At 38.8% G+C, this 57,671-nt stretch carries 43 protein-coding genes, 1 tRNA gene and 1 riboswitch (1 of these 45 running past the window's edge); of the genes, 12 read left to right on the forward strand and 32 right to left on the reverse strand.

Going from position 1 to position 57,671, the window contains the following annotated elements:
• Window positions 1–510: 510 nt before the first annotated feature.
• From BUF13_RS19440 to BUF13_RS19465, 6 genes are all read right to left on the reverse strand, one after another.
• On the reverse strand, window positions 511–1,533 hold the full coding sequence (locus BUF13_RS19440) for a PorP/SprF family type IX secretion system membrane protein (RefSeq protein ID WP_073573504.1): 1,023 nt from the start codon (window positions 1,531–1,533) through the stop codon (window positions 511–513).
• Window positions 1,530–3,869 (reverse strand): PKD domain-containing protein, encoded by a 2,340-nt coding sequence (locus BUF13_RS19445; protein WP_134204599.1) that lies wholly within the window; start codon window positions 3,867–3,869, stop codon window positions 1,530–1,532. Before BUF13_RS19445 ends, BUF13_RS19440 begins: the two co-directional genes overlap by 4 nt.
• An 89-nt stretch (window positions 3,870–3,958) precedes the next feature.
• Window positions 3,959–5,230 (reverse strand): adenylosuccinate synthase, encoded by a 1,272-nt coding sequence (locus tag BUF13_RS19450; RefSeq protein WP_073573505.1) that lies wholly within the window; start codon window positions 5,228–5,230, stop codon window positions 3,959–3,961.
• 163 nt (window positions 5,231–5,393) lie between these two features.
• Window positions 5,394–5,735 carry an STAS domain-containing protein gene (locus BUF13_RS19455; protein ID WP_073573613.1) on the reverse strand — a complete coding sequence of 114 codons (342 nt, stop codon included), beginning with the start codon at window positions 5,733–5,735 and terminating at the stop codon, window positions 5,394–5,396.
• A gap of 1 nt (window position 5,736) precedes the next feature.
• Window positions 5,737–6,204 (reverse strand): Fur family transcriptional regulator, encoded by a 468-nt coding sequence (locus tag BUF13_RS19460; RefSeq protein ID WP_073573506.1) that lies wholly within the window; start codon window positions 6,202–6,204, stop codon window positions 5,737–5,739.
• Between the two features lie 54 nt (window positions 6,205–6,258).
• Entirely contained in the window at window positions 6,259–8,472 is a 2,214-nt protein-coding gene (locus BUF13_RS19465) for a RelA/SpoT family protein (protein WP_073573507.1), read from the reverse strand.
• A 157-nt stretch (window positions 8,473–8,629) separates the two neighbouring features.
• Between BUF13_RS19465 and BUF13_RS19470 the strand changes: the two genes are divergently transcribed.
• From BUF13_RS19470 to clpX, 4 genes are all read left to right on the forward strand, one after another.
• A tRNA-Leu gene (locus BUF13_RS19470) sits at window positions 8,630–8,711 on the forward strand.
• A gap of 93 nt (window positions 8,712–8,804) precedes the next feature.
• Window positions 8,805–10,133, forward strand: a complete 1,329-nt coding sequence (gene tig, locus BUF13_RS19475; protein ID WP_073573508.1) for a trigger factor — start codon at window positions 8,805–8,807, stop codon at window positions 10,131–10,133.
• 74 nt (window positions 10,134–10,207) lie between these two features.
• A complete protein-coding gene (locus BUF13_RS19480; protein WP_073573509.1) occupies window positions 10,208–10,876 on the forward strand; it encodes a ClpP family protease in 669 nt (222 codons plus the stop codon).
• Between the two features lie 3 nt (window positions 10,877–10,879).
• On the forward strand, window positions 10,880–12,106 hold the full coding sequence (clpX, locus tag BUF13_RS19485) for an ATP-dependent Clp protease ATP-binding subunit ClpX (protein ID WP_073573510.1): 1,227 nt from the start codon (window positions 10,880–10,882) through the stop codon (window positions 12,104–12,106).
• Between the two features lie 73 nt (window positions 12,107–12,179).
• Here the strand turns inward: clpX and BUF13_RS19490 are convergent, their stop codons facing one another.
• Window positions 12,180–13,679: a S1C family serine protease gene (locus tag BUF13_RS19490; RefSeq protein WP_073573511.1), complete on the reverse strand. Its 1,500-nt coding sequence runs from the start codon at window positions 13,677–13,679 to the stop codon at window positions 12,180–12,182.
• Between the two features lie 149 nt (window positions 13,680–13,828).
• Entirely contained in the window at window positions 13,829–14,257 is a 429-nt protein-coding gene (locus tag BUF13_RS19495; protein WP_073573512.1) for an Hsp20/alpha crystallin family protein, read from the reverse strand.
• A gap of 755 nt (window positions 14,258–15,012) precedes the next feature.
• Between BUF13_RS19495 and BUF13_RS19500 the strand changes: the two genes are divergently transcribed.
• Window positions 15,013–16,971: a mechanosensitive ion channel family protein gene (locus tag BUF13_RS19500; RefSeq protein ID WP_166669859.1), complete on the forward strand. Its 1,959-nt coding sequence runs from the start codon at window positions 15,013–15,015 to the stop codon at window positions 16,969–16,971.
• A gap of 78 nt (window positions 16,972–17,049) precedes the next feature.
• On the opposite strand, the gene BUF13_RS19505 is transcribed toward BUF13_RS19500, so the two are convergent.
• A complete protein-coding gene (locus BUF13_RS19505; RefSeq protein ID WP_024281570.1) occupies window positions 17,050–17,241 on the reverse strand; it encodes a cold-shock protein in 192 nt (63 codons plus the stop codon).
• An 89-nt stretch (window positions 17,242–17,330) separates the two neighbouring features.
• On the opposite strand from BUF13_RS19505, the gene BUF13_RS19510 reads away from it, so the two are divergent.
• Window positions 17,331–17,822, forward strand: coding sequence for a SixA phosphatase family protein (locus BUF13_RS19510; protein WP_073573514.1), 492 nt, complete (start codon window positions 17,331–17,333; stop codon window positions 17,820–17,822).
• 1 nt (window position 17,823) lies between these two features.
• On the opposite strand, the gene BUF13_RS19515 is transcribed toward BUF13_RS19510, so the two are convergent.
• The 5 genes from BUF13_RS19515 to BUF13_RS19535 form a co-directional block, all read right to left on the reverse strand.
• Complete coding sequence (locus tag BUF13_RS19515) at window positions 17,824–18,549, reverse strand: SDR family NAD(P)-dependent oxidoreductase (protein WP_073573515.1); 726 nt, start codon at window positions 18,547–18,549, stop codon at window positions 17,824–17,826.
• 166 nt (window positions 18,550–18,715) lie between these two features.
• On the reverse strand, window positions 18,716–20,113 hold the full coding sequence (gene hslU, locus BUF13_RS19520; RefSeq protein ID WP_073573516.1) for an ATP-dependent protease ATPase subunit HslU: 1,398 nt from the start codon (window positions 20,111–20,113) through the stop codon (window positions 18,716–18,718).
• 67 nt (window positions 20,114–20,180) lie between these two features.
• Window positions 20,181–22,658, reverse strand: coding sequence for an endopeptidase La (gene lon, locus BUF13_RS19525; RefSeq protein ID WP_073573517.1), 2,478 nt, complete (start codon window positions 22,656–22,658; stop codon window positions 20,181–20,183).
• A 179-nt stretch (window positions 22,659–22,837) separates the two neighbouring features.
• Window positions 22,838–24,157 (reverse strand): RIP metalloprotease RseP, encoded by a 1,320-nt coding sequence (gene rseP, locus BUF13_RS19530; protein ID WP_073573518.1) that lies wholly within the window; start codon window positions 24,155–24,157, stop codon window positions 22,838–22,840.
• Window positions 24,157–25,323 (reverse strand): 1-deoxy-D-xylulose-5-phosphate reductoisomerase, encoded by a 1,167-nt coding sequence (locus BUF13_RS19535; protein ID WP_073573519.1) that lies wholly within the window; start codon window positions 25,321–25,323, stop codon window positions 24,157–24,159. The genes rseP and BUF13_RS19535 overlap by 1 nt, the downstream gene beginning before the upstream one ends.
• A 208-nt stretch (window positions 25,324–25,531) precedes the next feature.
• Between BUF13_RS19535 and BUF13_RS19540 the strand changes: the two genes are divergently transcribed.
• Complete coding sequence (locus BUF13_RS19540) at window positions 25,532–26,980, forward strand: S1C family serine protease (RefSeq protein WP_073573520.1); 1,449 nt, start codon at window positions 25,532–25,534, stop codon at window positions 26,978–26,980.
• Between the two features lie 8 nt (window positions 26,981–26,988).
• Here BUF13_RS19540 and BUF13_RS19545 read toward each other — a convergent pair whose 3' ends face one another.
• The 5 genes from BUF13_RS19545 to BUF13_RS19565 form a co-directional block, all read right to left on the reverse strand.
• Entirely contained in the window at window positions 26,989–28,575 is a 1,587-nt protein-coding gene (locus BUF13_RS19545; RefSeq protein ID WP_073573521.1) for a hypothetical protein, read from the reverse strand.
• Window positions 28,557–29,663 carry a DUF4249 domain-containing protein gene (locus BUF13_RS19550; RefSeq protein WP_166669860.1) on the reverse strand — a complete coding sequence of 369 codons (1,107 nt, stop codon included), beginning with the start codon at window positions 29,661–29,663 and terminating at the stop codon, window positions 28,557–28,559. The genes BUF13_RS19545 and BUF13_RS19550 overlap by 19 nt, the downstream gene beginning before the upstream one ends.
• Before the next feature lie 2 nt (window positions 29,664–29,665).
• Window positions 29,666–32,356: a TonB-dependent receptor gene (locus BUF13_RS19555; RefSeq protein WP_073573523.1), complete on the reverse strand. Its 2,691-nt coding sequence runs from the start codon at window positions 32,354–32,356 to the stop codon at window positions 29,666–29,668.
• 63 nt (window positions 32,357–32,419) lie between these two features.
• A complete protein-coding gene (locus tag BUF13_RS19560) occupies window positions 32,420–33,883 on the reverse strand; it encodes a SusD/RagB family nutrient-binding outer membrane lipoprotein (protein WP_073573524.1) in 1,464 nt (487 codons plus the stop codon).
• A gap of 11 nt (window positions 33,884–33,894) precedes the next feature.
• Entirely contained in the window at window positions 33,895–37,065 is a 3,171-nt protein-coding gene (locus tag BUF13_RS19565; RefSeq protein WP_073573525.1) for a SusC/RagA family TonB-linked outer membrane protein, read from the reverse strand.
• Window positions 37,066–37,495: 430 nt separating this feature from the next.
• Between BUF13_RS19565 and BUF13_RS19570 the strand changes: the two genes are divergently transcribed.
• Window positions 37,496–37,909, forward strand: coding sequence for a nucleotidyltransferase substrate binding protein (locus tag BUF13_RS19570; RefSeq protein WP_073573526.1), 414 nt, complete (start codon window positions 37,496–37,498; stop codon window positions 37,907–37,909).
• A 6-nt stretch (window positions 37,910–37,915) separates the two neighbouring features.
• On the opposite strand, the gene dnaA is transcribed toward BUF13_RS19570, so the two are convergent.
• A complete protein-coding gene (gene dnaA, locus BUF13_RS19575; protein WP_073573527.1) occupies window positions 37,916–39,340 on the reverse strand; it encodes a chromosomal replication initiator protein DnaA in 1,425 nt (474 codons plus the stop codon).
• A gap of 340 nt (window positions 39,341–39,680) precedes the next feature.
• On the opposite strand from dnaA, the gene BUF13_RS19580 reads away from it, so the two are divergent.
• The 3 genes from BUF13_RS19580 to BUF13_RS19590 all read left to right on the forward strand — a co-directional run bounded on the left by BUF13_RS19580 (window position 39,681) and on the right by BUF13_RS19590 (window position 45,157).
• Window positions 39,681–41,081: a methylmalonyl-CoA mutase family protein gene (locus tag BUF13_RS19580; RefSeq protein WP_134204602.1), complete on the forward strand. Its 1,401-nt coding sequence runs from the start codon at window positions 39,681–39,683 to the stop codon at window positions 41,079–41,081.
• Window positions 41,078–43,198 carry a methylmalonyl-CoA mutase gene (gene scpA, locus BUF13_RS19585; RefSeq protein ID WP_073573529.1) on the forward strand — a complete coding sequence of 707 codons (2,121 nt, stop codon included), beginning with the start codon at window positions 41,078–41,080 and terminating at the stop codon, window positions 43,196–43,198. The genes BUF13_RS19580 and scpA overlap by 4 nt, the downstream gene beginning before the upstream one ends.
• A 75-nt stretch (window positions 43,199–43,273) precedes the next feature.
• Window positions 43,274–45,157 (forward strand): DUF389 domain-containing protein, encoded by a 1,884-nt coding sequence (locus BUF13_RS19590; protein ID WP_073573530.1) that lies wholly within the window; start codon window positions 43,274–43,276, stop codon window positions 45,155–45,157.
• Here BUF13_RS19590 and BUF13_RS19595 read toward each other — a convergent pair whose 3' ends face one another.
• From BUF13_RS19595 to BUF13_RS19650, 12 genes are all read right to left on the reverse strand, one after another.
• Complete coding sequence (locus BUF13_RS19595) at window positions 45,158–45,460, reverse strand: AtuA-related protein (protein WP_073573531.1); 303 nt, start codon at window positions 45,458–45,460, stop codon at window positions 45,158–45,160.
• Window positions 45,457–46,779, reverse strand: a complete 1,323-nt coding sequence (locus BUF13_RS19600) for an acyclic terpene utilization AtuA family protein (protein ID WP_073573532.1) — start codon at window positions 46,777–46,779, stop codon at window positions 45,457–45,459. The genes BUF13_RS19595 and BUF13_RS19600 overlap by 4 nt, the downstream gene beginning before the upstream one ends.
• A 1-nt stretch (window position 46,780) precedes the next feature.
• Window positions 46,781–48,067: a CitMHS family transporter gene (locus BUF13_RS19605; protein WP_073573533.1), complete on the reverse strand. Its 1,287-nt coding sequence runs from the start codon at window positions 48,065–48,067 to the stop codon at window positions 46,781–46,783.
• Window positions 48,068–48,070: 3 nt separating this feature from the next.
• Entirely contained in the window at window positions 48,071–49,606 is a 1,536-nt protein-coding gene (locus tag BUF13_RS19610; RefSeq protein ID WP_083586531.1) for a carboxylesterase/lipase family protein, read from the reverse strand.
• A 63-nt stretch (window positions 49,607–49,669) separates the two neighbouring features.
• Window positions 49,670–50,050: a hypothetical protein gene (locus BUF13_RS19615; RefSeq protein ID WP_073573534.1), complete on the reverse strand. Its 381-nt coding sequence runs from the start codon at window positions 50,048–50,050 to the stop codon at window positions 49,670–49,672.
• Between the two features lie 64 nt (window positions 50,051–50,114).
• Complete coding sequence (locus BUF13_RS19620) at window positions 50,115–50,558, reverse strand: nuclear transport factor 2 family protein (RefSeq protein WP_073573535.1); 444 nt, start codon at window positions 50,556–50,558, stop codon at window positions 50,115–50,117.
• A gap of 81 nt (window positions 50,559–50,639) precedes the next feature.
• A complete protein-coding gene (locus tag BUF13_RS19625) occupies window positions 50,640–50,963 on the reverse strand; it encodes a 2Fe-2S iron-sulfur cluster-binding protein (protein WP_073573536.1) in 324 nt (107 codons plus the stop codon).
• Window positions 50,964–50,978: 15 nt separating this feature from the next.
• Entirely contained in the window at window positions 50,979–51,983 is a 1,005-nt protein-coding gene (locus BUF13_RS19630; protein WP_073573537.1) for an NAD(P)/FAD-dependent oxidoreductase, read from the reverse strand.
• 51 nt (window positions 51,984–52,034) lie between these two features.
• Entirely contained in the window at window positions 52,035–52,484 is a 450-nt protein-coding gene (locus BUF13_RS19635; protein WP_073573538.1) for a MarR family winged helix-turn-helix transcriptional regulator, read from the reverse strand.
• Between the two features lie 98 nt (window positions 52,485–52,582).
• A complete protein-coding gene (locus BUF13_RS19640) occupies window positions 52,583–53,557 on the reverse strand; it encodes an ABC transporter ATP-binding protein (protein WP_073573539.1) in 975 nt (324 codons plus the stop codon).
• Window position 53,558: 1 nt separating this feature from the next.
• Window positions 53,559–54,584, reverse strand: coding sequence for an iron ABC transporter permease (locus BUF13_RS19645; protein ID WP_073573540.1), 1,026 nt, complete (start codon window positions 54,582–54,584; stop codon window positions 53,559–53,561).
• Window positions 54,574–55,722, reverse strand: coding sequence for an ABC transporter substrate-binding protein (locus tag BUF13_RS19650; protein WP_073573541.1), 1,149 nt, complete (start codon window positions 55,720–55,722; stop codon window positions 54,574–54,576). The genes BUF13_RS19645 and BUF13_RS19650 overlap by 11 nt, the downstream gene beginning before the upstream one ends.
• Window positions 55,723–55,818: 96 nt before the next feature.
• Window positions 55,819–56,057, forward strand: a riboswitch (cobalamin riboswitch).
• 105 nt (window positions 56,058–56,162) lie between these two features.
• Between BUF13_RS19650 and BUF13_RS19655 the strand changes: the two genes are divergently transcribed.
• Window positions 56,163–57,671, forward strand: partial view of a TonB-dependent receptor gene (locus BUF13_RS19655; protein ID WP_073573542.1) — the 5' portion only. 342 nt of this gene lie beyond the right edge of the window; 1,509 of the gene's 1,851 nt are visible here — the first part of the coding sequence; its start codon is at window positions 56,163–56,165; the stop codon falls past the right edge of the window.

Raw genomic sequence — 57,671 nt, forward strand, 5'->3', positions numbered from 1 at the left:
TTCACTCTCAGGTTATTATTTTTTTTCGCCTTACATCACTTCAAAGAACTTGATTCCAGTCGTTACTGGATTCTGTCAAAAAACCGCCTTCACAGCCTGCTTTTCGTGTTTTTCTGTTTTTGTTTCCCGATCTCTTTCCGATTGGGTTTGCAAAGGTAGTAGAAGTTTTTTCAATCACAAAAACTTTTTGAAATTATTTTTTTCACCGTTTCTGAATCTTTACCGATTCACTCAAAGCCCCTCAGGACCGCTCATCAGCTCACTCCGCCTTTTCAATCTTTTTCGCCGCCGTTCGCGTCGATTGGGAGTGCAAATATCCGAGAATTATCCGACTCCACAATACCATAACAGAAAAAAATCACAACTATCACCTAACTGCCTGAGTACGAATCGAAAAAATTTCACAAAACTTTTTAGAGATTATCGACAATTTTAAGAAACAAAACAGCAGATATACTAGGAATTTACTCCCATTTTAAAAATTAAATTTCGAAAGAGTTAAAAACTACCTTAGAACCTAAAGGTAGGTAGTGGAGCATACCTCTTTTTTCTACCGTTTCTAGGGACAAACACATACCTAAATGATAATTCATGAGCCCCTCCTGAAACCGATTGTCCCATTTTGGAAATTGAAAAGTCAAAAGAATAGCCAAATTCCAATCCTGACTTTAAACTAAAGCCAATCAAGGCAATCAAAGATTCATTATTTGGTAATTCATATTTGGTCGGAAGACCACGATACCATAATCCTAAGATTAAAGGTTGGAAATAAAATTCAGCCCCTAGGTCCAATTGAGAGTATAAACCTTGCTTTTTATAATTGAATGCAAATGCCAAAGACCTTTCTTGATCGGTATTATTGAAATAATCATTGATGTTTCCGGGAGCAAGATCAATTCTATATCCGCCATGCACCCCATATCTAACCGGAAGATTGTATAAATCCGGTTCTATATAACTAACCGGAGGCTCCAGTAAATGATAGGCCGCACCTCCAATCCAATATTTTTCACCATAAAATAAAATGCCGGCATGTGCATCAAAGGAACTTAATTTGGAATCACCTTCGAACAAATCTCCAGCTGAACTGTAATACTGACCATTGTCAATATTTAACTGCGAACCTAAAATCACTTTGTCAAACATAGATTCTCGCCCAGCATAACTAGCTTGAGCTCCAAATTGTACAAAGTTCTTATCACCCAATTGCAGGCGATAGGAATAAACCAATCCTATTTCATATTGCTGACTTTGGGTGAAAGATTCTTTCGCACCTGAAAAAACAATACCAACTCCACTCGAAATATCTTCAAAAAAGTGATCGGCATATGCAGTATAGGCAATAAAGCTTTGATCCAATGAAGGCCATTGATTTCTGAAATTTACTCCAACCCTACTTTCAGAGGTACTTCCGGCAAAGGCAGGATTTATATGAAAAGGGTTTGCATAGAATTGGGAGTATTGAATATCCTGTCCAAAAGAATATCTGGAAACCAAAAAAATAAAACCAAGTAAAAAAATCAGCTTTCTCATCGGATTAATTTAAACTTTCCACCTTTTTTAACTACTTCTCCATCTGTAGCGACTCCATTGAATCGGTAAGAAAAAATTCCCGGCTCTAGAAGCTCGCCATTTAAAGTTCCATCCCAGCCTGGACCATTTAATTCATCAGTTTGGAATATCAACTCTCCCCATAAATTAAATATCAACAATTCTATACTAACTAACCCTTTGTATTTAGGGGTAAAATATAGGTTAGGCTCAATCTCAGGAGTAAAACCAGTTGGAACCATCACTCGGTAACTCCTAGTAATGGACACTCTCTTCGTCAAAGATCTCTCACATCCGTATTGATCAGTAATAGTCAATACGACATCAAACTCTCCCTTTTTACCATATACGTGGATAGGGTCTCTTTCGGTTGAAGTTTCCCCATCTCCAAAATCCCAATTCCAATAAATTGTCCTTGAATCTGACATGTCCGTAAATTGAATTGGATCATTTGGAAAAATACCCCCACTAGCATCATCTCTTATATCTGTGCCTGCGACAACAAAATCATAACCTATTTCCAACTCAACTTCTTGTATGAAAACTTCTAAAGAAATTGGCTCTGAATAACAAGTATATCCTTTAGGTCTTCCATATAATTCAAAGACACCACTTATATCTAGCGTCAATATTTCTTCATTTTCCAACTCCAATCCATTCCCAACTAATCGGTAGTCATAATTTTCTGGATCATAGGAATCAATCCCTTCGAAAATATTCACTGGCTGTCCAGGATCACATCCTACGATTAAATCTTCAAATTCCAATTCGGGAAATTGTGGAAAAACAATCTCAACCTGATTTGATTTAGCAGGACAATTCTTCCTGTTGTAAGCCCAAACTTCAAATATTCCTTCCTCTTCCGTTTCTAACCTTGCAGATTCCTCTCCAGGTAAAAGCTCTCCATCTCTATACCATTCAAATCTTTCATATTCCTCCTCCCCTTTCGCTTCAAATACTACAAGATCCCCGGGACAAGTCTTCACTTCTTCCACAGTTTCACTTTTACCAGAGACAAGTAAAGAGACCGGCTCTGGAGATTCCTGTATTTTCAAGGTAATCTTGTTCCCTGCCGAAGTCTTTCCATAATTATCTGTAATCGTATAATAAACCTCGACTTCACTTCCCGCAAAACCCACATTTGGAAAAAACGTATAAGCTCCTTTCTCTCCTGCTTGTAAGGTTCCTTCGGGTAATACCAAGTATCGGTTTTGTTCCAAGCATCGTGCTTGTGTACATACATCTTCAGACTGAGCTATAATATCCTCCTTGGATAAATAAAATTGGAGACATCTAATTTCAGAACCTTCATTAGGAAGTTCAATATCTTCATCGGTGATATAAAATTGATTTTCCTGACCTTCACAACTGGCCACATCATCAAAATCCACTGCAATCGGAGCTTGCAATTCATCCTCTGCAGAAACCTGAACTATCAAATTTCTGATTTCATGAAAATTATTGAATCCCCCGGTAGAAGCAGAAAAACCTATTTTCAAGTTCTCCGGTGCAGGGAAATTGAATTCCTGGTCTTGAAAAATAGTCACAAACCTGGGTTTCCCCTCTTCCGTCGTCACTTCCATTTCCAGTTTAAATAGGTAGCCTACTCCATTAGGATTAGGTTCAAGCTCAAAAAACACTTTCCTATACCCAACATTGTTTCTATCTGTAACTCTTTGAGTACCTACACCACCAGAACTTAATGGAAAGCGGTAATCAACATCCAAAGCCAAACCAGAAGCACCTGCTGGCGGGTCATCTGTGATTTTCCCAACCACAAAATCATATCCATTGGTCCCTGTACCACCTTTTCTTAGCGCAATGGTATTAGGATATAAATTATTATCCCCTCCAAAAAAACCTCCTCTTTTGCCCTCGCTCGAATTTGCAAAGTTCCCAAATACATCAAACCCGAGCCCCATGTAAGCGCCCGTCAAACCAGGCTGTTCGAATTTTTGAGCATAGCCTAATGATCCGCCAAAACCTCCCGGAGCAAAATTTGGAACATCAGCATCAAAAAGGAAAACTGTCAATCCATCAGCCCCAGATCCTCCATACATGAAATATTCAAATTCAGCTTTTATACCATAAGTAGAAGGGAAAGGGACATCTATATATATGTATCCCTTTTGATCATTTTCGTTAGTGGTGAGTCGAAGGACTCCACCTAATAACTGAGCGGATCCTCCATAAATCGTAGAAGCTTGTGTGCTGGCTGTTTGAAAAGTCTCACAATAAGGAAATCCAATTTGAGGAAACCCTTTTTGGAGCCCCAGGACTAAAAAAAGAAATGATAAAAGTAGTAAGCGAAATTTCAAGGATTTTGGATTTAGCTTTCCAAAATACAAAATGAATTTTGCCAAAACATTAAAAAACCCCGAATGGTTAAAATCCGGGGTTTAAAGTTTTATTTCATGATGGTCTGAACTCGATCAGGTCCAACGGAAACTAATTTGATTGGTACTTTCAGCTCGTCTTCTAGATAAGAAACATATTCTTTCAATTCGACAGGGAAATCATCATAGGATCTGATGTCCTCCAAAGAGCAATTCCAGCCTTTCATTGATTTATAAACTGGCTTCACTTCAGTATCAGTAATCTCAAAACTCAATCGGTCGATTTTTTCACCAGTTGGCAATTCATAATGTGTACAAACTTTGATCTCCTCAAAGATATTCAATACATCTGCCTTCATCATGAATAATTGAGTGACTCCATTGATCATGATAGAATAGCGAAGTGCAGGCAAATCCAACCACCCACATCTTCTAGGACGGCCAGTTGTACTACCAAACTCATTACCTTCTTTCCTCATATCATCTCCCACTGTGTCAAAAAGCTCAGTTGGGAAAGGCCCACTTCCTACTCTAGTACAGTAAGCTTTGAAAATCCCGAAAACCTCTCCGATTTTGGAAGGAGAAACTCCAAGGCCTGTACAAGCTCCAGCTGTCATCGTACTTGAACTGGTCACAAATGGATACGAACCGAAATCTACATCCAAAAGAGAACCTTGAGCTCCTTCAGCAAGAATTCTTTTATTCTCATTCAAAGCATCATTCACCTCATATTCACTATCAATGAGATTTAGAGTTTTGAAGAATTCGATTGCATCAAAGAACTGAGTTTCCATTTCTGCCAACTGATCCAATGGATAGTTATAGAAAGAAAGAATTGTCTTATGCTTATCTACTAGCGTAGTATATTTTTCTTGGAATTCAGGACTTAGGATATCTCCAACTCTCAAAGCTGACCTTCCAATTTTATCCTGATAAGTTGGCCCAATTCCTTTGAGAGTCGAACCAATCTTTTTGTCCCCTTTTGATTGCTCATAGGCAGCATCAAGCAACTTATGAGTCGGGATAATGATTGTAGCTTTTTTGGAAATGACAAGGTTCTTCATATAATCAATGGAGAATTTACCCAAGCCATCTATTTCCTTTTTAAGAATAATTGGATCCAAAACGACCCCATTACCAATAATATTCAAGATTTGGGATCTGAAAATCCCGGAAGGAATCTGATGCAACACATGCTTGATACCGTCAAATTCCAACGTATGTCCAGCATTTGGACCACCTTGAAATCTAGCTACGATTTCATAATCAGGAGCTAATACATCTACAATTTTACCTTTTCCTTCATCTCCCCACTGGAGACCCAGTAATACATCCATCTTCATTTGATGTCCGGTCTAAACGGTTATTCAAGAGTTTTTGAAGGGCGAAATTTGCAATTCGCCTAAAGAAAACCAAGGGAAATAAGATAAATAATTCATTTCAGCCCGAAACAAAAAAGTCAGTGAGGATCTAACCCCACTGACTTTCTTTGAAATATCGATTAAATCAATCTTTGTTTTTGAAATCTTCTACAGAATCAAAAACAGTGAAAATATTATTCAGTTTTGTGATAATCAGCAATTTCTTCACATGATCAGAAGGAGAGGTTAAATAAACTTCTCCTCCAATATTTCGCATTTTTGTCAACATAGTGATCAACAGACCGATTCCAGAAGAACTGATATACCTTACTTCGCTTAAATCCACCACGAAAGTCTTTACACCTTCTTCAACAGCATCGGAAACTACCTCTACTAGCTTGGGGCCGACTTCATCTCCAATTAAATCTCCTTTAATATATAGGTACTGGGCTTTGTCGTCTTTTTCGGTATGATAGGTAAGCTTCATATTATTCAGTTGGTCTATTTTCGCATTGTTCCTTTTTACAATTTCCATAGATAATCAAGGAATGATGCAATACTTCAAAGTTTAAAATTTCAGCAACGGTATTTTGGATGTTTTGGATGCGTGGATCACAAAATTCCAACACTTTGTTACAATCGACGCAAATCAAATGGTCATGTTGCTTGTATCCGTAGGATTTTTCGAATTGAGCAAGGTTTTTCCCAAACTGGTGTTTGGTCACCAAATCACATTCCACTAACAGATCCAATGTATTGTAAACAGTAGCACGGCTAACACGATAATTCTTGTTTTTCATGCTGATGTATAGGGATTCTACATCAAAATGACCAGTTCTACTGTAAATCTCCTCTAATATCGCGTATCGTTCTGGGGTCTTTCGAAGCTTTTGACTTTCTAAGTAAGCTGTAAATATTTTTTTTACCTCTTCGAAATGAGTTGTATTCAAAGGCATCTTGAGCTATTTTTTTCAAATATAACTTTTGCGGGCAATAAAAGATTCATTTCTCTAATCAAAGCGGGAAACCTTGATGATTCCTTCTACCTGCGAAAGGTTATTCATTAATTTATCTAGATGTTCTGTACTATGGACGTAAAGTTTGATGGTTCCCTCAAAAATCCCAGCATCAGAATCCACCGTAATGGACCTCATGTTCACTTTCAATTCATTGGAGATCACCTTGGTCACATCATTAATCAAGCCTACCCGATCTGTACCAACGATATGTAAACCGGCCAAGAAGGCGATTTCCTTTTGACTTGTCCAGCGTGCTTTTATCACTCGATTTCCATGATTTGAAAGCAATTCCAAAGCATTTGGACAGGAAGTTCGATGGATTTTAATCCCTTCATTGACTGTCACAAAGCCAAAAACATCATCACCCGGAATAGGGTTACAGCATTTTGCCAAAATGTAATCCACCACATCCATATCTTCTCCGATCAAAAGTTGATCATGATCTGGTCCTTTGAGACTCTTAATTTCTTTGGTGAATGAACTTTCGTCTTTTACTTTTTCCTGAATTGCTTTATGCTTGAGTTTTTGATTTTCCTTGAAATCTTTGAAAGACTTTATAGAAGTTGGATCAATAGTTCCTTTTCCAACTCTATAATAAAACTCATTGGCAGTTTTCAATTCAAAATAAGCTCTCAGCTTTTCAATGGTTTCAGAATTGAAATCCATTTTCATCTGCTTTAGCTTTCTCTGGACAATCTCTCGCCCATCCAAAATGGCTGATTTCTTTTCTTCTCGAAGTGCATCTTTGATTTTTGCCTTCGCTCTGGAAGTAACAACACTGTTCAGCCAATCTTCATTAGGACGCTGCTTGCTTGAAGTCAGGATTTCTACCTGGTCTCCATTTTTCAGCTTTTGATTAATCGGAACAAGCTTTTGATTGACTTTGGCTCCAATACATCTGGCTCCTATTTCGGTATGGATTTCAAATGCAAAGTCCAAAGCAGAAGCTCCAAAAGGCAATACTTTCAAATCCCCTTTTGGAGTAAACACAAAAACTTCTTCATGGAACAGATTCCCTCTGAAATCATCCATAAACTCAATTGCATTTCCATCATTGGATTCAAGCATACTTCTCACCTGAGTAATCCAATCATCCAAACCAGAGTTGGATTTCCCACTGCTATCCTTGTATTTCCAATGGGCTGCATATCCCCTTTCGGCAATTTCATCCATGCGATCGGTTCGAATCTGAACCTCCACCCACTGACCTGTATTACTCATTACCGTAGTATGCAATGATTCATAACCATTGGACCTTGGGGTACTGATCCAATCCCTTAATCGATCTGGGTTGGGTTTATAAAAGTCAGTTACAATAGAATAAACCTGCCAACAATCAGCTTTTTCGCTCTCTAGCTCACTTTCCAGAATAATTCGAATCGCAAACAAGTCATACACCTCCTCAAAAGGTATCCCTTGCTTTTTCATCTTATTATAAATGGAGTATACAGATTTAGGACGTCCTTTGATACTGAATTTAAAGCCTTGGCGAGTCAGTTCCTCTTCTATGGGCTGGATAAAAGATTTGATAAACTTATTCCGGTAGGATTTCGATTCATTAATCTTATCAACAATATCCTTATAGGTATCCGTATCGGTGTATTTCAGGTACAAATCTTCCAACTCAGATTTGATCGCATACAATCCCAATCTGTGAGCAAGAGGCGCATAGAGATACATAGTCTCCGAAGAAATCTTCAATTGCTTATGCCGGGGCATACTGCCCAGAGTCCTCATATTATTGAGACGGTCTGCAATCTTAATCAGGATAACCCGTACATCGTCAGATAGGGTCAGAAGCATTTTCCGGAAATTCTCAGCTTGCTGCGAACTTCCATATTCAAACACACCTGAAATCTTGGTTAATCCATCGATAATGGTCATGACCTTGGGGCCAAATTCACGTTCGATATCTTCCAATTCCCAGTCGGTATCCTCCACTACATCATGGAGTAATGCCGCTACTATACTCGTTGTCCCCAAGCCGATTTCCTCAACACAAATCAGGGCTACTTCTAGTGGGTGATATATATAAGGTTCTCCTGACTTCCTTCTCATATCCTTATGGGCTTCGAGGGAAACGTTGAATGCCTGCTTGATGAATTTCGCATCACCAGGCTTCAACACAGGTTTAGCGTGTCGAAGGAGTCTTCGATACCGCTTAAGAATCTCTTTTCTTTCTTCTTCTACATCTACTTGAATCATACAGAAGGAATTTACAACAAAATTGGTAGGAGTCTACAAATTTTTATCAAATCATTTCGATTTTTTTTCAACACACGTTTGCAAATTATCATTTAGTACATACCTTTGCATCCACAATTGAAAACAGGAATTTTTTCTGTCCAAATTGTATGAAAATGCGGATGTGGCGAAATTGGTAGACGCACTAGACTTAGGATCTAGCGCCGCGAGGCATGGGGGTTCGAGTCCCTCCATCCGCACACATACCGAACCCTCAATCACTCCACTGCGTCACCTGACCAGGAAAGAGATTGGGGGTTTTTAGTTCATCTTCAATTAAACGTAAAAGCGCTTTGGAAATCACATTAGACAAGCACTCAGCAAATCAAGCTTCTATTAAAATTAAACTAACAGAGGCAGATTATCAACCGAAGGTAGACGCGAAACTGAAAGACTACGCCAAAAAAGCTAACATTCGTGGCTTTAGACCTGGTAAGGCTCCTGTTTCGATGGTAAAAAACATGTATGGAACATCTATACTTGTTGAAGAGATCAATGGCATCTTGGGTGAATCATTGAACTCCTACTTGAAAGAACAAACTTTCCGCGTGCTTGGTGATCCTCTTCCAGTTGAAAATGTAGAAGACAGCATTGATTGGAAAACCCAAAAAGATTTCGACTTCGAATACAAAATCGGTTTTGTAGAGAACTTCGAATTGCCTTTGGATAAAAACATCAAGGCGACCAAATATTCCATCAAGGTAGATGACAAGTTGGTAGAAGAAACCATCGAAAACTTGAAGTCTCAATATGGCAACAGCACAAATCCTGAAACTGCAGAAGCGGGGGACAATGTTTATGGAGACTTGGCAGCTGCTGAAACTAGCTTCAACAAAGCTGTTTCTTTAGATTTGACTAAGATCACTAAAAAATTGGCTGGTAAATTCATCGGTCAAGGAAAAGACGCTGTGATCGAATTCGAAGCAAAAGATGTGAAGAAAGGACAGTGGGAAGAAGCTTTCGGACTTTCTGCTGAAGAGGCGGAAGCTGTTCAAGGAGCTTTGACTTTCACTATCAAAAATGTAAACAGAACTGAAGAAGCTGAATTGAATCAAGAATTCTTCGACAAAATCTTCGGTCCTGATCAAGTGAAAACTGAAGAAGAATTCACTGCTAAAGTGAAAGAAACTCTTCAAGGTAACTACGATAAAGAATCAAAAGTTTTCACTGAGGAAGAATTGAAAAAAGTATTGGTTGACAATGCGAATTTGGACCTTCCTGAGGCCTTTTTGAAAGAATGGTTGTTCAAAGCAAACGAAGGCAAAGTAACTGTTGAAGACGTTGAGAAGGAATTTCCTATCTACGCGAAGCAATTGATCTGGTCTTTGGTATCCAATGAATTGGCGAAAGCACATGACATCAAAGCTGAGCACGAAGACGTGATCGCTAAAACCAAAGAAATGATCCGTGAGCAATTTGCAGCTTCTGGCCTTGGGTCCCAGATGGAAGACAGCATGGACATGTTCGTAGACAACTATCTGAAAGGTGAAGAAGGGCAAAACTACATGAACATGCTTACTTCAGTTCAAAATGAGAAAGTCCTATCATTTGTCCAAGACAAGATAGATCTAGAAGAAAAAGACATTAGCATAGACGAGTTCAAGGAACTTTTAGAAAACTAAATTGCTTTTAAGCGTATAAAAAAGTCCTTATTTAAGGGCTTTTTTTATTTTTGTTTACTTCAACCGTTTATAACATGATCAATAAAGACGAATTCAGAAAATACGCCATCCACAATCAAGGTGTGAGCGGCACTGCATTTGACCAGTACACCCAACATATCGAAAACATGACTCGCTCGGTGATTGAGGAAAGACCTCAAAACTTCCGTGAGATCGATGTGTTTTCAAGACTGATCATGGACCGTATCATTTTCCTAGGCACAGGGGTAGATGATCACATTGCAAATATTATTGTAGCCCAGTTACTTTTCTTGGAATCAGTGGATGCTAAGAAAGATGTATTGCTTTACATCAATAGCCCAGGTGGCTCTGTAACTGCAGGTTTGGGGATCTATGACACCATGCAATACATCGGACCGGATGTTGCGACAATCTGTACTGGTATTGCAGCTTCTATGGGAGCAGTATTACTTGCAGGTGGTGCCAAAGATAAAAGATCAGCTCTTCAACATTCCAGAGTAATGATTCACCAGCCATCAGGTGGCATGCAAGGACAATCCAGCGACATGGAGATTTCCTTGAAATTGATCTTGTCGATGAGACAAGAATTGTATCAAATTCTTGCTAACCATACTGGCAAAACTTTCGAAGAAATAGAAAGAGATTCGGATCGTGACTACTGGTTGAAAGCTCCAGAAGCAAAGGCCTATGGTCTGATCGATGAGGTATTAGTTAAAAAATAAAAAATGGCTCAAGTAACCTGCTCGTTTTGTGGTAGAAACAAAAAAGATGTAGATCTAATGGTATCGGGTATTTCTGCCCATATCTGTAATTTCTGCATCGAGCAAGCTCACATGATTCTTGGAGAGGAAGAAAAAACCAAGAAGAGTGATGCTGCAAAACCTAAATTTAAATTAAAGAAACCTAAGGACCTGACTACCTATCTTGGTCAATATGTGATCGGACAGGAAGATGCAAAGAAGGTACTCACTGTTGCTGTATACAATCACTACAAGCGATTGTTACAAAAAGATGAACAGGACGAAATCAAAATTGAAAAGTCCAATATCATCATGGTGGGTGATACCGGTACGGGAAAAACCTATCTTGCAAAGACCTTGGCTAAAATCTTGGAGGTACCATTCTGCATAGCTGATGCGACAGTTTTGACAGAAGCTGGATATGTCGGAGAAGATGTGGAAAGCATTTTAACTCGCCTGCTTCAAGCTGCTGACTACAATGTTGAGGCAGCCGAAAGAGGCATCGTATATATTGACGAAATAGATAAAATCGCAAGGAAGTCCGATAACCCGTCCATCACTAGAGATGTAAGTGGAGAAGGTGTTCAGCAGGCTATGCTAAAGCTTCTTGAAGGAACTGTAGTCAACGTTCCACCTCAAGGAGGAAGAAAGCACCCTGACCAGAAAATGATTGCTGTAAACACAGAGAATATCTTGTTTATCTGTGGTGGTGCATTTGATGGTATCGCAAGACATATTGCAAAAAGACTCAATACTCAACCTCTAGGCTTTAGCAAAGCAGGGACTGCGGCTTTGGCTGACAGAGAGAATCTCTTGCAATACGTAACTGCTCAGGATTTGAAAGCCTTTGGCTTGATTCCTGAATTAATTGGCCGTCTTCCAGTTTTGACTCATTTGGACCCTCTTCACAAGGATGCCTTGAAAAGAATCCTTACTGAGCCTAAAAATGCATTGACCAAGCAATACACCAAGCTATTGGCAATGGAAGGTGTTGATTTGGTCTTTGAAGAAAGCGGAATTGACTTCATTGTTGAAAAAGCTGTTGAGTACAATCTTGGCGCAAGAGGATTGAGATCCATTTGCGAAGCAATCATTACTGATGCTATGTATGAATTACCATCTGATGACTCAATCAAAGAACTGGTTATCGATGGAGAATACGCTAAAAGCAAGTTTGACAAGTCAAAATTCAAAAGACTTCAGGTAGCTTAAATAAGCACAATTAATCAAAAAGAAAGCCCGTCAAGTATTTGACGGGCTTTTTTATTTCCAAGGAATTGACTTTCTATTCCAATTCAATTTCGAAGTAGTATTCAGTTCCGTCATTAAACATCCCCAAAACTACAATATCTTCCCCTCTCAAGTCATCAAGGATTTCCAGAATATTGTCGGCATTCGAAACTCTATACCTTCCGTTTTCAGACATGATAGACGTTACGATGAAACCAGGTCTTGCTCCAGCTTGTCTCCATTTTGGTGTTCCTACAGTATTGATCAAAGCACCACCAGAAATATCTAATCTTTCCATCTGCTCAGAAGTAATATCTTCAAATACAACTCCTTCAAACTCAAAAGTCTTAGGCTCAACCTTTTTCACGATATTGGTATCGCCATCGAAGTTTTTCAAAGTAGCCTTTGTCTCCACCGTCTTACCATCTCTCAAATATTTAACAGAAACCTGGTCTCCTGGTCTCTTTCTAGCCACCAATTCCTGAAGGACAGCGACATTGGTAATATCTCTTCCATCGATTCCGATGATGATATCTCCAGCTTTCAAACCAGCTTCCTCTCCACCACTATTTTCATTTACTCCTCCGACATAAACACCTTGCTCCACTGGGAATTCTGTATTCAATCTTTCACCTAATTCAGGAGAAACATCTTGGATAGAAACCCCTAAAAGCCCTCTTTGAACAGCGCCATATTTCATCAAATCGTCCATCACTTTTTTAACAAGTGTACTTGGAACGGCAAAGGAATAACCAGTAAATGTCCCGGTGCTTGAAGCAATAGCTGTATTAATACCAATCAATTCTCCAGCTAGGTTCACCAAAGCACCACCAGAGTTTCCTGGGTTCACTACAGCGTCTGTTTGAAGGAATGATTCTACAGATAGGCTATTTTCCACATCTCTCAGGATTCCAATATTTCTTGCTTTTGCTGAAATAATACCAGCAGTAACAGTAGAGTTCAAGTTGAAAGGGTTTCCAACTGCAAGAACCCACTCCCCTATTTTCGTATCATCAGAATCTCCAAACTTCACAAAAGGAAGGTTTTTATCATCAATTTTCAATAGGGCCAAATCAGTTGTAGGATCAGTTCCTATAATCTTGGCTACATACCTCTTATTGTTTTCAAGAGAAATATCAACTTGAGATGCACCTTCTACCACATGGTTATTGGTAACGATATATCCGTCAGAGGAAATAATAACTCCAGATCCGGAACTTACTGGAGCTTGCATTCCGCCCCCACCTTGACCTCCTCTTGGAGGCATCCCAAAGAGTTCTTGAAGTGGATCTCTTTGTGACCTAGAATTATATGAAATCGTGCTTTTTACGTGTACCACTGCCGGGGTAACTAAATCAGCAGAGGCTACAAAATTGATCCCATCTGGAATCTTAAAGTCATCTCCGGTCAGGAGATTAACAAAACTGGTTTGTTGTTTTTCGTCAAAGGAATTGGCTTCTTGTGGTTGTATCAAAAAACTCACTCCTGCTAAAGCAACAATGCCACCGATTACTGAGGCCAGTAGCATGCCGAGAAAGAATTGTCTTTTGCTCATAGTTATTGAATTTATTTAATATTTAGAATTGCTACTACTTAGACATATTTTTAAAGAAAATAGGTGCATAGAACTCTTTAAATTAACAAGAATTAACCGCATTTCACGTCCGTTCACAATTAAAAAAAGGGCGATTATCGCCCCTTTGATTATTTAACCTCAATTGAGGCCTTTGCTAGCTTTTTCTCAGCCTTTGGCAAATTGATCTTTAAGACTCCATCTTCATAAACTGCCTCAATCTGATCACTCAATACATTATCAGGAACATAGAATGAACGACTAAAGGACCCATATTGTGTTTCAATGTTATGGAAATTTTTCCCTTCTTTCTTTTCTTCTATTTTTCTTTCACCGGAAACTGTTAATCTACCTTCCGTAAAATCAACTTTGAAATCCTCCTTCTTCATTCCTGGAACAGCCACTTGAAGTTCAAAGCCCTTTTCATCTTCCGCAATATCTACAGCAGGACTAAACTGTCTCTGTACAGTTCTGAATGACTCATTAAAGAATTTGTCTAAAACGCCTCCAAATGAGGATGGAAACAATGGGTCTAATTGGTTATACTTTTCTAATTTCATGATCTTGTTGGTTTAAGTATTTATATCAACACCTTAGAAAAATTAATACCAAGTGAATTTTTATGTCATTTTGACTTAAAAACCAGGCTCAAAACACCAGAGTCGGTCATTTAGTCAGAGTCAAATCATTTAAATTTACGGTTATCCAAGAGTCCATTTTTTCATATATTCATTCAAAATTTCACAATATGCGGACGCAAAAGAGTTTAACATTCTTAGTTTTTGTCTTTGTAATAAGCCTATATAACTCTCAAATTTCCTATTCTCAAGATTCTGGAATAATTGATTCCCTTTTAAACGAAACTTTTCAAGGAAAGCCATCAAATGACTCTTTACAATTCGAGGAAATTTCTGATGAGGAGGCAAAAAAAATAAGTGAAAGAAATGCTAGACTAGGACAGATCTTATCTCAACTAATCTCTAGGACCAAAAAATATTCTTTAAATCTAAGTAAGACCAGGATTGATCTCAACCAACCTTTGGACACTCTTGATATGATGGATAATCTTCCCATCTTAAGAAATTATTTGAGCTCTATGGAGAATCTCTCCAGAGATACCAGCGAAATAATCAATTCAAGATTTTTGAATGGGATGGGGAATCTTCTAGAGACAATCCATGAAGAAACCTCCCAGTATGAAGAAATTCTTTCTGAAAGGATTGAAATTCTCAATGAATCAAACTCTGTAATACAGGAAATAAAAAACGATTCAATTTTATACATCAGTCAAGAAGAACGACTAACCATCCCAGAATTGGATGAGGAGCTATCCAAACTAGACAGAACTATAAAAACAATTGAGAAGAATATTTTTGACCAAGAAATCAAGCTAACTCGAATTCAGGCAAGCCTTTCCGAATTAAATTCCAGGTTTATTTCTCTTGAACAATACTTTTTTCTTAAAAAAAGAGAAGTAGCGAAACAAGCTTGGAAAAAGGAGATCAATTTCATTTGGGAACCAAGAAACTATAACAGCGACAGCTCTTCCTTTACAAAGATTCTCACAAAATCAATTGCCGCAAATCAAACAATCAGCTTCATTTTTCTAAAAAGGAACCTCACTTCAATCGGTTTATTTTTAGCATTGATGGTTGCTATATTGTGGTCTTCCCATTCTCTAATAAAATCAATCAAAGAGGAAAAAGATCATAGTTCAGCCATTTTAGCTAGAAGCAAATTTTTCAAAAGTCATCAAATAAGCTCAACATTTGTATTTCTATTACCGCTGCTTTTTATTCTTTTCAATAGGCCTCCGATGGCTTTCGCCTCTATCCTTTCCCTACTTTTTACCATTTTATCTACGCCATTAATCAAAGTCCATTTCCCAAAAAAGATTTACACCTATTGGGTCATATTCTTTGCGTTAAACTTCATTAGCCCTACTATTGGATTGAACTGGGATAATTATTTTGATGAAAGATATTTTCTAATTTTTGCCAGTCTAGCAACTTTAACTTTAGGATTTTTAACTCTTAGATATGCTCAAAAAAACAAGTTCGCCGGAAGCAATCTTGTCAAATTCTTAGCAACATTAACTATACTATTCGAAGTATTTGCATTTTTAGTCAACTGTTTAGGTAGGTATAATCTTGCTAAGCTATATACTATAGTTGGTATCTCGAGTTTCTATAGAGGGGTAGGCTTATATATTTTCACTCTAGTTGTATTAGAATCCGTTTATTTACTATTAGAATCGAAAAAGAATGCCTCATCTATCACCTCCTATTTTGATTTTCAAGAACTCGAATCAAGACTTAGTGGATTATTATATTTAGTTGGATTTTCTATATGGGCTTACGGGATCCTATATTACTTAGGCTATTTCGATCCGATCTTCAATGTCCTTAACGAATTCTTAACTAAAGAAAGAATTTTAGGTGACACATCTTTCACCTTTGGCACTATTGCATTATTTATAGTTATACTATTGATTTCTTATTTCTTAGCTAATAACATAGCATATTTCTTTTCAGCAAGGGATCAAAAAACAGCAACAAGTAGAAAAAACAGGCTTGGTAGTTCTATACTTTTAATCAGACTTACAATCTTTATCATCGGTTTTTTAATAGCTGCAGCAGCAGCTAAAATCCCGCTTGACAAAATTACGATCGTATTAGGTGCTTTATCCGTAGGTATTGGTTTTGGGCTTCAGACCATCATAAACAACTTAGTCTCAGGAATTATTCTGGCATTTGAAAGACCGATCCAAATTGGTGATGAAATAGAAGTAGGGACAAATTCAGGAACTGTAAAAGAAGTTGGAATTCGGGCCAGTAAAATACAAGCCTATGACGGATCTGAAATAGTTGTTCCTAATGGAGACCTATTATCCCAAAGCCTAATAAATTGGACTCTTTCAGACAAGAGAAGAAGGATAGAATTAATAATCGGAGTAGGCTATGACTCTGATATAAAACAAGTTAAGGAGATTTTGGAACAGGTTTTAGACAGAGATCAAATTCTCAAAATCCCAAAACCAAAGGTATTACTTCAAAACTTTGGAGATAGTTCCGTCGATTTCAGGCTATTGTTTTGGGTCGACAGTATGGATATTTGGATTGATAAACGATCTGAAGTGATGACTGCAATTTTTGAATTATTCGCTGAAAATGGCATAGAAATTCCATATCCAAAGAGGGACCTACATGTAAAAACATTCCCTTCAAACTGGAGCGAAAAAATATCAAAACCTGGGGATGATCCTGGTCTCTAAAAGAAAAATCAAATCCTTATTAAAAAAGAAAATCCCCCAGTAAAATCCGGGGGAAACCATAAATTCTAAAAGTAGAGCTTATGCTTTCTTAACGTTGATGGCATTAGGACCTTTTTTCCCATCCTTGACATCATAAGTTACTTTGTCATTCTGAGCTACTTTGTCCACAAGTCCGGTCGCATGAACGAATACATCACTTTGTGATTCGTCATCAACGATAAATCCAAACCCTTTGGCCTCATTGTAAAATTTTACTGTTCCGGTAAACATAATAAATTGTTATAAATTGTAATTGAAAGTGCTTTAAAAGTAAATATTCAGCGAAAAAAAACAAAATATTAGTTTTTTATTTTGATGAAATGAAAAAAATTATTTTGATCCGTCATGCAAAATCAGCTTGGGACAATCCTTGGCTTAATGATCATGATCGACCACTTGCAGATCGAGGAAAAAAAGCGGCTCCTTTTATGGGGCAAAAACTCGTTAAGAAAAATATTTTTCCGGACTTAATTTTATCTTCTACGGCGTTACGAGCTAAAGAAACTGCGATACTTATATCTAAAGAAATAGGTTACCCAATAAATAAGATGGAGCTTATTGATCAATTATATCATTCCTCTCCATCATTAATGATGAAGTACTTACATATGCAAAAGGATCATGATAATATAATTTTCTTAGTTGCTCACAATCCAGGTATGACTGATCTAGTTAATTATCTTGGATACCCTTTAGACAACCTTCCTACAGCTGGTATTGTAGGGTTCCAATCATCTGTGGAAAAATGGTGTGATTTAAAACCTGAAAATGTTTCGTTTTGGTTTTACGATTATCCTAAGAAAGGAAAGTAATTCAGAACTTTCTTACATCTTGAATTACTTCATTGAACTTTTCCACATTAGAAATCAAATAATCGATTTTTTCAGCAACTTCCTTCGGATCACTTAAATCTCCATTAGACTTAAAATCTTGAAACTTTTCCAATTCTGGAAAGTCTACATCGCTTGACTTCCTGATATCAGCTTGCATTTCGGTATCTACAATTCCCGGAGCCAGGCTAAAAAACTTAAAATTGTCAGACTTATTTTCTTTCGCAGCTACAAGTGTAAACATTGCTAAAGCAGCCTTTGTACTACAATAGCCTCCCCAACCTGAAACGGGTCGACTAGAAGCTCCAGAGCTAATGTTAATCACTATGTTTTTTGAAGAGGTGAATTTATAAGATTTAACAAACGAATTTGTCAGAAACATCGGAGCAAGTAAATTCAAATTGACCTGCGTTCTCATCTCGGACGGATGTAGTTTACCAATTGGCTTAATCTCTCCTATCCATCCTGCATTATTGATTAGAATGATTGTTTCATAATTGGCTATGGGAAAAATCGATTCCAACTCCTTATCCAATACTTCCAATTCTGACAAATCAATAGGAAGCTGGGTCAAATTGGAAGCCTCAATATTTAATTTCGTCCTAGAGATTGCTAGAACCTCTACGCCTTCTTTCTTCAGAAATTGATCTAATATAGCTCTACCAAGACCCTTACTATGGCCTGTGAGAATTAATAGTGTTTTTGACATGATGGTCAGGTGGTTAGGGTGATTATCAGGATTACAACAAGGATCATCCCAAAAAAGTTGTAGAAAGACCAAATCGGCCTAAACAACTGATTACCAATACTATATTTTAAAATAAAAAAGGAGATTGAATTTAATCAATCTCCTTTCGAATGTTATTTGTTGAAAATCAGAGAATATATTGAGACAAATCTCTATTCTTTACAAGTGAGCTTAGCCTCTCTTGAACCATCTCCTTGGTCACCATGATTTTAGAATTAGCCTCAATGGTATCAGGAACCTCAAACAAGAAATCATTTAGCAGATGTGACATCACTGTGTGAAGTCTTCTAGCTCCGATATTTTCAACTTCCTGATTGATCAGGAAAGCTAATCTTGCTATTTCCTCAATTGATTCATCATTGAATTCCAAGAATACTTCCTCAGCTTCAAATAAAGCCTGATATTGTTTCGTCAATGCATTTTTTGGTTCTCTTAAAATCCTTGAGAAATCTTCCTGAGTCAAACTATTCAATTCAACCCTAATTGGAAATCTACCCTGCAACTCGGGAATCAAATCAGAAGGTTTGCTCACATGGAATGCCCCCGCAGCGATAAACAAGATATGATCCGTATTAATCACACCATACTTTGTATTAACAGAAGATCCTTCTACTATCGGTAACAAATCACGCTGTACTCCTTCACGACTCACGTCTGGTCCACCACCATTTTTTCCGGATTTGGAAGCAATTTTATCAATCTCATCTATGAAAATAATCCCATTGTTTTCAGCCAATCTGATTGCTTCTTCTTTTACTTCATCAAAGTCAATCAATTTAGAAATTTCTTCTTCCAGCAATACTTTTCTTGCCTCGGCAATACTCAATTTTCTCTTCTTGGTCTTCTTAGGCATCATTCCCGAAATCATATCCTGAAGACCTGCCATGCTGGCATCATCCATCATTCCATTCCCAATCATTCCTACACCAACCGGAGAAGAGGCCTTTACACTGATTTCAATTTTCCGATCATCCAAATCACCATTTCTAAGCTTTTCTCTGAATCGCTCCCTTGTTCTTTCATTCAATTCGGAATCATTGGATGGTTCATTTTCTTCACCTCCAGCAGGAACAGGAGCTTGACGAAAACCAGCTCCTTTGACAGGAGGAATCAAAATATCCAAGATAATCTCCTCCACAGCCTCAGCAGCTTTTTCTTTCACTCCTTCATTCTTTATTTCTCTCACCAAGTGAACAGATTGTTCTACTAGGTCACGAACCATACTTTCCACATCTCTCCCCACATATCCTACTTCAGTAAATTTAGAAGCTTCTACCTTGGTAAAAGGAGCTTGAGCAACCTTTGCCAACCTTCTGGCTATTTCGGTTTTACCCACACCAGTTGACCCAATCATTAATATATTATTCGGAACTATGTCCTTTTGGATCTCAGACTTCACCATCATACGTCTCACTCTATTTCTTAGAGCTATAGCAACGTTCTTTTTGGCGTCTTTCTGACCAATAATGTATTTATCCAACTCCTCAACAATCTGCCTAGGAGTCAATGAAAAAGGTGAATTCATAATCAATTTGTTAAAGTGGTTTAGTTTTCCTCTTCACGGAAAAAGGAGCCTTGTGAGCTCCTTTATTTTATTTTGAAGCCTGATATTCTGGCTGAAAGGCAAACTGAAGAGGTCTGTCTACCTTAGATTTCAATAATGCAATGTCCAATACTTCAGAGACCTGATCCACAAAATGGAAATCAATTCCCTTGATGTATTGTTCATCTATTTCTTCAATATCTCTTTGGTTCTTTTTACAAAGGATGATCTCCTTGATTCCAGCTCTTTTGGCAGCTAAAATCTTCTCTTTAATCCCTCCCACTGGCATCACTTTTCCAATCAAACTGATCTCCCCAGTCATAGCAACTTTAGCTTTTACCTTTCTTTGGGTATAAACAGAAGCCATAGCAGTCAACATCGTAATACCTGCTGAAGGACCATCTTTAGGAACAGCACCCGCTGGTACGTGAATATGCAGATCGTATTGATCAAATACGCGATGATCAATTCCAAGATCCTCTGCTTTGGATTTTAAGTATGAAAGAGCAGTCATCGCTGATTCTTTCATAACATCACCCAATTGGCCAGAAAGAGTTAATTTCCCTTTCCCTCTACTCAAGCTGGATTCAATAAATAGAATCTCTCCTCCCACACTTGTCCATGCAAGACCTGTTACTACCCCAGCGATAGAATTATCCTGATATGACTCCTTATCAAATATTTCAGAGCCCAATATTTTTCGGACAGCAGCAGGAGTGATTTTTGCATCGTATTCCTCTTCCATTGCGATGGATTTCGCAATATTTCGGATTACTTTCCCAATCGCTCTTTCGAGATTACGTACACCTGACTCGCGAGTATAATCCTCAATGATTTTCACCAATGCTGCTTTCTCAAATCGGATTTGATTAGCCTTTAATCCATGCTCTTTTCTTTGCTTCGGCACCAAATGACGCTTGGCAATCTCCACCTTTTCTTCCTGAGTGTAGCCCGTCACCTCAATGATTTCCATTCTGTCTCTCAAAGCAGGCTGAATAGTATCTAGAGAGTTTGCTGTCGCAATGAAAAGAACTTTACTCAAGTCATATTCTACCTCGAGGTAATTATCTAAAAAGGCGAAGTTTTGCTCTGGATCAAGAACTTCCAAGAACGCAGAACTAGGATCACCCCTGAAATCAGAAGAAAGCTTATCAATCTCATCCAGTACAAATACAGGATTGGAGATTTTCACCTTTTTCATGTTTTGAATGACTTTGCCTGGCATAGCACCTACATAAGTCTTTCTATGACCTCTAATCTCTGCTTCATCATGAAGACCACCCAAAGACATTCTGATGTATTTCCTTCCCAAAGAAGCCGCAATTGACTTTCCTAGAGAGGTTTTTCCCACTCCAGGAGGGCCGTACAAGCAAAGAATAGGTCCTTTCAAATCATTTTTAAGCTTCAACACTGCCAAATATTCAATGATTCTTTCTTTCACTTTTTCCAGTCCAAAGTGATCTGAATCCAATATTTTCTTAGCGTGCTTTAAATCAAAATTATCCTGAGTAAACTCATTCCACGGCAATTCAACCATGGTTTCGGCATAGTTCAATGCGATTGGATATTCTGCAGCAGAAGGATTGATTCTAAGAATTTTATCCAATTCTTTTTCAAAATGCTTCGCTACTTCAGGTGGCCAGTTTTTCTTGGCACCTCTCAGCCTCAAGTCTTCTACTTCTTTTTCAGGTCCTTCCTCTCCCAATTCGGTTTGAAGAACTTTCATTTGCTGACGCAAGAAGTAGTCTCTTTGTTGTTGATCGATATCAGTATGAACTTTCTTTTGAATTTCTGATTTCAACTCCAGCATCTGGATATCTTTCATCATAAATTCCAAAAGCAAAGTAGCCCTCTCTACCCCATCATTGATCTCCAATAATCTTTGCTTGGATTCTACCGGAGCATTGATATTGGAAGAAAGAAAATGGGTGAGGAAAGGGGTATTGTCAATATTATCCAAAGCCACTTGAGCTTCACGTGGAATCTCTGGGTTCAAATGCAAAATCCTTGTCGCAGCTTCTTTGAGAGACTCCTCCAAAGCTTTTATTTTCTTTGAGCTTTTAGGAAAATTCTCTTCCAGATAATCAACTTTTGCAATGAAATAAGGATCATCCGTCACATGTTCACTGATCTGGAATCTCTTTTTACCTTGGATGATGATCGTAGTATTTCCATCAGGCAAAACAATCATTTTAATGATTTTCGCCAAGGTTCCTACCTGGTAAATATCGTCCCATCCCGGATCATCTGTATTTGGATTGATCTGAGCACAAACTCCGATCATTTTATCTCCCTTTTGGGCTTTCTTCACCAATTTGATAGAACGCTGACGCCCCACAGTAATTGGAATAACTACCCCCGGAAACAAGACGGTGTTTCTTACCGAAAGGACAGGGATTTCTTCCCCGTAATTATCTTTTCCCTGCTGATCATCTTCCTCGTCCGTAATCAACTGGATCAGATCACCCTCACCAGCAAACTCCCCTACCATCAGATTTTCAAACATGGAATTTTCGAATTGACTCATATAGACATAATGACAGACAAGCTGTCGGTTTTTGGCTTAAATAAAGAAGGAACCTTCAATGTACGAAGGTTCCCCGGTAAAGTTCAATGGCCATGCCAATCATAGAATGGGTCAGAATGGCAGAAAATAAAAAGGCCAGATTATAAAACCTGGCCTTTAGAAATATTTTCAATTACTGATCAACCACCAGTGAAGATTTTCAAAATGTCATTTCCTATAACAAATACCATCAGAACCAAAAGGATAGCCATACCAACCTTTTGAGCATTTTCCAAGAATTTGTCAGAAGGAGCTCTACCAGAAATCATTTCATACAATAGGAACATGACATGTCCACCATCCAAAGCTGGTATTGGAAGTAAATTCATGAAAGCAAGAATCATGGAAATCAAACCTGTGATACTCCAGAATTTAGTCCAATCCCAAGTATCTCCATAGATCTTAGCCATTCCGATTGGGCCACTGACATTTCTAGCAGAAACTTCACCGGTAAACATTTTACCCATCGCTCTGGCATTCAAAATCACCACACCAAAGGCTTTTTCAGTTCCTTTTTTCAAAGACTCTCCTACTCCGAAGCTTCTTCTTACTGGATCAATAAGTGGATTAGCAGCAATTCCAATTCTATTATCTTCAGAAACAGGAATAGACAAAGTATCAATTGCATTTTGGCTTTGAATAACAATCTCAGCGTCTTTGTTTTCATACCCGACTAAAGCAGACCTCATCTCATCAAAGTACTCGACTTTGTGGCCATTTACAGCCAAAATCTTGTCTCCTACTTTTACACCAGCTTTTTCTGCCTCACTCCCTTCATCTACAATCCCTACATCAAATGGATATCTAATGGAAACAAATTTGGTAAATGCCTCATCTGAATTGAATGAATTGATAAAGCCTTTTGGAATCTCAATTTTCAAGATTTCTCCACCTCGATCAACCGTATAATATCCATTCTCACTCAAAAGAACCTTTCCACTGGTCAAATCTCCCAATCCTTGATAAGGTTCTCCATTGACATCAATGATTTTATCTCCAGTTTTCAAACCTATAGATTCACCATATTCATAGGCTACGATTCCATTTTCGACGATTTGGTCTCTTGAATAATAAGTTTCCCCATTATTGTAAACCATGAAAAAGAAAATCACGATACCGGTAATGACATTGACAATGATACCTCCTAGCATCACAATCAATCTTTGCCAAGCTGGCTTAGAGCGGAATTCCCAAGGCTGAGGCTCCGCAGCCATTTGCTCTGTATCCATGGATTCATCAACCATCCCAGAGATTTTTACAAAACCTCCCAAAGGAATAGCTCCTATTGAATATTCAGTTTCACCCCACTGGAACCCAGCGATTTTCGGAGGAAAACCGATAGAAAACTTTTCTACTCTCATGCCAAACATCTTGGCAGTCAATAAGTGGCCCAGCTCATGAAGCCCCACAAGGATTGATAATCCCAGGAGCAATTGGCCCACCATAATTAATGTATCCATTATACTTTACGCTTTATTAGTTTCTCTGTAATTTCTCTTGCCTGACTGTCTGATTGCACATAATCTTCCAAAGAAGGATGTGAAATAAAAGTGGCCTGCTCCAAAGTTTCCCCAATCAAATCAGACATTTCCAAAAAGCCAATTTCTTCTTTTAAGAAAGCAGCAACGGCTATTTCATTGGCAGCATTAAGCACACAAGGAGCATTCCCTCCTTTTGCTAAAGCATCAAATGCAAGCTGTAAGTTCCTGAATGTTTTCAAATCAGGCTGCTCGAATGTCAAATTAGGATAATTAATGAAGTCAAATCGCTCAAAATCGCTCTTCAAACGATGGGGATAACTTAAAGCAAACTGAATGGGGATACGCATATCTGGCAAGCCAAGTTGTGCTTTCAGCGAACCATCCTCAAATTGTACCAACGAGTGAATAATACTTTGAGGGTGAACCACCACATCAATTTGCTCGGTTTTCAAACCGAAAAGCCACTTCGCTTCAATTACCTCAAGTCCTTTGTTCATAAGAGAAGCAGAATCGATTGTAATCTTTGCTCCCATTTCCCAATTGGGATGCTTCAAAGCCTGAGCTTTGGTTACAGTTTGCAAAAATTCTCTATCCTTTCCTCTAAATGGACCTCCGGAAGCAGTCAGAATGATTTTCTCAATAGGATTATGAAATTCTCCTACCAAGCATTGAAAAATCGCTGAATGCTCAGAATCGACCGGATAAATATTCACTCCGTACTCTTTGGCTAGCTGAGTGATAATTTCTCCAGCAACTACCATAGTTTCCTTGTTGGCCAGAGCTATTTGTTTTCCTGCTTTGATTGCATTGACTGTCGGTATTAAACCAGAGTATCCAACCAGTGCTGTCAAAACAACATCTATCCCTTCCATTTCCACGACTTGAGCCAATGCCTTTTGTCCAGCAAAGACTTTGATATCGTGAGGAATTAAGGCCTCTCTAACTTTGGAATAATTGGCTTCATTACCAATCACTACAGCATTTGGGTTAAACTCCAATGCCTGAGCAATCAGCAAGTCGCAGTTGTTTTGTGCTGTGAGAACTTCTACTTCAAAGTCCTGTGGATGCTGACGAATCACCTCCAGAGTTTGAGTACCAATACTTCCGGTGCTACCCAAGATGGCTACGCGCTTCGCTTCTGTCATTCAATTGTATTTATGAGGAAATAAAACCTTCTAATTAAAATGAAGGTTAGATTCATAGGCTGACAAAATTACAAGATGCCGAGACTTTTCCTTGTACAAATCGTCAGTTTTTCACTTTCGGAAAAATATTTGAGTGCTTTGCTTCTTAAAAGATGTGAATTTCAGCATCTAATCAATAAAAAGGACGTGAATTTGAAAAAGCTTACCTATGAAAAATTTTCTAAAAACAACTGGAATTTCATTTATAGCTGGATTGGCCGGTGCTGCTCTCTGGACTTCGATTGACAATTCAAATCCAGCAACCCCCATAATCCCATCAAATCAAGAAGAAAGTCAATTTGGACAATTCACTTCAAATTGGGTTTCTCCTCCAAGCAATTCCTATTCTACGAACCCTCCCATTTCCTTTGTAGAGGCTTCCGAAAATAGTACCGAATCTGTCGTTTTTATCAAAAACTTCTCAGGAAGTGACCCTAGGAGGTATAGTATGTTTGATTATTTCTTCGGTTCTGGTCCTACTCAACAAGTTAGCACTGGTTCAGGAGTAATCATCTCCCAAGATGGATATATCGTCACAAACAATCACGTGATTGATCGAGCGGAAACTATAGAGGTGGTACATAAAAAGAGAACCTATCAGGCGAGATTAATCGGTACTGACAAAAATACGGACATCGCAGTATTGAAAATCGAAGGCGAGAATCTTCCTGCCATCAAAAAAGGTTCTTCTAAAAACTTAAAAATCGGAGAATGGGTCATTGCTGTCGGTAATCCATTCAATTTGACATCAACCGTCACTGCAGGAATTGTTTCTGCCAAAGAAAGACAGATCAATATTCTGGGTGGTGATTTTCCGTTGGAAAGTTTTATCCAAACTGACGCTCCTATTAATCCAGGAAACTCCGGTGGAGCTTTGGTCAATGTCCAAGGCGAATTAGTAGGTATCAATACCGCTATATTATCAAGAACTGGATCTTATACAGGCTACGGGTTTGCAGTACCTGTAGATATAGCTATGAAAGTGGCCAACGATATGATTCAATACGGTGAGGTTCAAAAGGCCATACCGGGAATAGACGCGGTGGAAATTACCCCCGAATTAGCTGAGGAAATGAACATTCAAACATTGGATGGAGTAATCGTCACTCATGTAGTAAAAGGCGGTGCGGCTGATAAAGCTGGGCTTCAAAGGAACGATGTGATTACCCAACTTGGAAATCAGTCTATTTCAGGGATGGGTAGCTTTGAAGAAGCTCTTTCCTATTATTATCCAGGAGAAAATCTTCCCATAACTTATACACGAAATGGTCAGAGACAATCTGGCAATCTCCTACTTCAGAATTTGGAGGGTGGCACTGGAGTTCTCAAAAGAGAGTTTTACAGCTCAAAGCTTTTAGGAGCACAATTGGAGGCAGTAAATACGATTGAAAAAGATCGATTAGGAATCTCAAACGGAATAAAAATCACTGGTTTGACCAGAGGCTATTTACGTGACCTGGGATTAAGAGACGGTTTTATCATCACTCAAATTAACCGCGAACCGGCTCTGGACCCTAAATCAGTTGGAAAATATCTGGAAGAGTACAGTGGAAAGCTTCTGCTTGAAGGAGTTGCCTCCAATGGGCAACCCTTCATGCAAAGCTATAATATCCGATGAAACGGAAATCAATTTGAATTTGGCAAGGGCTGAACCCATTGAAAGGTTTGGCCCTTTTCATTTATTAAATCCCCCCAGATCACATAAGAATCTTTCACGTCAGAATAATTCCAAGCTCTCTGAATAGATTGATTTGGCTGAAGGAAAACACCGGGATTCCATAATAGAACAGGTCTCAAGTCAGGGGCATCAGTTTCTGCCTTTTCAAAACTTTTTACCAATGGATTGATCCCATGGAATTCAGGAAACCCATCATATAGTTCCTGAACAGGGTTTGCGTACTCTTCTTTCAACTGAACAGAAAGGACACCAAACCTTCCTAGTGTCCCAAACTGCTTCTGACTTCTAATGGAGTTATATACAGAAATGGATTCTATCTGATGAAATGGGATTTCAACCAAGTCCCCAATATTATAAAATGGAACACTGTTCAATAAAATCAGAGGGCTTTCTTCATATTTGAATCCAGCACTGGCTGGAGTCATTCGGATGGAATATTCTTTTTGGCTTCTACTAACAGACACTTTATTCACGATTCCAGATAGGGCTTCTCTTAACGTAGCGACTCCTTCATAATCATTTCCCTGATAAACAGCATCTGCAGTTTCCAATGAACCAGAAAAAGAATTTTCAACTTGATCTATATCACTTCTGTAAACCTGGTCAATAAATTTCCTCGACCTTTTATGATTTAGAATTGACCTTACATCTTCCGAGAAAGGTACTGTATTGTCAAAATTCTGAAATTGAACACTTTTCCATTCACTTTGATTCACTTGGATTTCACCCAATCTATTTCCCATCGGACCAAATTGGTAAACCCATATTTTACTATCACCTCGGTGGGTAACAAGCTTTCTCTCCATTTCAGCTTGATCTTCTAAATAATACTCCTCAGTCATACCCTGATCCACGAAGTATACCGAATATCTGGAATTGGAAACTCCAGAAATTGGTGTGAAGTCAATTTCGAATGGATTCAATTCACCCAAAGTCGAGCTCTTCACGACCCCTGATATAGGAAATCCTTCTAGACTTGGGTCAAATATTTTGAAAGCCAACAAGCCAGAGTTTTCAGAAGAATTCACAGTCACAATCGGAGTAGATTGATTGGATCCAACCTCCACTTTCAGAGGTGAATCAGGGTATTTGGCCTGATCCAATGCCAGCATATTATCGGCATTTTTGGGCACTATAGCTGATGTGAAAATCTTAGGACTATAGACATGGACTAATGCCTCTGTTTGAAATTCACTTCCTGGAATATGAGCTACTAGTTTATAATTTCCTGTAGCCAATTCACTTGGAAGAAAAAATGCCATCCCTTGATCATACTCTGCAGTGTTAAACCTTTCGATCGCCTCAGTTTTCCCTTCACTTGAAACCAAATAAAGGTTTACCAAAGCACCATTTCCCACCAATTCTCCTCTTTCATTCAAAGTGAGAACCTGAAGATTCACCAAGTCTCCACTTACAAATACAGAAGAAGAAACAACCAACTTTACTTGGCTAGAGTTTGCTTGAGAAAAGCCTACTATTGGGCTTAGAAACAAGCAAATAAAGAATAATCGAAGTTTTAAAATTCTTGCCACCATGTTGGTTTTTGATTAGTTACATCTGAAGCCCCTCTATAATCCAAACAATTGGCACAACCTGCCGGGGGAATGAAAGGAACACCAGGAATCGGTTCACAAGGATCCTGAAACACTAAAGTGTAGGGTAAATCCTGAGGATACAAAAACCATCTATAGGATGATTCATGCGCTACAAAGAAAAAGCCAGATACCTTTTCTTCTGCATCATTGACATTTCTAATATTGGTCACCAAAGTAAAGGGAGGTGGATCAAAAATCCCTCCACCACTTTGCTGTTGAGTGGCTAACTGATCCCAAAACTGATAGGCTTGTTCGGACAAACTGTATTGAGTAATATATGCCGAATATTCGTACTGAACTTGCTCATTATCATCCGTTTCCAGAAAGAAAAGATCATGATTATATCCACCTGAATTATCTTCCCATACATTGATTTGTTGATAATCATAAATATTGGTTGCGTAGCACCTTTTATTCGGATTACCATCCGGCAAAAGAGATGATTCAAAAACCCAACTTGGAATAATTTTCCAGCGGTACCTTAATGGCTCACTAGTCTCATTGTCTCCCAGTGGAACAGATAGCTGAACACCTCTTTGCTCTACTATTTGTGCTACACCATTGACATCAATACTTTTTAAAATCGTCTGGTGCTCTATGTCTATCTCTTCAATAGCAGGAGCCGGATACAATTGATCATCGATAGATTCATAAACCTCACCATTCGCCAACTCTACATGAACACGATAGTCTACATTTTCTTGAGCAGCAAAATCAACATCATCTATCAGGTATCTCTGTTCATCAATACTCCAGGAGTAACTATAAGTATCACCTTCAGAAGTCAACAAACTAACATCCGCATCAGAAATCACTTGATCAATTACATTGGTCACATCACTAGTCCATCTCAAAGCAACATAAAACCTCATGGCAGGAGCCGGATTGAGGCATTGCTCGGTATAGGAAACATTGGAAATAAATCCGTCTATCACAAGACGGGTCGCTTCACCCTCCACATCGAACTTGATAGGGTCTATGCAAGTCGTCAATAAGAACAAACTTGCTAAGGCAAAAATCCTTCTCATGTTCATAATTTGAAATTGTAAGAAATTGATGGGAAAGCACTTCCTAGGACTGATAGCTGAAAGGCATTTCCTCTTTGTGTGAAATAAACTGAGAATGGATTCCTTCTACTATAGACATTATATACTGAGAAAACCCATTCCCCATCGACTTTCTTATCCTTCTTTAATCCGCTTTTTAGGGTGAAGGCAAGATCCATTCTGTGATAATCCGGAACTCTATATTGATTCCTATCACTGTAATTCAAAATGGATAAAAAGTCCTCATACTGGAATTTGGAAACAGGTACAGTAATCGGTCTACCAGTTGAATATGCAAAATTCATATTCATGGAGAATCTTCTGCTGAACTTATAATTCATTACCACTGATACATCATGTGGCTTATCATAATTGGATGGGAAGAAGACTCCCTCATTGATAATTTCCTCATCAAAAGGAGACTCATTAAACTGCCTTAAGCTTCTCGAGTAGGTATATCCTAACCAGCCAGTCAGTTTTCCTCTATTTTTTCTCAACATAAATTCAACTCCATATGCTTTTCCTTTCCCCTGAACCAAGTCAGCGTCTAACGTCTCATTTAGCAAAATGGTGGCAGCATTTTTATAGTCAACCACATTTTGGATCCACTTATAATATCCTTCAACCGAGATTTCAAATAAGTTGTCATTCCAGTTTTTGAAAAGACCCAAAGTATATTGGTCTGAAATAGAAGGATCCAAATTATAGCCAGAAGACTTCCAATAGTTCACTGGTGAAATCGCAGCAGTATTGGATATCAAATGGATGTATTGATTTGTTCTGTAGTAACTAGCCTTGAAAGAGCTAGAAGGAGTGATCAACCATCTAAAAGAAACTCTAGGCTCTATCCCAAAATTGGTTTTGGCTACCTCACCATTTTGATAGGTTAAAGTATCAATGATAGAACTTGGAGACTTTGGTGAATTCGGGTCAAACTCATAATAAGTTCCTCCCAAAGTCAGGTAATTGGATACTCTAAGTCCATATACCAAAGACACTTTCGGAGAGATCGAAAATTCATCATTGAAATAAACCGCACTTTCTAATGCACTTTCCTGAGGGATATAGATTGCTTCAGCATTTGAATTCTGTACTCCAGGTTCAAATGTTCCATTATCAAAAGAATAATGGAGAGAACTGATTCCAAAATCCAATTTGTGAGCGGCCCCAATGCTGTAAGAGAAGTCAATTTTTCCCTGATAATTCTTTATTCCCGACGTATAATCAAATCCGAAGTTTTCCTGATTGTTTTCAATATTGCTTTTATAGTCACTTACCACAAAATTGGTTTGCATCAAAAAGTTAGAATTGAATCGATGGGACCATTTGGCTATTGCAGCCTTGGTTTTCCATACGTAAGCAGTATCAGAAGCAAATTCAAAATTATCATCACTCAAATATCCTGAAAAAGTCAAGACATTGTTTTCATCGATGGTATGATTGACTTTCAAATTCACATCATAAAATCCAGCTGCACTTTGATACAAATCTGGATCTTTCATTTGCTTCAGCATCCAATTAGGATATGAAGTTCTACCTGAAAGAATGAATGATGTTTTGTCTTTATTCAATGGTCCTTCCAAAGAAAGTCGAGAAGAAATCAATCCGATTCCACCAGCTACTTCATATTCTTTAGCATTTCCATTTCTCAAATTCACATTCAGAACAGAAGAAACTCGTCCACCATAATTTGCTGGACCGCCTCCTTTATACAATTCAACATCACGAATCATATCTGGGCTAAAAGCGCCAAAGAATCCAAATAAGTGAGAACTGTTATAAATAATTGCCTCGTCCATCATCAGTAAGTTTTGACCTGGGTCTCCTCCTCTTACATTAAATCCGGCCGTCCCTTCTCCTACAGAACTTACTCCTGGAAGAGAGATCAAACTTTTTACAGGATCAACTTCTCCCATGAATGTTGGTAGACTTTTGATCACAGCAATATCTAGAATTTCTCTCCCCGCAATTTTTTCAGATACGGTGATTTCCTGACTTCTAGCAGAAATGGTAACCTCCTCGAGTTTTAGGGTCTGATTAAAAAGTTCTACTTCCAATTCCCCTTCATTGATCACCTGAACAGGAATGGATTGAGCTTCATATCCAGCATACTGAGCCATCAATTTATATTTACCAGGCACCAATGGGAGTTCAAAATTCCCATCAATATCTGTGACGACACCTTGAGAACTATCCAAAACTTGGATACTTGCTCCTATCAAAGGCTCTCCTTCAGAGGCATCTTTTATTGAACCTTTAACCACAACCGGAAGGTTGGAGTTTTCGGGCTTTCCTGAACCAATGATTTTATATTGGTCAAGATTAATATCATTTTCTTCCCAAAATTCGTATTGGTAAGATTCGAGTCCTTCTTGATTGACGATGACAAATAGACCTTTGTACTCAATCAAGCTATACCCATATGTTTCTAATAAGTCATTGATTCCTATCAATGCGTCCTGACCTTTTTCCCCATTTAATAGGAAGGCCTCAATACCCCAGTCATCTTTATAAAAAAACTGGGCTCCTTTTTTAGATTCAAGATTTAGCAAAACCTCTGAGAGAGGTGTGTCTTTGTAATCCTGATCAAAAGTTATCTTTTCAATTCCTGTCTGACCAAAAATGATGGTAGTCTGAATAAAAAAGTAAAATAGTAGTGGTAGTAGTTTTCGCATAAGCGCTTTAACGAAAAAATGCCACCCACAAAGGTGGATGGCATTTTATGTTATTTCTATGGATTATTGATCCCACCAAACTTTGGTATCCAAATTATCTGCACCTTGACGAGCAACAACTGCATCGTAGTTAGTGGAGTTCAAGTTCACCTCGAACAATGGATAAGCTTGACGAACTGGGATTTCTTTGCTGTCGTTCAAAGCATCTTCAGCTGGAGTCAAAGTAGGGAATCCAGTTCTTCTCCAATCAGACCATGCTTCATAACCATTTAGGAAGTTTGCAATCCACTTTTGAGTCAAGATTTGCTCAATAGCTTTGCTGGAATCAAACATAACCCAAGAGTTAGTCACATAAGTAGCATAACCGTCAGCTACACCATACTGATCAAGAGAAGCTTCAATACCTTGGTAGTAAAGATCCTCAACATCACCTGAAATCCAACCCAATTGAGCTGCCTCTGCCATAGAGAACAACACTTGAGCAGAAGTATAAATGAATACAGGAGAATCTTGCTCTCTCATATCTGGTCCGATGAAAGAAACATCAGAGTTAGAGATAGCACCAGCTCTTGCTTCAGAGATACCATAAGGCATACCTACATATTCACCACCATTTTCAGTTGGCTCTGCATACACAGGTACTCGAGGATCCATAGCAACGTTCAATACACCGCCGTTGTCGATAGTCTGCATTCTGTCCATCAAAGTGTTAGACACACAGTGATCACGACGAGTCAAGAATCTAGCGTACCAAGCATTCTGATAAGCAGCTTCTGGTAGGTGAGCGTAATAAATGTTCTCACTATTATCCAAAGCAATTACTCCATCAGATACTGCAGAAGCAAATTCAGAAGCACCTGTAGTAGGATCTACTTCAGACATTCTCAAAGCCATCACCATTCTGATGGTGTTAGCAAACTTTTTCCACATCATCATGTCTCCACCGAAAAGGATATCACCCTCAACAGGAGCTGTTGTAGAAAGATTAGACTGAGCAGTCTTCAATGTAGACAAGATACCTGCATAAACATCAGATTGAGCATCGAATTCAGGCTGACGAATATCTTCAGCAATATCCAAAGACTGAGAATAAGGAATATCACCCCATCTGTCAGTAATAGTCATGAAATAATATGACTGCAAAATCTGAGCAACTGCGATCTGGTTAGCATTAGAACCATATAGAGAAGCCTCTACTTTGGTGTCTTCATCAGAGTTGATCAAGATGATTTGCTCCAAATCCATCAATGGACCACTGTAATACCCACCATAACTAAAGATAATAGTTTGGTAGTTATCAGAACTGGTATATTGAGAACTCGCAATTTGCTGTACATATTGAGCTCCTTGAGTAGCATTAATAGTACCTGGAAGGCTATTGATTGCATTAGTCAATAGAGATGAGGTAATAGCCTTCGTCGTCTGGTTAGGGTTCACATTGGTATCACCAAAATCTCCCAAATCACAGGAAGTAACGCCTACGGCAAGTAATCCTATGAATAAATATTTTGAAATTGATTTTTTCATTTTTCTGTTTTTTAGAATCCTAGACGAATGTCAAAACCTATAGAACGAGTAGCTGGTAACTGACCACTATCTACCCAAGAACCATTGTTTCTTGAGTTTCTAGTATCACCTGATACTTGAGATGGATCAAATCCAGGAACGTTGGTTTTGATCAACCAAGGGTTGTTTGCAACAACTGCAACTGCAGCAGATCTAAACAACTTAGTTCTCTGAAGAAGAGACTGTGGCAAGTTATAGCCGAATCTCACTTCACGAAGTTTTACATAACTAGCGTCATAAACCCACTGCTCATGAAGTGCAAATAGGGACTTCCAGTAAGTGTCAGCTTCTAGGTAAATGTCGTTTTCAGTTCCGTCAGCATAAACACCTTCGAATCTCAAACCACCACCATCTGCAACTGGATCTCTCATAGGAACACCTTTATCGTTGTTTCCAACAGTCATAGTTCCAAGACCAGAATATGCATTAAACATGTTAGAGATTGAGTTTACTTTACCTCCGATTTGCCAATCGATAGTGAAGCTCAATTCGAAATCTTTGTAAGTGAATCTGTTGAAGATACCACCAGTGTAATCAGGAAGGATAGTTCCCAATACTTGGTTTTGCTCAGTCATTGGATAACCATCTTCGTCGATCAAGATGTTTCCAGCTTCATCTCTTTGATATTTTTCACCAATGATTGTACCCCAATCTTCACCAACTTTTGCTCTTGCAGAGATAGAACCCCATCCACCGCCTACACGGTTACCTAAGAATCCGTTCACCAATTGGATCGCGTCGATACCTGGATAGATTTCTTCGATTACGTTTCTACTTCTTGCGAAGTTGAAATTCAAATCCCAGTTGAAGTTAGCAGTCTGAACTGGTGTACCACCGATGGTAGCATCCCAACCTTTAGTGAAGGTTTTACCTGCGTTGATAGTGTATGAAGAGATACCAGTAGTGCTTGGTACTTCAGTAGCCAAGATCTCATTGGTATTATCATAGTAGTAATAAGAGAACTCAGTTCTGATTCTTCCTTGCAAGAATGCCAATTCGAAACCCGCTTCCAATGCACCAGTAGTAGCAGCTCTCAAGTTAGGGTCAATAAGAGAGTTAGGATAAGTCATAGTTGGGTTTCCATTGTAAGGAGTTCCCAAAGAATATGCAGGATCCAACTGATAAGGACTCAATTCACCACCTACTTCAGCATAACCTGCACGGATTTTACCAAATGACAAGATTCTGTTGTTTGGCATCAACTCGGAGAAGATGAAGGAAGTAGAGATTGCAGGGTAAGTAAACGCATTACTTGCAGTTGGCAATACTGAATCATAATCACGACGGATGGAACCATCTACGAAAACGATCTCTTTGTAACCGAAACTAGCCTGAGCAAAGATTGAATTTACTTGTCTTTTGCTAGTGTAGTTAGAAGTATTTGGTCTGTTGATAGAAGCTGAGATGTTGTACAAATCAGGAACAGAAAGACCACCAGCAGTAGACATGCTGTTAGAGCTATAGTTGTTGTGACGGATGTTACCACCCACCAAAGCAGAAACAGAGAATTTCTCAGTCACTTTGCTGTACTGTGCCAAGAACTCATAATTGTCCTCAGTGCTTTGATATTTGCTTTGGCTATAACCATCTAGACCCAAAGTTCCAGAAGCAGTTCTTCCATCAGCAAAGTTGGAAGTAAAGTATCTACTGATGTTAGCAGAAACAGAAAGACCATCGATGATTTCGTAAGTCAAACCGAATTTACCACTATAAGTATCTTTAGTGCTTTCAGAGAAATTAGCATACTGCTCAGTGTATGGGTTATTCCAATACAAAGGAGTAGAGTTTCTAGGAGAATTAATGTTCCAAGAAGTATATCTTCCATCAGGCATTCTGTAGTACTTCTCTAACAAGCTCATATCCAATTGTCTTTGGAACCACTGGTTGAAGTTTTGTCCTACAGATCCTTGATAACCTTCAGTCAAGTTACCGAATACATTGGTTCTGTTATAGTTAGCCAAAGTATTCAATTTCAAATTCTTAGCAAGATCAACGCTTGCGTTCAAGTTCAAGAAAGTCTTGTCTTGCTTAGTATTAGGAAGAACACCAGTTCTATTCACGTTAGTCATGGTAGCAGTTATATTGTAACCTTCACCAGCTTTACTAACAGACAATGAGTTTTGAACACCAACACCAGTGTTGAAGAAATCCTTCACATTGTTAGGATTTGGAGACCAAGCTCTAGTTTGGCCATAAGTATCAGTACCTGGAGTGAAAGCATCCCACTGAGCTACTTGAGAACCATCCAATCTTGGACCCCAGCTCTCATCTGCATAGAATTCAGGAATTTTAGCACCATCTAATCCAGCTAATGCAGGATCATCTTTAGATGCGTCATATGAGAATGTCTGCCACTCTTGAGAGTACCCACCACCATATTGGTTTTGGTACTTAGGCATAACAGATACATTTTCGAAAGTGGTAGTGTTATTGAAATCAATATTCAATCTTCCACCTTTAGCTTTCTTCATGGTGATCAAGATAACACCATCACGAGCACGAGAACCATACAATGCAGATGCGTTAGCACCTTTCAATACGTTGATAGATTCTACGTTATCCATGTTGATAGTAGAAGGATCAGAAGTAGGGATACCATCTACTACATAAAGAGGAGCGTTTGAGCCAAATCCTCTTACACCACGAATACGGACAGCCGCTTCACCAAACTTAGCTCCTGAACCAGAGATAACCTGAACACCCGCTACTTTACCAGCAAGAGCTTCGTTCAAGTTGGTTTCACGAGCAACACGTAGGTTCTCAGCACCTACTTCCTGAGTTGCATAACCCAAGGTCTTTTTCTCACGCTCTACGTTCAAGGCCGTTACAACCACTTCGTTTAGCTGAGTAACATCTTCAGACAACTCTACATTAATAGTAGATTGATTTCCGATTGTAATTTCTTGTGATTGTAATCCAATAAAGGAAAATACAAGAACTCCACCAGTACTTGGTACTGTCAAGCGGTAGTTACCATCAATGTCAGTAACTACTCCAATTTGGGTTCCTTTCAAAATCACACTTGCACCAGGTATGCCCATTCCATCTTCGGCGGAGGTAACCACACCGGAGATACTTTTGTCTTGAGCCCATACCATGCCAGTAAGCATGATCATGAAAGAAAATAGTAAAACTTTCTTCATAAAGGTTAATTTTTAGTTTGGTGCGAAGTTGGTAAAATATCAGGGAGATGTCTCGAAACTGTACATTTAAAGTAAGATAAGTTTCAAATGCGGACACAATCCAAATATCAACGGTCAATATGATACATGAACGGAATGTTAAAAAATTATAAATTATTTGTAAATCTGATTAAAAAAATATAAATAAAACTTTATGAACAAAAAATATAATTATATTGATTGAAATACGTTCATTTTAGATAATTATATATTATTTTTTTAATATTAATAGAACAATATCAATTCCTGTATTTATCCTTAATTATACAAATAAAAAAATGAATTACATCTTTTATTTTGCCTAAAATGAATTTACCAACATAAAATTCTATAATTTCATTATATTGAATAAATACAACTGGAAATTCATCGAAAAGAATAGTTTTAAATAATGAAATCACTCCCACAATCCTGTACACAGTGTTTTGAAGAATTTAAGACCGCATTAGAAGATTTGCGGGTTTATACTCAAAGTTCAAAATCTCACCCTTTGACGGACAATCAAACTAGGGAATTAATTATCAATTTTGAGGTAGCTCATGAACTTGCGCTCAAAGTCATAACTAAGTATTTCGAAAAAGAAAAGAAAGGCCCGTTTTCAGGATCGCGAGATGCAACGGTCGAAGCTTTCCATGCCGATCTAATAGATGATGGAAAAGGGTGGTTAGATATGATAATAGACAGAATACAATATAACCCTGTATACCCTATTAATACTCAAAAAGAGTTTATTAATAATATAATAAATAAGTATATAAGATTATTAAATAGATTTGAAGATAAGATGGAAAAGGAATTATATTAATATATATTAATACGATCTCATCTTAAATTTCTTCTTCAATTCATTCACAGAGTTTCTAAAAGTACTGTCGGTTTCTATTAAGTCATTAACCGTAGTAACAGCGTGAATCACAGTGGAGTGGTCTCTTCCACCGAAATGGTACCCAATCGATTTTAGAGAATGATTAGTAAATTCTTTTGAAAAATACATGGCTACTTGTCTTGCCACCACTATTTCTTTCTTCCTGGTTTTGGCCTTCAAGTCATCTTGGTTGATCCCGTAATATTCTGATACGGCCTTCTGGATAAATTCAATCCCGACTTCAGTCTCAATATCCTTGATGATGTTTTTCATCACGGTTTTTGCAAGCTGAAGACTGATCTCAACACGGTTCAATGAAGCATGTGCAATCAAAGAAATAAGAATACCTTCCAGTTCTCTAACATTCGTATCGACCGTATAGGCCAAGTATTCAACTACATCATCAGGAATAAAAATCCCTTCGGATTGCATCTTTCTTCTGATGATAGCTACCCTCGTTTCAAAATCTGGCATCTGCAAATCTGCAGTCAAGCCCCATTTGAATCTCGAAAGCAATCGCTCCTCTAGTCCCTTCAGATCTCTTGGAGGACAATCTGAAGTCATGATGATCTGCTTTTTGCTTTGATGAAGATGATTGAAAATATGGAAGAACATTTCCTGTGTCCGATCCTTTCCAGCCAAAAACTGGATATCATCAATTATCAACACATCTACCTGCATATAAAAATTCGTGAAACTCTTCACATTTCCATCCTTGATGGAATCCATGAATTGATTCACAAACTTTTCTGAAGAGACATAAAGGACAAACTTGTCCTCCGGCCCATTCTTGATTTCATTCCCTATCGCCTGAACTAAGTGAGTCTTACCTAAGCCAACCCCTCCATAAACCATCAATGGATTGAAAGAAGTTATCCCTGGCTTGGTAGCTACAGCAAAGCCAGCAGATCGTGCCAAACGATTGCAATCCCCTTCTATATAGGTATTGAAGGTATAGTTTGGATTCAAATTACTTTTCGTCAAAGCTTCAGCACCCAAAGACTCCATTTCAAATGGAGTTGTCTTTTGCTCTTGTACAGGCTGAGAAGAAGTCTTTTTGTTTCCGTGATTTCCTTGTGGATAAGAAACCGCAATCGGACTATTAGATGAATTTCCTCTATCTACCACCACCGCATATTCCAAACGACCACTTTGACCAAGGGTAGTTTTGATCGCAAGCTTTAATTCTTGGATATAATTATCCTCCAGCCATTCGTAGAAAAATTGACTAGGTACTTGAATGGTCAGACTGGTCCCATCCAATTTCACTGGGTTTATGGGCTTAAACCAAGTAGAAAAGCTCTGCTCACTGACGTGTTGCTCAATAACACGTAAACATTCATTCCAAACTGCGCTAGCTTCTGAACTCATTAGAGAAGTTTTCTGAAAAACAATGACCCGGACGGATTAGTACAAGGGTGTCAAATTTGGACAAAATTCAGTTAAATAAAAAATCGATTTCACCTTGAAAAAGTGAAAAATTAAGCAGGATTGAAAAGTTTTAAATTTTTCTTCCTGATTAGAATCTCTTCTTTAAAATCTTTAGTAAACAAAGTCCTAATCTTCCGAATAATTCACCCCTCACCTTCATTTAAAACAGAACTTTATTCAAAAGTTTCAATTTCCAAAAAGGTAGCGGTTTGAATTTCAATTCTTTATTTTTAGAAAATATTCAGTTCATTCATGATACTGAAACTTGACTACCCAAAATATGACTGAAAAAGACTTTTATCCATTCAAAACCACCTCGAAGATTGATTGGAAATCCCAAATTGAAAAGGACCTAAAAGGCAAGGACTTCAACCAAACGTTGGTAAAAACCATTTGGAATGAAATACAACAACAGCCCTTCTATACCTCAGAAGATTTAAAAGAAAAGCCAATTCAAAACCGGTTTTCTCCACCTGCAGAAATCCCAGGTTTACCTCCTAGAACATGGTCTACCTCAGTTTCGATTAGTCCATCCAACGACAAAACTGAAAACAAAGAAATCTTAGCCGCTCTTGAAAATGGAGCGGATGCAATAGTTATGGAATTAGATCGTGACCCAAATTGGAGCGAATTGCTCAAGGATGTATTGCTGCCTTATATACATATATATCTCAAACCTCTTCAAAATGCAGGAGTGATCTTTCTTTCTTTCTCAAAGTTCATTCAGCAAATAGACCTTAATCAATCAGATCTTCATGGAGGATTTTTGTGGTCTCCAACAGGTGACCTTTTGGAAACGAATGGAGATTTTGAAAAGAAAATCGCACTTACTCAGCAAGTGATCTCAGACTGGAAGGAATACCCTTCTTTCTATCCTATTTGTGTGGATTTTTCAACATATAGAAACAGCGGAGGAACAGGAATTCAAGAACTCACCTTTGGCTTTGGGGAAATCATAGAAATTGTCTCTTCTCTAACTGATTTAGGAATTGAAGCAAAAACCTGTTTTGAAAACATGATGATACACTCCTCTGTTGCAGAAGAGTTTTTCCCTGAAATCGCCAAGTTGAAATCACTTCGAAACTTATTCTCATCGGTCGCTAATCAATTTGATGCGAAGATTTCAGCAGAGAACATCCATCTTATTTGCTCTACTTCTACATGGAGCCACTCGTTTCTTGATAAAAACTCAAACCTGATTCGTCAAACTTATGAAGCCATGGCAAGTGTTCTTGGTGGCTCGAATTCAATCTGGGTTATTCCTACTGTAGGTGAAAATTCAAATACACTGGAAAAAAGGATTGCTAAAAATGTTTCTTTAATACTAAAAGAAGAATCTTACCTAGACAAGGTGGTAGACCCAAGTTCCGGATCCTATTACTTAGGGAGCTTGGAATCTGAAATTTGTGGTATAGTCCAGTCAAATATTGTAAACCTAGAATCAAAAGGTGGTTGGTTGATGTCTTTCCAAACAAGAGAACTTCAAACATCAATCAGAGAGACAAGAGTCCTGATTCAAAACCAAATATTGAATGAGACCCTAGTCAAAGTTGGAGCTAATAAATACCAGCCTTCCAAAAAATTAGAAAACAACATAGAGTTTCTGGATTTCCAGGAAGAAGAATTCCAATTAAGCCCAACAAGAGCTAGCTATTTACTTGAAAAATCCCTTGCCCAATGAGACCTGATTTTAAAAATTGGAAAAACCACAATTCTGAAAAGGCAAATCAATTCTCTCAACATTGGGATTCACCTGAGCAAATACAAATCCCTGATTCATTCAATGAACAGGAAATCCTGAAGCTGCCTCATCTACATTTTGCAGCCGGAATACCTCCATATTTAAGAGGACCTTACAGCACGATGTATGCAATTAGACCTTGGACCATTCGCCAATATGCAGGTTTTTCAACCGCAGAAGAGTCTAATGCTTTTTATAGAAGAAACTTAGCTGCTGGTCAAAAAGGACTATCCGTTGCATTTGATCTAGCAACACACAGGGGATATGATTCGGATCATCCCCGCGTAGTAGGTGATGTTGGAAAAGCAGGAGTTGCCATCGATACAGTTGAGGACATGAAGGTCCTTTTTGATCAAATTCCTTTGGATCAGATGTCCGTTTCCATGACTATGAATGGAGCAGTAATTCCTGTAATGGCGTTCTTCATTGTTGCTGCTGAGGAACAAGGGGTAAAGACGGAACAATTGAGTGGAACTATCCAGAATGACATCTTAAAGGAATTCATGGTTCGGAATACGTATATCTATCCTCCACAGCCATCCATGAAAATCATTGCGGATATTTTTGAATATACATCCAAGTATATGCCCAAATTCAACTCAATTTCCATTTCTGGATATCACATGCAGGAAGCTGGAGCAACGGCAGATTTGGAATTGGCTTACACCTTGGCGGATGGATTGGAATATCTCAGAACAGGAATAAAAGCGGGATTGGACATAGACGATTTTGCACCGAGACTATCTTTCTTTTGGGCAATTGGCATGAACTATTTCATGGAAATAGCCAAACTGAGAGCGGGAAGACTTCTGTGGGCTAAAATCGTCAAGCAGTTTAATCCAAAAAATGAAAAATCACTGGCATTAAGAACGCATAGCCAGACTTCCGGTTGGTCATTGACCGAGCAAGACCCATTTAATAATGTCACGAGAACGGCTATCGAAGCTATGGCTGCTGCAATGGGTGGAACTCAATCCCTACACACGAATTCCTTGGATGAAGCCATTGCTTTACCAACAGACTTTTCCGCTAGAATCGCTAGAAATACCCAGCTAATTCTTCAAAATGAAACTGGAATTACGGACGTTGTCGATCCCTGGGGAGGTTCCTATTATGTAGAATATTTGACAGACCAATTGGTTGAAAGAGCTTGGACATTGATTGAGGAAGTTGAACAAATGGGAGGAATGGCCAAAGCCAATGAAGCAGGACTTCCTAAGCTTAGAATCGAAGAAGCAGCCGCAAAAAAACAAGCTAGAATTGATAGTGGAAAAGATATAATCGTCGGAGTCAATAGATATCAAATCGATGAGGAATCGGACATTGAGCTTTTGGAAGTGGATAATGATTCGGTAAGGAAATCTCAAATCGAACGAATCAATGATGTTAAATCAAAAAGGAATTCCAAAGAGGTGGAACAATCTTTAGAAAGGATTACCGAATGTGCAAAATCGGGCGAAGGCAACCTGTTGGAACTCGCGGTGGATGCCGCAAGAAAAAGGGCTACCTTAGGAGAGATTTCTTTAGCTATGGAAAAGGCATACGGAAGACATCAAGCCCAGACAAAATCTATCACTGGAGTTTATGCAGCAGAAGTGAAAAATCAGGACTCATTCAAAAAAGCTATACAACTTTCCGATCAATTTGAGGAAATGGAAGGAAGAAGACCACGCATCATGGTTGCCAAAATGGGGCAAGATGGACATGATAGAGGTGCAAAAGTAATTGCAACAGGCTTTGCAGATTTGGGTTTTGATGTGGATATCGGCCCACTATTCCAAACCCCAGAGGAAGTTGCTATGCAGGCCATTGAAAATGACGTTCATTTGGTAGGCGCTTCTTCTTTGGCAGCAGGACATAAAACACTGGTTCCACAATTGATCGATGAACTGAAGAAATTGGGAAGACCAGACATCATGGTGGTTGCAGGCGGAGTCATTCCCCCCAAAGATTACCAGTTCCTCTATGACAAAGGAGTAGCTGCTGTATTTGGTCCAGGAACAGTCCTTTCGGAGGCTGCCATAGAGATTTTAGAAAAACTCCTCAAGGAAGAATAATCACAAAAAACACCCGATTTGACCCGAGTGTTTTCTATTTTAGTATTCAACTAATTCATTTTTTCATTTCGGAATATGAATAATTACTCCCTTATTTTCGATCCAAATCTTGATAAAGAAGAAAGAGATTCATTCTTCGAAAAATTGGATCCAGCACCAAACAAAAAGATTTCATTTTCTGAACTCTCCCTTTCAGATTTCACTGAAGATAACAATCTATTACTTTGGCTAAATGATGAACAAGGGAAAGATCTAATAGAAAAACTTGGAGAAAACTCACCTGGCATTCATTTCCTTCCACATCCTGAATTAACCTTACTGGCTAGATCTTTTGGAGTTCCCAATTCTAAAGAGGCCGCCTTCAATGCCTTCAAAGAACAGGGAAAGACTCCTGCTTACGATTTACTATCTATCAATGATCAGCTTTGTCTCAATTCTTTGGTAATCGGCGATTCTCTTTCGGTTCTCTATGACTCCATCCAAAAAGGATTTTTTAAAAATATTGCTGATCGATTTTCGAGATTCAAAAAACTATTTCAGAAAGTAAAGCTTCACAATTACAAAATCACCTACGGAGAAGGCGAAAGTTCCAAGACTTTGGAAATTGCAGCATTGGGTATTTTGGCAGTTTCCCATTGTGAAAGCAATCTCATTTTCAAAAGAGTGATCAAAGATTCAGGACTCAATGAAGGCTTGATGCATGTGATTATTTTGGCACCTAAAAGTCTATTTTCTATCATTCAATTTGGGATGCAAAATCTTTTCTTTCCAGTGAAAGGAAGTGCGATTCCCGAATTCTTGAGCTACATCTCAACAAAAAATCTAAAAATTGAAAGCGAGAAAGAGTTTGAATATGCGATTGACGGAAATGAAGAAAAATCGAATCAGTTAGAACTTGAAATTCGACCTGAAAAAGTAAAAATTCAAACCTATTTCGAATCCACCAAGGAGAGTGAGTCTCAAAAGAAAGAACTAAATCTGAAAGCTCTTCCCACTGGAAAACTAAGAGAAGAATTGACTAGAGGATACCTTCCTTGGGTAAGGCATGCTACCACGGATGAGTTTAAAGAGCTTTTTATACTTCTGAAAAAAAACGCCCAGACTTCATCAAATTATTTGGTGCTTATGGCGCTGTCAACATTGATAGCGTCCTTTGGACTATTCGCCAACTCCACTCCTGTTGTGATCGGAGCAATGATTCTCGCACCATTAATGGCTCCTATCATTTCTCTTGCAATGGGAGCTTTGAGACAGGATCAATTATTGGTCAAGAATAGCCTGATTACCATTTTCTGGGGTGTACTTATAGGTTTGTTTTTTGCCAGCATGATTACTCTAATTACACCTTTGCATTCGATGAATTCGGAAATTCAATCCCGGATAAGGCCCAATTTATTGGACTTGGGAATAGCCATAGTTTCGGGAGTAGCTGGAGCATTTGCATACTCTAAGGAAGAAATCGCCAAAACGCTAGCGGGTGTAGCCATCTCTGTTGCTTTGGTTCCTCCATTGGCGGTAGCAGGAATCGGCTTGGGATGGGGAGAATGGAACGTGTTTTGGGGAGCTTTTTTGTTATTGGGAACCAACTTGGCGGGGATAGTAATGGCAGCTTCTTTGACTTTCCTACTATTAGGTTTCAGCCCTTTTCAATTGGCAAAAAAGGGATTATTGATCAGTGTGGGAATCCTTGTTCTTGTTACCGCTCCTTTGATTTTTAGCTTTAGAAACATGGTATTAGAAAACCAATTGATTCAAGAGTTAAGCGGAAAGGAAATCCCCCATGGTTTAATGAGAGACGTAAAAGTCATCGGCCTAAACCCCGTTCGACTTTCAGTGACCATTCTTTCCAAAAAACAATTGGATGAAAGCGATTTTGAAGAAATCAAAAAAGAAATCGAGGATGTAATCAAGCAGCCAGCTGAATTGGAATTAACACTAGGTGTTGAGATTTTCGATTGATCAGATTTCCATTTCTAGCAAGGCATAACTCAAGCTTTTCCCATGGGCATCCAAAGACAAGGATGTTGTCACTCCTCCTGCCAAAGCATCTGTACAGGTAAATTGCATAGCTTTCAAATCAGGCAAAACATATCTCGTAACAGTGCCCTTGACCTGATTTTTTAAATGCTCCTTAACAGACTCTGCGGTTACTTTGTTAACAAGCATTTCAAAGTCTGAGGGATCAAACGGAATCAAGGAAAGCACTAAAATATTTCCTTTGTCACCTGCTCTGCTATGTGCTATTTCTGCTAACTTTTTCATGTGGAAAATAATTGAATACCTGGTTTAACTTGATCCCTTTCTAACAGAGTTGAAATGACTCCAACTACTTGTTCTACATATTTTCTTGCCCCTCCACCACCTGCTGGCCCGTTGGTATACAAAGCTTCTACTTCTTCCCCAATTTCCTGTGCCAATGGTAGAGAATCACACATTCCAGTAACCCGAAGTCGGACTTCATATGGTTGGGAATTTTGAGCCAGTTCAGCAGGATGCAATGAATTCATCCCAATCAAATCAATCTTGAGATTTTCTATTTTATCCTTCAATCTCAAACTCATGATTTCAGCTGCCAACTCACCTCTCTCTACTGCATGAGCTCCCGCATAAGAGATTTCGCCAGTACCTCGAAAACCTGCTTCATATCCAACACTCACCTTGTAAGTTTCCGGTTTTGAACTACCTCCTCCCCCTTTTATTTGAATCTGATTTTTTGATATCTCTTCGATTTTAACCGTTGAAAAATCAGCAATCACATCCGGAGTGTAATAATGAAAAGGATCCAACACTTCATATAAAAGCTGCTCTTTGGCTGTTTGAACTGTGATAGCTCCTCCAGTACCTTCTACTTTTGAAATGAAACCTTGTCCATCTGAAAAAATGTCCACAAAAGGATGTCCCAAAATATCCATGTCAGGAATAGGTTTACTGATCGGATCCGCAAAATAACCGCCAGTTATTTGCCCAGCACATTCCAATAAATGCCCCAAGACAGTTCCTTTTCCCATTTTTTCAAAATCATCGACTTCCCACCCAAACTCATGAATCATTGGAGCCAAAAACAAAGAAGGATCTGCCACCCTTCCTGTTAATATGATATCAGCATCTGAAGCGAGAGCAGGCAAAATTGCTTCCACACCCAAATAGGCATTAGCAGAAACTAATTTTCCATAGGAATCAATCGGCCTTTCATTTTCTATCGAGATTTCTTTTCCTGTAAAAAAAGAAAATACATCATCCCCGATGACTGCAGCAACTTTGACATCCAACCCTTGCTCTTTTGCTAATTCAATGATCTTTTTTGCCCCTGCAATGGGATTGGCTGCTCCCATATTTGTCACCAAACGTGTCTTATTTTTCACCAAAAGAGGCAATAATCCTGAAATTCTTTTTTCCAAAAGAACATCATATCCTAAATCGGGATTTTGAAGTTTACGCTTTTGCGCCAAAGCAATTGTTCTTTCTGCCAGACATTCTAATACGAGGTAATCTAAATTCCCTTTTTCGGTCAAAATCAAAGCAGGTTCAATTCTGTCCCCAGAAAACCCCGCTCCACAACCAATTCTAATTTTTTCTCTCATATCACACGCTAATCACACCAATCAAAACAGAAACAAAAAGCATCACCAAGGTCACCAAAAAAGCCAAAGGAATGGTCTTTTTCTGATGGTCACCCAAATCCACTCCTGCCAATCCAATCAGCAAATAAGTGGATCCCGTCAAAGGGCTTACTGGGAAACCAGTGGTCATCTGACCCAAAATAGCCGCTTGACCTACCTCTATTCCACTAACTTGAAATGTCTCAGCGGTAGAAGCTAAAAGTGGTAAAATCCCAAAGTAGAAGGAATCCGGATCAAAGACCAAACTGGACGGCATTGCCAGAATCCCAGTCAATAAAGGTAATTGCCTACCCAGAAATTCAGGAAGGACAGTTTGGATTCCCGAAGCCATTGCATCCATCATCCCACTTCCTTTTAAAATCCCAGTAAAGCATCCTGCAGCAAATAAAATACTCGCCATCAACAAGGCCTCTTTCGCATGGGCATCCACTCTTTCTTTTTGGTCTGAAACTTTTGGAAAATTAATCAGTAGGGCTAATCCAAAGGCTATCATAAAAACCACATAAGGAGGCGCCCAAGCCATGACGATTGTTAGAATCGCAAACAAAATCAGGGCAATATTTACCCAAAACCTCCATAAAGGAAGCTTTATGGCTGGCTCAATTTTCCCTTCCAAATTCTTACTTAATTCTACAAAAGGAATGGTATTTCTTTCTCTTTTCCCTAGGTAAAATGCGATTCCAAAGACTGTTGCTAATCCCACCAAAAATGGGATCAACAATGGATTAAATAGCTCCGTTACTGAAATGTCCAAAGCAGAAGCAGCCCGAATAGTCGGTCCGCCCCAAGGCAATACATTCATCGTACCGGCAGACAGAGCAACAATACTTGCCAGTGTCAGCCGATTCATGCCAATCGCATCATAAATATGCAGCAAGGCAGGAATCACCACCAAGAAAGTGACTGCTCCAGAACCATCCAGATGAACCATCATTGCTAGGATGGCTGTAGCCAAAGCAATTTTTACAGGATCATTTCCTGCAAGTTTCAAAAGCCGAGAAATTATTGGCTGAAATGTCCCAGCATCCATCAGAACTCCGAAAAATAAAATCGCAAAAACAAACATGACTCCAGTTGGAGCTATACTAACCAAACCACTGGAAATCATGGAAGGCAACTCCTGAAATTTCCCGGCAATAATCCCCGCCAAAACCGGGACCAGAATCAAAGCAACTACTGCCGAAGTCTTTTTTGAAATAATCAAAAAAAGGAGAAGTCCGATGGTCAATACACCTAATAACCCGAGCATATTTTATTGAATTGTACTCTCTAAAAATCTTATCTGAGCGCTATGAGGCAAAGGAATAGATTTCACTTCCGTTCCCAATTCCATAACCAAAGGGTCCTCGGGATTAAAGACTGGCCATTCGGGCATACCTTCTCCATTCGGATCCCCTGTTTTCACAAAATTCACCCAGTAAGTCGACATTTTTTCCTCCAAATCATAGTCAATCTTTTCAAAAGATCTATTCCAATAATGGAGAGTGTGGAATGCGTATGAAAATTCTGCGGAGTGAAAAGCCCCATAATTAGGCTCTCCAGGTGGAATCCGAGTGAAATAATACAAATACGCTGGTTGGCTTCCGTATAAGCTTTGGAGCTTTGCCCAAGAATAATTTTGCATTCCAAAATTCAATTCAGAAATCACACCTTGGCTCTCTGCCAACTGCACTTCATCTTTTGCGGGAAAGAGCTCTAAAAATTCACCCGCTCTTCCACCATATTGCTTCACCGCATTTTTTTCAAACTCTTCCATAGAAACCGGAGGGCCTAAACTCACATTGTCATCTGCATTCCAGCCAGTCAAAAGAGGGACATCAGAAGAATTTTTACTTATAATCGCCTCTTTCACAGAAGGAATTACCACGCCATCCACTACAGGAAAAAACCAACCTTGAATTTTCATCAAGCTGTCTGCAGGGATTTTTCTCATTTTCTCAATTGAAGTCAAACCGCTATCAGACAGTAATTGTGCATATCGTTCTTCAGAGCTTTTCAATCCTCCCACTAATCCAGAGCCTCGATTGACCATCGCTCCACTTTCAGCAATTGCCTTATTGAAATACCCTTTAGCAAGGGGAGAAACTACCAAGGCATTGATACTAAATGCACCAGCGGACTGGCCTGCAATTGTTACATTATCAGGATCTCCCCCAAATGCAGCAATGTTTTCATTGACCCATTTTAAAGCTGCTATCTGATCCAAAATTCCATAATTTCCCGAAATTCCATCAGGATTTTCAGCGCTTAATTCAGGATGAGCCAAAAAGCCGAAAATCCCCAATCGATAATTAATAGTAACTACGATGATCCCCTTTTTAGCCAAAGCTTCACCATCATACAAAGGAACTGTGCCTGAGCCTGCACTAAATCCACCCCCATGTACCCAAACCATTACGGGAAGTTTTTCACTTTCATCTTTAGCAGGAGTCCAAACATTCAGGTATAAACCATCTTCAGAAATCGGTTCTTTAGGAATCAGAAATTCTTCTGACCAAGCAAAAAACGGAACAGGAGCACCTTGCATCAAGGATGCAGGATTTTCTTTAGTCTCCAAAACTCCCTCCCAAGGAATCACCGGTTGAGGTGCTTTCCATCTCAACTCACCTAATGGAGGAGCTGCAAATGGAATTCCTTTGAATATTTTGATGGAATCTTTTGCCGAGAAAAATCCTGATATCCTCCCACCAGTAACAGAGACATCATCAATATTTATTGAATAATCTGGCTTCTTTTCAGAACAGGCGAAAGCAAAAAAAAGGATAAAATAGGCTAAATGGGTTTTCATAGGATATGGAATATCCTTTCAATAAAACCAAAAAAAAGATTGTTTCAAAACGAAACAATAAGCTTAATCATACTGAAAAACAGGTTTCCCACCTTCACATACCACAGTGCTAGGAGGACTTACATACATGCAGTCGGAAAACCTTTCATTTTTTTCATTATCCTCCGCTTGAAGCTTGTTGTAAGTCTTCACTTTTTCCAAAAACTTAGCCTCATCAATCGAAGAAGAATAAGCGATATATTCCCAAGGTCCACCGCAAGGCTTACTTCCCAATGCTACAAACTTCCATTCTGAGGAATTAGTACAGGATTTTGATTCGGATAGCTCTTGGATTTCTCCATAGAGAATTTCTAGTTCTTCCAAAGTGTAATCTTTGGAATCAGACTCAAAAATCTGGCAGGAAGAAACTGCCAAAAGCAAAAATAAAATGTAAATGTATCTCATAAGAATAGTCTAAAAACTACTCTCAATACGTTGGTGACAACTAATTTGATACAAGTTTAGAAAATTAATTTCCGGGATTCATATTTCTGATTGCCGAGATTTTCCAGGTCTTTTTGGATAAAACAACCACAAAACTACTCCAGAGCTTTCTTTGATCACCATTCGGTACTGAAATCAAATAGCGACAATCCACAACCGCTATTTCATCGGATAAAAATTTGATTTTCTCTACTTCCAATGAACGTTCGCCAGGGTTGGAAGTGGAGCTTGCCATCATTCCCTCAATTGCCTCATTGATACCATTTCTCCATTCCCCATTCGAAACCAATTGATCGACATTTTCAGTAAGGATAGATTTCAAAAGTTCATAATCTTTCGCTTCTCTCGCTTTTGAATAAGCATGAATCAACTGATTGATCTTCAATGAACTTTCTTTTTGCACATCAGATATTTGAGCAAAAACAAAGGCAGGAAGAAAAAATAAGAGCGAGAGAAATAAAGCTTTCATACAGAAATTGTTTAACTGATTAGCCTCAAAATAAAAAAAACCACCCTTTTGAGGTGGTTTTCAACTATAAATCTTTTCGCCTTAGACGACGTCTTCTCCTCTTAGCTTCACTACTGCTCCTTCCAAAATATCCCCGATTCGGATTTGGCAGGCCAATCTTGAAGTTGGATAGTATTCTGGAAGATTTTCCAATTGGTCCAATTCTACATCAGTAGCTTCTCCCAATTCGTCTTTTCCTTCCAAAATCTCCACATGGCAGGTAGCACAAAGTGCCATTCCTCCACAAGTTGCCAATACTGGATATTCTGAAGCCTTCAAAATCTCCATTAGGCTGAAGCCCATGTCATCAGGAGCTTCTATTTCTTGACGGTTACCGTCGTGATCTTCTACAGTGAAATTTACCATGATTCAAAAATAGAATTAAAATGTATTTACACCATTAACAGTCGTGTATTTGAAACTCAATTTCTGATCTGGATACACATATTTAAAGGCAGAATGCATCATGATGGCTGCCTCATGGAATCCACAAAGGATCAATTTCAATTTTCCTTCATAGGTATTGATATCACCAATCGCGTAGATTCTTTCCACTCCGGTAGAGTAATCACGAGTATCTACTTCTATGGCATTCTTGTCAATAGAAAGACCCCAGTCAGCAATTGGCCCCAATTTCGGACTCAAACCGAATAGTGGAATCAAATAATCCGCGTCGATTTTGATTTCAGTCTTGGCTTTGTCGTGAAGAGTTACGGAGTTCAACACTCCATTACCTCCAACTTCTTTCAAGTTGGCAGAAAGAATCAAATCGATTTTTCCTTCACTAGCCAAATCAAAAACTTTCGCAGCTGAATCTGGTGCTCCTCTGAAAGTCTCATTTCTGTGAACCAAAGTAACCTTCTCAGCAACTTTTGAAAGGTAGATAGTCCAATCCAAAGCAGAGTCACCTCCACCTGCTAAGACCACTTTTTTACCTCTGAAAGTCTCAGGATTTTTCACCATGTAAGTGATTCCTTTTCCTTCAAAAGTTTCCAGATTATCCAAAACTGGCTTTCTAGGTTCGAAACATCCCAAACCACCTGCAATCACGATTACTTTGGCATGCACATGAGTCTTATCGCTTGTAGTCACAATGTAAGATCCATCTTCTTGCTTGTCTAGATGATCAACTCTTTCACCCAATGTAAAAGTAGGTTTGAAAGGTTTGATTTGCTCCATCAAGTTATCAACCAAATCTTGAGCCTTAACTTCTGGATATCCTGGAATATCATAGATTGGCTTTTGAGGATAAATCTCTGAAAGCTGTCCACCTACTTGAGGCAAAGCATCAATCAAATGGCAGCGCATCTTAAGCAAACCTGCTTCAAAAACTGCAAATAAGCCCACCGGGCCTGCTCCAATGATACATAAATCAGTGTGAATCATATCGAAGTTCTTTATGGGAAATCCCTGGATTTTCTATGTTAAATTTTATTCTTATTCTTCTATTTCTTGTCCATCCAAGTTTTGGTAGATGGTATTCAAAATCCGCTTAAACTCATCGAAATCTGTCTGATTCAGATTTTCCCAAGCCTTTTCTCGAATTTCTAAAATCTGAGGCCGAAGAGCAGCGACTTTCGACACTCCCGAATCCGTCAAGTGCAATTGAAAGCTTCTCCTATCCTGAGGATGCGGAACTCGCTCCACATACCCCTTTTTGCTCAATAGGTCAATGATTCGAGTCAAAGTAGGATGATCCTTGAAAACCAATCCAGCTAACTCAGTCTGACTCATCGGACCATTTTCTGAAAGGTTTTTCATCACCAACCATTGATCTACCGTCACATCAAAATCCCCTAACTTGAACTGTTGCTGGGCATATTGCTTGACTTTTCTTGCAGTGCGGTCCAGCAGGAAGGAATATTTTGCGAATTGCTCTTGTGTCATACAAATAATTAGTGTGACAAATATATGAAAAAAGTGATTCAATAAAGCAATTCTCTACTTTTTTGATAGGTTTTATAGATTTATAAATGAATTGATGTTTATTCTCCTAAAAATAAAAAGGCTACAAATTCCTGTATCGAGCTGAATTCCAAGCCCTCATAATGGATAAAAAATGGGTTTTCATGAATTTTGACAGGACTTTTCACATCATAAATATTTGCCTTTCCCAGGGCCTTCTGAATCCAGAATGCAAGATATTCATCACCCTCGAAATCCAACTTTGCCAATTTATTCTCAAGCTCTACCTTCCCCCTTTTAGAATTGAAATGGATTTTTTCTTTAGAAAAAAGAGAATCAATCAGTCCTTTTACGATCAAATCTTCGGTTAATCCAGCGATTAATTTCTCCTTTTTCTTCATAATCCAAAGCTGATCGGAAGTCTCCAAAGCAATATCCAAATCATGAGTGATCACCAAGATACTTTTGTTTTGAGACTGAGAAATGGAATGAAGCAATTGCATAATCTCAAATCGATTGACCAGGTCCAAATGAGCAGTTGGTTCATCCAAAATCATGATCGGTGCATCCTGAGCAAGAGCACGGGCGATCATTGCTTTTTGTCTTTGGCCATCTGATATTTCACTCAATCTCTCATCCTTGATTTCTAAAATCTGTGTCGAAATCAAAGCCTCTTCTACCACTTGTTTGTCATGTGCGGACAAATACCCCGACCAATTCAAATAAGGTGTTCTACCCAAGCTCACCAATTGACCAACAGTCATATTTCCAGCTACAATCGGCTCTGTCAATACCACTGCGAGAGTTTTGGAAAGCTCCTTAGAATTAAGTGCAGAAAGCTCTTTACCTTCTACCAACAATTTCCCATTCCAAACAGGAATTCTTCCCATAATCGCTTTGACCAAGGTAGTTTTCCCAACTCCATTTGAGCCTAAGAGACATGTCAATTGTCCAGTGTACAAATCAAAGTTCAATCCATGAAGGACCTCTCTCTTTCTATCTCCTTTTTGATAACCGAGACTTAGATTTCTTCCAGAAATAACAGCTTTCTTCATCCTAAAATTCTTTACTGAAATTTCTTTTTAAAACTAAACCAATCACAATCGGAGCTCCAATCAGGGAAGTTACCGCATTGATTGGAAGGCTTTGTGCAGAGCCTGGAAGTTGACCAATCGCATCACACAAAAGCAACAAAACTGATCCACAAAGTGCCGAAGCAGGAAAAAGAATACGGTGATCTGCAGTTTTCCAGATGATTCTTGCCACATGTGGAACAGCAATACCGACAAAAGCAATTGGCCCACAAAAAGCAGTCACAGCACCTGACATCAAACCGGTACTGATAATCATCAGCCATCGCAATTTCAGCGGACTGATCCCCATACTTGCCGCATATGATTCACCCAATAAAGAGGCATTGAAAGCTCGAATGGAAAAAATAACCGGAATCAATCCCAGAAGGATAACTACAGAAAGCAAAGTAACTTGAGCCCATCCCAAGCCTCCTAAGCTACCCATCGACCAAATCGTGTATAATTTCAGAGCTTCTGCTCCTGAGAAATACGCTAAAACAGAAATAATTGAGGAAACAGCCGCTCCGAACATGATTCCTACAATCAATAAAGTCATGCTATCTTTCACCCTCCAAGCAACCAAACTCACCAAAACCAAGATCAATCCTGCTCCCATAGTACCCGCAACTGCAACGGCCCAAGGATTCATGGCATTGCTAGCAAAACCGAAAATGGATCCCGCTAAAATCAAAATGGCTACACCAAATCCAGCCCCAGAACTGATTCCCAAAACATAGGGCCCAGCCAATGGATTTCGGAAAAAAGTCTGCATTTGAAGACCGGAAATACTCAATCCTACACCTGCCAAAATCGCTACAAGCGCCTTGGGAAAACGGTAATTTAGTATGATCTGCTCATATGAATTTTTATCCCAGCTCCCTGAAAAAAGCCCTTCCAAAATAGTGGGCATAGGAATAGAAACAGAGCCTAAGCTTACATTCAGCAACAAGCTAAAAATAAGCACTATGAATGCTCCAGCGAGCAAGATTCCATTTCTACTAATTTTCATTCAGTTGATTGTAAAAATACAGCTGGTAATCAGGTAATAAATTAGGATGTAAAATCTTGATCAAATCCTTCAAAACCCAATCAGGTCTCATATATCCCAACTCAAAATACTCAAATCCCCCTTTAGGACCTTTCTTCGCAGTATAAGTAAATACATTTCCTTCCTTAAAAGCTTCAAAAGCCTTGTATCTCGGTTCTGCTTCGCCCATTTCTTGAAGACTATTAAAATCTGCTGAGCCAATCCAAAATTGAGAATCCATGGCTTGATCCAAGACATATTCATAATTCAGCTCAAGACTTCCGGTTCCTTTTTGTTCCTTGAAAATGTAGTTTCCACCTGCATTTTCGAGGATTTTAGCTCCCCAACTTTCTGATCCAGGCGCATACCAAATATCCTGATATAATACTCCAGAAAGAACAGTTGGCTTATCGAAATCTGGAATGGTTTTCACCAAGGCTTCAGCTTCTAAATATGCTTTTTCTACACTCTTAAATACGGAATCGGCTTCTTCAAATTTCCCCAAAAGTACACCGGTAAATTTGATCCATTCTGCCCTACCTAAAGGATGCTGTTCCACATATTCTCCATTGATCGGAGTGGGTATCCCCGCCTGATTCAATAAATCGATATTCCTCAAATCTTCCCCCAATGTTGAGACCATCATCCAATCGGGTTCCATTTCCAGAATCATCTCCACATTTGCAGATGGTGCGGATCCCAAATCTTTCACCAAATCTTGACTGATTCTATCCCAAACTTTTTCCGAAGAAATTAAATCCAAATTCGGAAAAGCAATCATTTTTTGAGTTTCTCCCAAAAGATCTAAATGAGGAATTTGAGTGGTGGAAGTCAAAATCACTTCTTCGACAGGAAGCTGAATCACTCCATTAAATTCTCCTGCAGGACCAGACTTTCCCTCTTCCAAAACCAGATATTTGAAACTTTGCTCAGCACCCTTCCAAGGTTGAGTAACTGTCAAAACCCAAAAACCTTCACCCTCTTGAATATCAAAACCTTGTGCATAAGAAAGAGGAATATTTTCTAAAGTAAGTTTTTCATTTTCAGCACTCTTTTCTGCGCATGAAAAAAGAATTATCAAAGCTAAAAGCGGGCTAAAAAATTTATTCAGGATTTTCAAGATTCAATGATTTTTTCGCCCTCAAAGTAAGAACAAGATATTTCCGAATACAAAAAATCTTTTCAAACCCGATTGTTTCAAATCAAAATTGAGTCTAAGTTTGCGGCAGAAACAGGTTCCGGATTCGAAGCTTCGAGTCTTGGATTAATAGGGAATCCGGTGCGATACCGGAGCTGTCCCCGCAACTGTAAGTCTGATTTTGTTCAACAAAAAAACCGAACAGAAAAAGCTTTTGCTTCCCACGCCATTGAGCAATCCTGATCCGATCAGGAACGTTTGAGAAGGCTGGCAAAAGTCAGATGAGCCAGGAGACCTGCCTGATTCTATTGATTCAGTGCTTTCGGAGGAAAAGCGATGAAGAATTGACTGGGAATCCCCATTCTGATTTCTTCCTATTTCTCTTCAAGCCCGAATCGAATTGAAAATTAATTCGATCAGGCATGATTTTGCTCGTATGGTTTATGTCGACCTTCGGTTTTCAAACTGAAGGATTGGATACTTTGTCTCTCAAAGAGGTTGAAGTGATCGCTCCTGCCTACCAGAGATTTGGCCAAGGCCAAAAAGCAATTGCTTGGACTTCGAAAGATATCCAAGAATTTAATAGCAGAACCCTTTCTGATCTTTTGCAAGAAACCAGTCCTATTTCCGTCCGTCAATATGGACCTGGAATGCTTTCATCACCATCATTCCGCGGGACTTCAGCAGGTCATACTGCCCTTTTTTGGAACGGACTTCCTATCAACAGCCCCTCTTTGGGACAAAGTGATCTTTCCTTGATTCCAATCTTGGCAATCGATCAGGCGGATCTACAATTCGGATCATCGGGAGCTTTAATCGGAAATGAATCGATCGGTGGGAGTATCCAATTGAGAAGTAATGCAAAATTCTCCCAAAAACCCCAGCTTCTCTTTTCTCAGGAATTCGGAAGCTTTGGCACATACAATACGCGAATTAAAGCAGGGTTTTCTACTGAAAAATTGGCTTTTCAAACCAAAGCATATAGGCTTTTTACTCAAAACAATTACCGGTTTGAAGACCTTTCCAAGTCTGGAACTCCAACAGTTGAACAGGATCATGGCCGGGTCAATCAGTATGGAATCGTTCAAGACCTTTCCTGGAAAATCAAAGAAAACCAGTTACTAAACAGCTCTTTTTGGTTCAATAAAGCCAATAGGGAAATTCAATCTCCTATGGGCTCCAATACCCGCGATTTGCAGGAGGATGAAAGCTGGAAATGGTCCTTGGATTATGAAATTTTTAGGCAAAAGAGCGCATGGCTTTTTAAAACAGGACTTGTTAAGGACCATCTGATATTTAACGGAAGCCTGAGCAAAACGAGACAGCTGTTTTTGGGAGCGGAATGGGATTATTCAACGGAAACAAAGTGGAAGTTTCATGCTGGAACAAGATTTTCCTTCATCAAGGGAGATTTAAGCACTTATTCAGCAACTGATCAACGAATCGAGTTTTTTGAATCCATCCAGTTCCAGGCAAATGAAAAGCTGATTTTCTCTTTCAATGGAAGGCATTTAGTTTACCTCGATGTTTTCAAACCTTTGATTCCAAGCCTAGGCTTGGACTGGAAGATCAAAGAAAATGAAGCTCATACCCTAACTTTCAAAGCTTCAGGAAGTATGGGCTTCAAAGTCCCCACACTCAATGATCGGTTTTGGGAACCGGGAGGGAACCCTGATTTACTACCAGAAGAAAGTTGGAATGCAGAATCTGGGCTTCATTGGCAATTCAAGAAAATTGAGCAAAGCCTGACCGGATATTGGATGGATGTGGACAATTGGATCATTTGGCTACCCAATGGATCGATTTGGTCACCGCAAAATATCCGAAAAGTCCGATCCGAAGGAATTGAATATCAAGGAAAGGCCAAATTTCAAACAGGAAAAATACTTTGGACACCAAATTGGCAATACAGCTTCAACAGGGCTGTTTCT

Origin of the sequence: Algoriphagus zhangzhouensis (genome assembly GCF_900148515.1) — a bacterium.
Lineage (GTDB): Bacteria > Bacteroidota > Bacteroidia > Cytophagales > Cyclobacteriaceae > Algoriphagus > Algoriphagus zhangzhouensis.

Coding starts and splice junctions, on each gene's coding strand:
- scpA (WP_073573529.1), top strand. CDS start 41,078: ATGAGACCTGATTTTAAAAATTGGAAAAACCACAATTCTGAAAAGGCA.
- BUF13_RS19535 (WP_073573519.1), bottom strand. CDS start 25,323: ATGACAGAAGCGAAGCGCGTAGCCATCTTGGGTAGCACCGGAAGTATT.
- BUF13_RS19540 (WP_073573520.1), top strand. CDS start 25,532: ATGAAAAATTTTCTAAAAACAACTGGAATTTCATTTATAGCTGGATTG.
- BUF13_RS19630 (WP_073573537.1), bottom strand. CDS start 51,983: ATGATTCACACTGATTTATGTATCATTGGAGCAGGCCCGGTGGGCTTA.
- BUF13_RS19615 (WP_073573534.1), bottom strand. CDS start 50,050: ATGAGATACATTTACATTTTATTTTTGCTTTTGGCAGTTTCTTCCTGC.
- dnaA (WP_073573527.1), bottom strand. CDS start 39,340: ATGAGTTCAGAAGCTAGCGCAGTTTGGAATGAATGTTTACGTGTTATT.
- BUF13_RS19570 (WP_073573526.1), top strand. CDS start 37,496: ATGAAATCACTCCCACAATCCTGTACACAGTGTTTTGAAGAATTTAAG.
- BUF13_RS19595 (WP_073573531.1), bottom strand. CDS start 45,460: ATGAAAAAGTTAGCAGAAATAGCACATAGCAGAGCAGGTGACAAAGGA.
- BUF13_RS19635 (WP_073573538.1), bottom strand. CDS start 52,484: ATGACACAAGAGCAATTCGCAAAATATTCCTTCCTGCTGGACCGCACT.
- BUF13_RS19580 (WP_134204602.1), top strand. CDS start 39,681: ATGACTGAAAAAGACTTTTATCCATTCAAAACCACCTCGAAGATTGAT.
- BUF13_RS19640 (WP_073573539.1), bottom strand. CDS start 53,557: ATGAAGAAAGCTGTTATTTCTGGAAGAAATCTAAGTCTCGGTTATCAA.
- BUF13_RS19505 (WP_024281570.1), bottom strand. CDS start 17,241: ATGTTTACCGGAACAGTAAAATTTTACAATGAGGCCAAAGGGTTTGGA.
- BUF13_RS19450 (WP_073573505.1), bottom strand. CDS start 5,230: ATGAAGATGGATGTATTACTGGGTCTCCAGTGGGGAGATGAAGGAAAA.
- BUF13_RS19645 (WP_073573540.1), bottom strand. CDS start 54,584: ATGAAAATTAGTAGAAATGGAATCTTGCTCGCTGGAGCATTCATAGTG.
- lon (WP_073573517.1), bottom strand. CDS start 22,658: ATGAGTCAATTCGAAAATTCCATGTTTGAAAATCTGATGGTAGGGGAG.
- BUF13_RS19560 (WP_073573524.1), bottom strand. CDS start 33,883: ATGAAAAAATCAATTTCAAAATATTTATTCATAGGATTACTTGCCGTA.
- BUF13_RS19590 (WP_073573530.1), top strand. CDS start 43,274: ATGAATAATTACTCCCTTATTTTCGATCCAAATCTTGATAAAGAAGAA.
- BUF13_RS19565 (WP_073573525.1), bottom strand. CDS start 37,065: ATGAAGAAAGTTTTACTATTTTCTTTCATGATCATGCTTACTGGCATG.
- hslU (WP_073573516.1), bottom strand. CDS start 20,113: ATGAATTCACCTTTTTCATTGACTCCTAGGCAGATTGTTGAGGAGTTG.
- BUF13_RS19455 (WP_073573613.1), bottom strand. CDS start 5,735: ATGAAGCTTACCTATCATACCGAAAAAGACGACAAAGCCCAGTACCTA.
- BUF13_RS19510 (WP_073573514.1), top strand. CDS start 17,331: ATGAAAAAAATTATTTTGATCCGTCATGCAAAATCAGCTTGGGACAAT.
- BUF13_RS19555 (WP_073573523.1), bottom strand. CDS start 32,356: ATGCGAAAACTACTACCACTACTATTTTACTTTTTTATTCAGACTACC.
- BUF13_RS19610 (WP_083586531.1), bottom strand. CDS start 49,606: ATGAAAACCCATTTAGCCTATTTTATCCTTTTTTTTGCTTTCGCCTGT.
- BUF13_RS19465 (WP_073573507.1), bottom strand. CDS start 8,472: ATGATTCAAGTAGATGTAGAAGAAGAAAGAAAAGAGATTCTTAAGCGG.
- BUF13_RS19480 (WP_073573509.1), top strand. CDS start 10,208: ATGATCAATAAAGACGAATTCAGAAAATACGCCATCCACAATCAAGGT.
- BUF13_RS19490 (WP_073573511.1), bottom strand. CDS start 13,679: ATGAGCAAAAGACAATTCTTTCTCGGCATGCTACTGGCCTCAGTAATC.
- BUF13_RS19620 (WP_073573535.1), bottom strand. CDS start 50,558: ATGAAAGCTTTATTTCTCTCGCTCTTATTTTTTCTTCCTGCCTTTGTT.
- BUF13_RS19440 (WP_073573504.1), bottom strand. CDS start 1,533: ATGAGAAAGCTGATTTTTTTACTTGGTTTTATTTTTTTGGTTTCCAGA.
- BUF13_RS19545 (WP_073573521.1), bottom strand. CDS start 28,575: ATGGTGGCAAGAATTTTAAAACTTCGATTATTCTTTATTTGCTTGTTT.
- BUF13_RS19460 (WP_073573506.1), bottom strand. CDS start 6,204: ATGCCTTTGAATACAACTCATTTCGAAGAGGTAAAAAAAATATTTACA.
- BUF13_RS19625 (WP_073573536.1), bottom strand. CDS start 50,963: ATGGTAAATTTCACTGTAGAAGATCACGACGGTAACCGTCAAGAAATA.
- BUF13_RS19600 (WP_073573532.1), bottom strand. CDS start 46,779: ATGAGAGAAAAAATTAGAATTGGTTGTGGAGCGGGGTTTTCTGGGGAC.
- BUF13_RS19495 (WP_073573512.1), bottom strand. CDS start 14,257: ATGAAATTAGAAAAGTATAACCAATTAGACCCATTGTTTCCATCCTCA.
- BUF13_RS19515 (WP_073573515.1), bottom strand. CDS start 18,549: ATGTCAAAAACACTATTAATTCTCACAGGCCATAGTAAGGGTCTTGGT.
- clpX (WP_073573510.1), top strand. CDS start 10,880: ATGGCTCAAGTAACCTGCTCGTTTTGTGGTAGAAACAAAAAAGATGTA.
- rseP (WP_073573518.1), bottom strand. CDS start 24,157: ATGGATACATTAATTATGGTGGGCCAATTGCTCCTGGGATTATCAATC.
- BUF13_RS19550 (WP_166669860.1), bottom strand. CDS start 29,663: ATGAGAAGGATTTTTGCCTTAGCAAGTTTGTTCTTATTGACGACTTGC.
- BUF13_RS19605 (WP_073573533.1), bottom strand. CDS start 48,067: ATGCTCGGGTTATTAGGTGTATTGACCATCGGACTTCTCCTTTTTTTG.